This window comes from Paenibacillus sp. FSL R7-0198 (genome assembly GCF_038000415.1).
GTDB lineage: Bacteria > Bacillota > Bacilli > Paenibacillales > Paenibacillaceae > Paenibacillus.
Genome location: NZ_JBBOCB010000001.1, coordinates 1,153,427 through 1,211,097, shown reverse-complemented (window position 1 = coordinate 1,211,097; position 57,671 = coordinate 1,153,427). Strand labels below are relative to the sequence as shown.

The 57,671-nt window shown below is 45.5% G+C and carries 59 protein-coding genes (2 of these 59 running past the window's edge); 49 read left to right on the top strand and 10 right to left on the bottom strand.

The features are described 5' to 3' along the window. From metG to MKY87_RS05130, 5 genes are all read left to right on the top strand, one after another. Positions 1 to 188, top strand: partial view of a methionine--tRNA ligase gene (gene metG, locus MKY87_RS05150; RefSeq protein ID WP_340963194.1) — the 3' end only. Its footprint begins 1,867 nt before the window's first position; the window shows 188 of its 2,055 coding nt (coding positions 1,868-2,055); its start codon lies beyond the left edge, outside the window; its stop codon occupies positions 186 to 188. 243 nt (positions 189 to 431) lie between these two features. Continuing rightward, positions 432 to 1,490 carry a metal ABC transporter solute-binding protein, Zn/Mn family gene (locus MKY87_RS05145; protein WP_445669410.1) on the top strand — a complete coding sequence of 353 codons (1,059 nt, stop codon included), beginning with the start codon at positions 432 to 434 and terminating at the stop codon, positions 1,488 to 1,490. 99 nt (positions 1,491 to 1,589) lie between these two features. Beyond that, positions 1,590 to 2,348 (top strand): metal ABC transporter ATP-binding protein, encoded by a 759-nt coding sequence (locus tag MKY87_RS05140; RefSeq protein ID WP_091018152.1) that lies wholly within the window; start codon positions 1,590 to 1,592, stop codon positions 2,346 to 2,348. Between the two features lie 52 nt (positions 2,349 to 2,400). Then, on the top strand, positions 2,401 to 3,204 hold the full coding sequence (locus MKY87_RS05135; RefSeq protein WP_017687569.1) for a metal ABC transporter permease: 804 nt from the start codon (positions 2,401 to 2,403) through the stop codon (positions 3,202 to 3,204). A 49-nt stretch (positions 3,205 to 3,253) separates the two neighbouring features. Beyond that, positions 3,254 to 3,967, top strand: coding sequence for a cytochrome c biogenesis CcdA family protein (locus tag MKY87_RS05130; protein ID WP_017687570.1), 714 nt, complete (start codon positions 3,254 to 3,256; stop codon positions 3,965 to 3,967). Between the two features lie 146 nt (positions 3,968 to 4,113). On the opposite strand, the gene splB is transcribed toward MKY87_RS05130, so the two are convergent. Beyond that, positions 4,114 to 5,184: a spore photoproduct lyase gene (splB, locus tag MKY87_RS05125; protein ID WP_340963192.1), complete on the bottom strand. Its 1,071-nt coding sequence runs from the start codon at positions 5,182 to 5,184 to the stop codon at positions 4,114 to 4,116. 192 nt (positions 5,185 to 5,376) lie between these two features. Here splB and mntR point away from each other — a divergent pair, with 192 nt between their 5' ends. From mntR to MKY87_RS05110, 3 genes are all read left to right on the top strand, one after another. Beyond that, positions 5,377 to 5,805, top strand: coding sequence for a transcriptional regulator MntR (gene mntR, locus MKY87_RS05120; protein ID WP_062835284.1), 429 nt, complete (start codon positions 5,377 to 5,379; stop codon positions 5,803 to 5,805). A 210-nt stretch (positions 5,806 to 6,015) separates the two neighbouring features. Further along, positions 6,016 to 7,626, top strand: coding sequence for a family 10 glycosylhydrolase (locus MKY87_RS05115; RefSeq protein WP_340963190.1), 1,611 nt, complete (start codon positions 6,016 to 6,018; stop codon positions 7,624 to 7,626). Between the two features lie 91 nt (positions 7,627 to 7,717). Then, positions 7,718 to 8,719: a patatin-like phospholipase family protein gene (locus MKY87_RS05110; RefSeq protein WP_340967380.1), complete on the top strand. Its 1,002-nt coding sequence runs from the start codon at positions 7,718 to 7,720 to the stop codon at positions 8,717 to 8,719. A 60-nt stretch (positions 8,720 to 8,779) separates the two neighbouring features. Here the strand turns inward: MKY87_RS05110 and MKY87_RS05105 are convergent, their stop codons facing one another. Both MKY87_RS05105 and MKY87_RS05100 read right to left on the bottom strand, forming a co-directional pair. Further along, the gene (locus MKY87_RS05105) at positions 8,780 to 9,112 is read right to left on the bottom strand and encodes a hypothetical protein (RefSeq protein WP_036614407.1); all 333 of its coding nucleotides are present in this window, start codon (positions 9,110 to 9,112) and stop codon (positions 8,780 to 8,782) included. Positions 9,113 to 9,117: 5 nt separating this feature from the next. Next, complete coding sequence (locus MKY87_RS05100; protein WP_062835280.1) at positions 9,118 to 10,110, bottom strand: DUF1385 domain-containing protein; 993 nt, start codon at positions 10,108 to 10,110, stop codon at positions 9,118 to 9,120. A 213-nt stretch (positions 10,111 to 10,323) separates the two neighbouring features. Here MKY87_RS05100 and MKY87_RS05095 point away from each other — a divergent pair, with 213 nt between their 5' ends. The 5 genes from MKY87_RS05095 to MKY87_RS05075 all read left to right on the top strand — a co-directional run bounded on the left by MKY87_RS05095 (position 10,324) and on the right by MKY87_RS05075 (position 14,849). Next, entirely contained in the window at positions 10,324 to 10,902 is a 579-nt protein-coding gene (locus MKY87_RS05095; protein WP_340963188.1) for a YqhR family membrane protein, read from the top strand. 76 nt (positions 10,903 to 10,978) lie between these two features. Then, positions 10,979 to 11,422: a type II 3-dehydroquinate dehydratase gene (gene aroQ / locus MKY87_RS05090; protein WP_062835278.1), complete on the top strand. Its 444-nt coding sequence runs from the start codon at positions 10,979 to 10,981 to the stop codon at positions 11,420 to 11,422. A gap of 39 nt (positions 11,423 to 11,461) precedes the next feature. Then, positions 11,462 to 12,535: a M24 family metallopeptidase gene (locus tag MKY87_RS05085; protein WP_036674988.1), complete on the top strand. Its 1,074-nt coding sequence runs from the start codon at positions 11,462 to 11,464 to the stop codon at positions 12,533 to 12,535. A gap of 312 nt (positions 12,536 to 12,847) precedes the next feature. Continuing rightward, the gene (gene efp / locus MKY87_RS05080; RefSeq protein ID WP_017687580.1) at positions 12,848 to 13,405 is read left to right on the top strand and encodes an elongation factor P; all 558 of its coding nucleotides are present in this window, start codon (positions 12,848 to 12,850) and stop codon (positions 13,403 to 13,405) included. 190 nt (positions 13,406 to 13,595) lie between these two features. Continuing rightward, positions 13,596 to 14,849, top strand: coding sequence for an aspartate kinase (locus tag MKY87_RS05075; protein WP_047843625.1), 1,254 nt, complete (start codon positions 13,596 to 13,598; stop codon positions 14,847 to 14,849). Positions 14,850 to 14,936: 87 nt separating this feature from the next. On the opposite strand, the gene MKY87_RS05070 is transcribed toward MKY87_RS05075, so the two are convergent. Continuing rightward, positions 14,937 to 15,686: a 2-phosphosulfolactate phosphatase gene (locus tag MKY87_RS05070; protein WP_047843624.1), complete on the bottom strand. Its 750-nt coding sequence runs from the start codon at positions 15,684 to 15,686 to the stop codon at positions 14,937 to 14,939. Positions 15,687 to 15,949: 263 nt separating this feature from the next. On the opposite strand from MKY87_RS05070, the gene spoIIIAA reads away from it, so the two are divergent. The 25 genes from spoIIIAA (at position 15,950) to spo0A (ending at position 37,867) form a co-directional block, all read left to right on the top strand. Then, the gene (spoIIIAA, locus tag MKY87_RS05065; RefSeq protein WP_340914086.1) at positions 15,950 to 16,954 is read left to right on the top strand and encodes a stage III sporulation protein AA; all 1,005 of its coding nucleotides are present in this window, start codon (positions 15,950 to 15,952) and stop codon (positions 16,952 to 16,954) included. Beyond that, positions 16,947 to 17,465: a stage III sporulation protein SpoIIIAB gene (gene spoIIIAB / locus MKY87_RS05060; protein WP_036614389.1), complete on the top strand. Its 519-nt coding sequence runs from the start codon at positions 16,947 to 16,949 to the stop codon at positions 17,463 to 17,465. Before spoIIIAA ends, spoIIIAB begins: the two co-directional genes overlap by 8 nt. Positions 17,466 to 17,494: 29 nt before the next feature. Next, the gene (gene spoIIIAC / locus MKY87_RS05055; protein ID WP_017687585.1) at positions 17,495 to 17,698 is read left to right on the top strand and encodes a stage III sporulation protein AC; all 204 of its coding nucleotides are present in this window, start codon (positions 17,495 to 17,497) and stop codon (positions 17,696 to 17,698) included. A gap of 32 nt (positions 17,699 to 17,730) precedes the next feature. After that, positions 17,731 to 18,120, top strand: a complete 390-nt coding sequence (spoIIIAD, locus tag MKY87_RS05050; RefSeq protein ID WP_017687586.1) for a stage III sporulation protein AD — start codon at positions 17,731 to 17,733, stop codon at positions 18,118 to 18,120. 20 nt (positions 18,121 to 18,140) lie between these two features. Further along, on the top strand, positions 18,141 to 19,331 hold the full coding sequence (gene spoIIIAE, locus MKY87_RS05045) for a stage III sporulation protein AE (protein WP_339782921.1): 1,191 nt from the start codon (positions 18,141 to 18,143) through the stop codon (positions 19,329 to 19,331). A 31-nt stretch (positions 19,332 to 19,362) separates the two neighbouring features. Beyond that, positions 19,363 to 20,193 (top strand): stage III sporulation protein AF, encoded by an 831-nt coding sequence (spoIIIAF, locus tag MKY87_RS05040; protein WP_339782923.1) that lies wholly within the window; start codon positions 19,363 to 19,365, stop codon positions 20,191 to 20,193. 15 nt (positions 20,194 to 20,208) lie between these two features. After that, the gene (gene spoIIIAG / locus MKY87_RS05035) at positions 20,209 to 20,847 is read left to right on the top strand and encodes a stage III sporulation protein AG (RefSeq protein WP_017687589.1); all 639 of its coding nucleotides are present in this window, start codon (positions 20,209 to 20,211) and stop codon (positions 20,845 to 20,847) included. 66 nt (positions 20,848 to 20,913) lie between these two features. Further along, positions 20,914 to 21,744 (top strand): SpoIIIAH-like family protein, encoded by an 831-nt coding sequence (locus tag MKY87_RS05030; RefSeq protein WP_339782925.1) that lies wholly within the window; start codon positions 20,914 to 20,916, stop codon positions 21,742 to 21,744. 139 nt (positions 21,745 to 21,883) lie between these two features. Beyond that, a complete protein-coding gene (gene accB, locus MKY87_RS05025; protein ID WP_036614903.1) occupies positions 21,884 to 22,348 on the top strand; it encodes an acetyl-CoA carboxylase biotin carboxyl carrier protein in 465 nt (154 codons plus the stop codon). A gap of 55 nt (positions 22,349 to 22,403) precedes the next feature. After that, positions 22,404 to 23,747, top strand: coding sequence for an acetyl-CoA carboxylase biotin carboxylase subunit (accC, locus tag MKY87_RS05020; RefSeq protein ID WP_036614375.1), 1,344 nt, complete (start codon positions 22,404 to 22,406; stop codon positions 23,745 to 23,747). A 217-nt stretch (positions 23,748 to 23,964) separates the two neighbouring features. Further along, positions 23,965 to 24,375: an Asp23/Gls24 family envelope stress response protein gene (locus MKY87_RS05015; RefSeq protein WP_017687593.1), complete on the top strand. Its 411-nt coding sequence runs from the start codon at positions 23,965 to 23,967 to the stop codon at positions 24,373 to 24,375. Positions 24,376 to 24,521: 146 nt separating this feature from the next. Continuing rightward, on the top strand, positions 24,522 to 25,061 hold the full coding sequence (amaP, locus tag MKY87_RS05010; protein WP_017687594.1) for an alkaline shock response membrane anchor protein AmaP: 540 nt from the start codon (positions 24,522 to 24,524) through the stop codon (positions 25,059 to 25,061). Between the two features lie 14 nt (positions 25,062 to 25,075). Continuing rightward, positions 25,076 to 25,309, top strand: a complete 234-nt coding sequence (locus tag MKY87_RS05005) for a DUF2273 domain-containing protein (protein ID WP_017687595.1) — start codon at positions 25,076 to 25,078, stop codon at positions 25,307 to 25,309. A gap of 222 nt (positions 25,310 to 25,531) precedes the next feature. Next, positions 25,532 to 25,984, top strand: coding sequence for a transcription antitermination factor NusB (nusB, locus tag MKY87_RS05000; RefSeq protein ID WP_017687596.1), 453 nt, complete (start codon positions 25,532 to 25,534; stop codon positions 25,982 to 25,984). A 117-nt stretch (positions 25,985 to 26,101) separates the two neighbouring features. Then, complete coding sequence (folD, locus tag MKY87_RS04995; protein ID WP_017687597.1) at positions 26,102 to 26,959, top strand: bifunctional methylenetetrahydrofolate dehydrogenase/methenyltetrahydrofolate cyclohydrolase FolD; 858 nt, start codon at positions 26,102 to 26,104, stop codon at positions 26,957 to 26,959. A 10-nt stretch (positions 26,960 to 26,969) separates the two neighbouring features. Further along, entirely contained in the window at positions 26,970 to 28,334 is a 1,365-nt protein-coding gene (gene xseA, locus MKY87_RS04990; protein ID WP_338587739.1) for an exodeoxyribonuclease VII large subunit, read from the top strand. Further along, on the top strand, positions 28,324 to 28,581 hold the full coding sequence (xseB, locus tag MKY87_RS04985) for an exodeoxyribonuclease VII small subunit (RefSeq protein ID WP_017687599.1): 258 nt from the start codon (positions 28,324 to 28,326) through the stop codon (positions 28,579 to 28,581). Before xseA ends, xseB begins: the two co-directional genes overlap by 11 nt. After that, positions 28,574 to 29,479: a polyprenyl synthetase family protein gene (locus MKY87_RS04980; RefSeq protein WP_445669449.1), complete on the top strand. Its 906-nt coding sequence runs from the start codon at positions 28,574 to 28,576 to the stop codon at positions 29,477 to 29,479. The genes xseB and MKY87_RS04980 overlap by 8 nt, the downstream gene beginning before the upstream one ends. A 283-nt stretch (positions 29,480 to 29,762) precedes the next feature. Further along, entirely contained in the window at positions 29,763 to 31,670 is a 1,908-nt protein-coding gene (dxs, locus tag MKY87_RS04975) for a 1-deoxy-D-xylulose-5-phosphate synthase (protein WP_133385416.1), read from the top strand. A gap of 22 nt (positions 31,671 to 31,692) precedes the next feature. Beyond that, positions 31,693 to 32,538: a TlyA family RNA methyltransferase gene (locus MKY87_RS04970; RefSeq protein ID WP_091018128.1), complete on the top strand. Its 846-nt coding sequence runs from the start codon at positions 31,693 to 31,695 to the stop codon at positions 32,536 to 32,538. An 84-nt stretch (positions 32,539 to 32,622) separates the two neighbouring features. Further along, complete coding sequence (locus MKY87_RS04965) at positions 32,623 to 33,108, top strand: hypothetical protein (RefSeq protein ID WP_074095691.1); 486 nt, start codon at positions 32,623 to 32,625, stop codon at positions 33,106 to 33,108. Between the two features lie 84 nt (positions 33,109 to 33,192). Then, positions 33,193 to 33,642, top strand: coding sequence for a transcriptional regulator AhrC/ArgR (gene ahrC / locus MKY87_RS04960; RefSeq protein ID WP_017687604.1), 450 nt, complete (start codon positions 33,193 to 33,195; stop codon positions 33,640 to 33,642). Positions 33,643 to 33,697: 55 nt separating this feature from the next. Continuing rightward, positions 33,698 to 35,416 carry a DNA repair protein RecN gene (recN, locus tag MKY87_RS04955; RefSeq protein WP_340914093.1) on the top strand — a complete coding sequence of 573 codons (1,719 nt, stop codon included), beginning with the start codon at positions 33,698 to 33,700 and terminating at the stop codon, positions 35,414 to 35,416. 120 nt (positions 35,417 to 35,536) lie between these two features. After that, positions 35,537 to 36,865: a SpoIVB peptidase gene (gene spoIVB, locus MKY87_RS04950; protein WP_036614352.1), complete on the top strand. Its 1,329-nt coding sequence runs from the start codon at positions 35,537 to 35,539 to the stop codon at positions 36,863 to 36,865. A gap of 195 nt (positions 36,866 to 37,060) precedes the next feature. Further along, complete coding sequence (spo0A, locus tag MKY87_RS04945; RefSeq protein WP_062835258.1) at positions 37,061 to 37,867, top strand: sporulation transcription factor Spo0A; 807 nt, start codon at positions 37,061 to 37,063, stop codon at positions 37,865 to 37,867. A 634-nt stretch (positions 37,868 to 38,501) separates the two neighbouring features. Here the strand turns inward: spo0A and MKY87_RS04940 are convergent. Continuing rightward, on the bottom strand, positions 38,502 to 39,029 hold the full coding sequence (locus MKY87_RS04940; protein ID WP_339782928.1) for a pyruvate kinase: 528 nt from the start codon (positions 39,027 to 39,029) through the stop codon (positions 38,502 to 38,504). Between the two features lie 144 nt (positions 39,030 to 39,173). After that, the gene (locus MKY87_RS04935) at positions 39,174 to 39,980 is read right to left on the bottom strand and encodes a hypothetical protein (RefSeq protein WP_339782929.1); all 807 of its coding nucleotides are present in this window, start codon (positions 39,978 to 39,980) and stop codon (positions 39,174 to 39,176) included. 1,567 nt (positions 39,981 to 41,547) lie between these two features. On the opposite strand from MKY87_RS04935, the gene MKY87_RS04930 reads away from it, so the two are divergent. Further along, positions 41,548 to 42,504, top strand: a complete 957-nt coding sequence (locus tag MKY87_RS04930; protein ID WP_340963180.1) for a GGDEF domain-containing protein — start codon at positions 41,548 to 41,550, stop codon at positions 42,502 to 42,504. Between the two features lie 185 nt (positions 42,505 to 42,689). Here the strand turns inward: MKY87_RS04930 and MKY87_RS04925 are convergent, their stop codons facing one another. Further along, positions 42,690 to 43,502, bottom strand: coding sequence for a hypothetical protein (locus tag MKY87_RS04925; protein ID WP_340963178.1), 813 nt, complete (start codon positions 43,500 to 43,502; stop codon positions 42,690 to 42,692). 265 nt (positions 43,503 to 43,767) lie between these two features. Here MKY87_RS04925 and MKY87_RS04920 point away from each other — a divergent pair, with 265 nt between their 5' ends. The 5 genes from MKY87_RS04920 to MKY87_RS04900 all read left to right on the top strand — a co-directional run bounded on the left by MKY87_RS04920 (position 43,768) and on the right by MKY87_RS04900 (position 51,080). Beyond that, on the top strand, positions 43,768 to 45,666 hold the full coding sequence (locus tag MKY87_RS04920) for an AraC family transcriptional regulator (RefSeq protein ID WP_340914096.1): 1,899 nt from the start codon (positions 43,768 to 43,770) through the stop codon (positions 45,664 to 45,666). A 188-nt stretch (positions 45,667 to 45,854) separates the two neighbouring features. Continuing rightward, positions 45,855 to 47,828, top strand: a complete 1,974-nt coding sequence (locus MKY87_RS04915; protein WP_340963175.1) for an AraC family transcriptional regulator — start codon at positions 45,855 to 45,857, stop codon at positions 47,826 to 47,828. A 159-nt stretch (positions 47,829 to 47,987) separates the two neighbouring features. Continuing rightward, entirely contained in the window at positions 47,988 to 49,025 is a 1,038-nt protein-coding gene (locus MKY87_RS04910) for an NAD(P)/FAD-dependent oxidoreductase (protein ID WP_338587725.1), read from the top strand. A 394-nt stretch (positions 49,026 to 49,419) separates the two neighbouring features. Beyond that, positions 49,420 to 50,070, top strand: coding sequence for a hypothetical protein (locus MKY87_RS04905; protein WP_339782937.1), 651 nt, complete (start codon positions 49,420 to 49,422; stop codon positions 50,068 to 50,070). Positions 50,071 to 50,603: 533 nt separating this feature from the next. Continuing rightward, positions 50,604 to 51,080, top strand: a complete 477-nt coding sequence (locus tag MKY87_RS04900) for a hypothetical protein (RefSeq protein ID WP_017687614.1) — start codon at positions 50,604 to 50,606, stop codon at positions 51,078 to 51,080. 117 nt (positions 51,081 to 51,197) lie between these two features. Here MKY87_RS04900 and MKY87_RS04895 read toward each other — a convergent pair whose 3' ends face one another. Next, the gene (locus MKY87_RS04895; RefSeq protein WP_062835251.1) at positions 51,198 to 51,797 is read right to left on the bottom strand and encodes a thymidine kinase; all 600 of its coding nucleotides are present in this window, start codon (positions 51,795 to 51,797) and stop codon (positions 51,198 to 51,200) included. A 176-nt stretch (positions 51,798 to 51,973) separates the two neighbouring features. Here MKY87_RS04895 and MKY87_RS04890 point away from each other — a divergent pair, with 176 nt between their 5' ends. Then, complete coding sequence (locus MKY87_RS04890; RefSeq protein ID WP_340914099.1) at positions 51,974 to 52,186, top strand: hypothetical protein; 213 nt, start codon at positions 51,974 to 51,976, stop codon at positions 52,184 to 52,186. 8 nt (positions 52,187 to 52,194) lie between these two features. On the opposite strand, the gene MKY87_RS04885 is transcribed toward MKY87_RS04890, so the two are convergent. Both MKY87_RS04885 and MKY87_RS04880 read right to left on the bottom strand, forming a co-directional pair. Further along, the gene (locus tag MKY87_RS04885) at positions 52,195 to 52,542 is read right to left on the bottom strand and encodes a potassium channel family protein (protein WP_036607883.1); all 348 of its coding nucleotides are present in this window, start codon (positions 52,540 to 52,542) and stop codon (positions 52,195 to 52,197) included. 65 nt (positions 52,543 to 52,607) lie between these two features. Continuing rightward, a complete protein-coding gene (locus MKY87_RS04880) occupies positions 52,608 to 52,925 on the bottom strand; it encodes a DUF2627 domain-containing protein (protein WP_017687618.1) in 318 nt (105 codons plus the stop codon). A 224-nt stretch (positions 52,926 to 53,149) separates the two neighbouring features. Here MKY87_RS04880 and lpdA point away from each other — a divergent pair, with 224 nt between their 5' ends. The 4 genes from lpdA to MKY87_RS04860 all read left to right on the top strand — a co-directional run. After that, entirely contained in the window at positions 53,150 to 54,574 is a 1,425-nt protein-coding gene (gene lpdA / locus MKY87_RS04875) for a dihydrolipoyl dehydrogenase (RefSeq protein WP_340963173.1), read from the top strand. Positions 54,575 to 54,713: 139 nt separating this feature from the next. Beyond that, positions 54,714 to 55,742, top strand: coding sequence for a thiamine pyrophosphate-dependent dehydrogenase E1 component subunit alpha (locus MKY87_RS04870; RefSeq protein WP_036607878.1), 1,029 nt, complete (start codon positions 54,714 to 54,716; stop codon positions 55,740 to 55,742). Positions 55,743 to 55,744: 2 nt separating this feature from the next. Next, entirely contained in the window at positions 55,745 to 56,731 is a 987-nt protein-coding gene (locus MKY87_RS04865) for an alpha-ketoacid dehydrogenase subunit beta (protein WP_017687621.1), read from the top strand. Positions 56,732 to 56,778: 47 nt separating this feature from the next. Next, positions 56,779 to 57,671, top strand: the 5' portion of a protein-coding gene (locus MKY87_RS04860; protein ID WP_338587715.1) for a dihydrolipoamide acetyltransferase family protein. It continues 553 nt past the right edge of the window; only the first 893 of its 1,446 coding nucleotides appear in the window; the start codon lies at positions 56,779 to 56,781; its stop codon lies beyond the right edge, outside the window.

Below are 57,671 nucleotides of genomic sequence, written 5' to 3'. Positions count from 1 at the left end.
CGGGAATTGCGAAGTTCTATTCGCCAGAAGAGATGATTGGACGCAAAGTCATCTGTGTGACCAACCTCAAACCGGTGAAACTTCGTGGTGAACTGTCTCAGGGTATGATCCTTGCAGCATCGCATGGCGACCAGCTTACACTTGCTACAGTACCGGACAACATGCCTAATGGCGCACAAGTGAAATAAGAATTGAGTTATGAGATTGATTCAAAGTCTGTCATAAAAATGACACAAGGTGGCCCGATATAATTCGGGTCCCTTTTTTTGTTGATATAATTCGCAACTTGAGGGAAGAGAACAAGCATATACTGTTATGAACTCCGTACTTCAGGAAAGAATGAATAGGACGGGATAGCTTGACAAGAAGGTTCAGGTTACCTATAATTCTTTCAGTAATGTTTACGATTAAGAGATGCGGAGTGAATCATAATGACATTTTATAAAGTGCAGCATCAAGCTCAGGATAACCGGACAGGGAAGACGAGCAAAAGAGGCAACATGAAGGTACTGTGGACGGGTTTGCTTATTCTCACTTTGCTGGTATTGTCAGCGTGTGGGCAGGATAGTTCCAATAGTGCGAAGATTGTGGAAGGCAAGGTAAACGTTGTGACGACATTTTATCCTGTATATGCTTTTACGACTGCAATTGGTGGTGAGGATGCCAATGTTATTAACCTGCTGCCAACGGGAGTAGAGCCACATGACTGGACTCCGAAGAGTCAGGATATTGTTAATACGTCCAAGGCACAGCTGTTTTTCTATAATGGAGCTGGACTGGAAGGATGGGTGCCGAATTTCCTGAAGTCGCTGAATAGCGATACACAGGTGAAGTCTGTTGCCGTCAGTGAAGGTGTTAAGCTGTTAACCGCTGAGGGTGATGATGGGCATGGTCACGGTGAAGAGCACGAAGACGAGCATGCGGATGAACATACAGATGAGGCTACCAGTGAAGATGTCGCTGATCATCATATTGATCCACATACGTGGGTTAGTCCGAAATCAGCCATGATCATGGCTGAAAACATCAAAAATAGTCTGGTCGAGGCAGATCCCGATCACAAAGCAGGTTACGAACAACGTTATGAAGAGCTTCGCACGAAGCTTGAGACGCTGGATCAGCGTTTTACAGATGAACTAGCTACCGTACCGAACAAGGAAATTGTTGTCTCGCACCAAGCGTTCGGCTACCTTGCGCGTGATTATGGATTAACGCAGCATGCCATTATGGGACTTTCCCCGGATGCTGAACCGACAGGACAGGATATTGTGAAGCTTGCGAAACTCGTTAAAGATGAAGGTATCAAATACATTTTCTTCGAAGAGCTGGTATCTGACAAATTGGCGAAAACACTGGCAAGTGAAGCAGGCGTGGAGACCATGGTCCTTAATCCGGTTGAGGGATTAACCAAGGAGCAGGCAACAAACGGGGATGATTATTTCACCCTGATGGAGAAAAATTTGCAAAATCTGCTGATCGCATTAAAATAAGATAGAATGAAGGATTCAGCTCGAAGAGTCTTTACCGTTCGCGGTGAAGGCTCTTAGGACGCTATGGGATTCTTATATATAATGAAGGGCGGCTTTGCCATGCAGCAAATCATGCCACTATGTCATGATCCAATTATAGAGATCGAGAAACTATCATTTTCCTACGGGGACCAGCGAGTGATTGAAAATCTCGATTTTATGGCCCAGGAACGGGACTTTGTCGGGATTATCGGTTCCAATGGGGCGGGTAAAACGACATTGCTGCGTATGCTGGTAGGACTTCTTCCTCCTGCGCAGGGAGATATCAAACTATTCGGACAGTCGATCCGCAGGTTCAAGGACTGGGACCGAATCGGGTATGTGCCTCAAAAGAATGCATTTAACCCGTTGTTCCCTGCGACCGTTCGTGAAGTGGTCATGTCAGGCTTGTACAATAACAAAAACATGTTTCGTCGTATGTCTCGCAAATGCCAGCAACAGTGCACGGATGCGATGCAGGTCATGCGGATCGAGGATCTGGCGAACAAACGTATTGGTCAATTGTCCGGCGGACAACAGCAGCGTGTATTTTTGGCACGAGCGCTTATCAATCACCCGGATCTGTTGATTCTGGATGAACCTACCGTAGGTATTGATGCTGAATCACAGGCCAGTTTCTTTGAACTGATTACCCATATGCATGAACATCACCGTATGACTTTTCTAATGGTGTCTCATGATATGGATCGGATGGAGAGTTATCTGGGTTCTGAAGCTGCGGTAACGAATGGCAAAATTAATTTTCATGTCCGTCATTCGCATGAGGTACAGGATTGTGCTGAGACCAATCTGCAACATACCACTGCACAGGTACGCTAGCCGTATTTATGGCCCATTAGATTAGAGTAAGGCCGAAGGAGTCGTGTTTGTTTTGGAAATATTAATGAGTGATTTTTTTCAGCGTGCCCTGGCGGGTGGGTTGTTAATTGGCATTACCGCTCCGTTAATCGGACTGTTCCTGGTCTTACGGCGGTTATCCATGATCGGAGACACCTTGTCTCATGTGACCATTGCCGGTGTTGCACTTGGATTCCTGATTGAAGTGTATCCCATTGCGGTGGGCTTGATATTTGCCGTGCTTGCTTCATTTGCGATAGAGAAATTGCGCAAAGCGTACAAGAGTTACGCCGAATTATCGATTGCCATTATCATGTCCGGTGGTGTGGCTCTTGCTTCCTTGTTCTTCACGCTGGGCAAAGGATATAATGCAGATGTCATGAGTTATTTGTTCGGCAGTATATATACATTAGACGCTACGGATCTGAAGCTGGTAGGTGTGGTTACGCTGATCGTGGTGATTGTAGTGGCATTGTTACATAAGGAATTTTTCCTGCTCAGTTTTGAGGAAGATGCGGCAGCGGTTACAGGGTTGCCTGTGAGAATTCTGAACATGTTAATCACTGTGATGACAGCACTTGTCATAAGCACGGCAATCAAGATTGTTGGTGCGCTTCTGGTGTCAGCGCTATTGACCATTCCGGTAGCGGTCAGCCTGTTGATGGCCCGAAGTTTCAAATCCGCCATTATTTTGTCCGTGGTGATTGGCGAAATTGCCGTAGTCCTTGGACTGGTTGTAGCAGGCATCTGGAACCTCGCACCTGGAGCAACGATTGTATTATTGCTGATCATGATGCTGATTTTGACGATGATTGGAAAAAAAGGGTTCCGAGCCTGACGACTGAACGAGCAAGCACGTGAGCCCGGGGAAGGGAGACATCCGCTTCATGCCTGATGTTAATGTATGGATGGCTTTTGTAGCAGGCTTGGTCTCATTTATATCACCATGTTGTCTTCCGTTGTATCCATCATACCTCTCCTACATTACAGGTATGACGGTGCAACAACTGAAGGATGACCGCAATCAGCGCGAAGTTCGCTTTAAGACGATGACGCATACGCTGGCGTTTATTTTAGGCTTCTCGGCTGTATTTTATTCGCTTGGCCTGGGTGCTGGACTGTTTGGCCAATTTTTCAACGATAACCGAGAACTGATTCGGCAATTGTCTGCGATTTTGATTATGCTTATGGGTTTATTTTTGCTTGGGGTGTTCAAGCCGCAGTTTCTGATGAAGGAACGAAAGCTGGATATGAAATGGAAACCAGCAGGTTATCTGGGCTCATTTATATTTGGCATCGGTTTCTCAGCAGGCTGGTCGCCGTGTATTGGCCCCATTCTGGCAACAATCATTGCGATGGCTGCAAGTGAGCCCACAACCTGGCTGGCGCTGATTACAGGTTATACTGCTGGGTTTGCCATCCCGTTTTTCATTTTGGCGTTTTTCATTGGTTCGACACGCTGGATCTTACGGTATTCCAATGTCATGATGAAGGTCGGGGGAGCATTAATGTTGTTCCTTGGGGTATTGCTTTTTACAGATCAGATGACAAAGATTACGATCTGGTTGCAGCAGATTACACCAGACTGGATGATTATTTAAACGGATGAACTGAATTTAAGTTTTATTATGTATGACATAGCAGGCTACATGTTACCCGAGACACTCTGGGTCATGTAACCTGCTTTTTAATCGTTTGTTAGAAATGCTTTTAACTGCATATGATTTTGGGCAATCCTGTTGTTCGTTTAGGTGAAGTAATCAATATTGGCTAGTGGAAAATGTTCAAAGATCCGTTCCGTAATGAATTCGCGCAGCGCATCCTGCTGGTCATCCTTATACACATACTTGTACTGGCCCCAGCGTCCCCATTTCATCTTGCGTTTCTCGATATCCATCTCCAGCTTGGTTTTAGGATAACGCTTCTCAATGGTTGCTTTGGCCGTTTTGGTAAAACGGTGCTGGATCATCTCGAACGTAAGATCCTTGGTTGCTTCCTCTGGAAGTGTATCTGCCAGCTTCTGCAAAAGCTCCGAGTATCCTTCTTCCCAGCCTTCATACCACATAATAGGAGCGATAATGAATCCCAGGGGATAACCGGCGTGTGCAATTTTGCCAGCAGCTTCAATGCGTTCCTCAAATCTGGAGGTAGCCGGTTCAAAGTTTTTGATGACATAGTCCGAATTGACGCTAAACCGGATACGGGTGTGACCGTTATGCTTGATGTTCAGCAACGGATCAACGTGATGATATTTGGTTACAAAGCGCAAGCGTCCGTATTCTTCATCTGCCATAAAATGAATCAAGTCACTTAAATTTTCCGTGATATGCTCGAGTCCTACCGGATCAGACGTACAGGCGGCTTCAAATCTTGTGATCTCAGGCGCGCGTTCTTCGATGTATCCTTTGGCAGCCTGAATGATCTCCTCAGTGTTAACGTAGACACGGACATAAGGCTTGGCACCAAGGGTAGTTTGAAGATAACAATAATGGCAGTGCCCCATACAGCCTGTAGAGATGGGAATGGCATATTCCGCTGAAGGTTTCGACTGGTCGAACTTGAGTGTTTTGCGCACACCAACGACCAGAGTACGCTTTGCCATCCGATATTTTTCTTGTTCGGTTTCACCCGGCAAGTTTGTGATTCGGTTATGGGATGTGGTCATCTGATAAGGTATGTTTTTGGATGTCACCCATTCCATAATCCGTTTGCCTTTATCATATTCCAACGCACCGGGTTCAAAATACACCAAATCGGGAATAAAGGGTTTAGTACCTTTTGCTTTACGAACTGGCGGTGAGGCTACACTTGTACTCACGAAATCACTCCTTTCGATGCGGAACTTTGTTTAGTTTGCCTCGTTTGGGGAAAAGTCACGCCTGCCAATTACTTGTGTAACAGCGCGCTGCGAACTGTGCAGGACTTGCCAATGCGTATTGATAACATGTATCATTATAAGATAGGGACCAGGCACGAATAGGGGCCGGTCAGAGAGAAAAGAGGGAAGCAGATGCCAACGCCCAGTATGGAAGATTATTTGGAGCGTATATACAAATTAATTGATGAAAAGGGCTATGCTCGTGTGTCTGATATAGCTGAAGGACTGGAAGTACATCCTTCATCGGTGACGAAGATGATCCAAAAGCTGGACAAAGACGAGTACCTGATCTATGAGAAGTACCGCGGACTGGTGCTTACGCCAAAAGGCAAAAAGATGGGCAAACGTTTGATGGAGCGCCATCATCTGCTTGAACAATTTTTGACAACGATTGGTGTTCAGGAAGAAAATATTTACAATGATGTTGAAGGCATTGAACATCATCTGAGCTGGGACTCCATTACATGCATTGAGTCCTTGGTTGAATACTTCCGTCAGGATGAGAGTCGGTTGCGTGACCTCAAAAATCTTCAGGACGTCATGAGTAATACGGAGTCTTAAGTTTCAGCAGTGGTTTCAACATGGTGATATACAATGAATCGTATCCTGTGATCAAAGGATGCTTCTTGCCGTTTTAATGGCAGGAAGCATTTTTTTGTTTGGATTAACACCATAATTTGGTGATTTTTCGCAACTAAACGATGGGTAGGAGCGTCTATTAAACTAGTAGAATTTACCGCAAATTTATAATGATTTTGGAGGACTGCACTAATGAATTTTCGTAAAGGATTGATGCTGCTGCTCATTTTTGTACTTGGATTACAGACAGCAGGCATGACGGCACAAGCAGCCGGGCAGAAGGAAATCGCTATTTTTCTGGACGGCAACCGTTTGGAATCGGATGTATCACCCCACATCTTGCCCAAAGTAAATGTAACGATGGTGCCTCTGCGTGTTATTAGCGAAGGACTGGGTGCGTCTGTTTTATGGTCTCAAGCTACTCGTACCGTGACCATTCAGAAATCCGATTCAGTCATCTCTATGACGAGAGGGCGCCAGCAGGCGACCGTGGATAACGCTGTAGTTGGTCTGGATGCATCGGTCGAATTGAAACAAGGTCGGGTCATGGTACCCATTCGATTCGTCAGTGAGAATCTGGGCATTCGAGTGAACTGGAATCAGGCAGCCCAGACCATTGATCTGTACACAGGAGACGAATCAGTCCCAACTCCTGAACCAACCCCGGCAACCCCAGCGGAGCCTGGAGGTACGGGCACTGTACCAGCTTCTGAAGAGATGCGGGGAGCCTGGATTTCCACTGTGAATGGAGACTGGCCTACATCCGGTGCCAAGGGAAATGTAGAGAAGCAAAAACAGGAGTATACGAAACAGCTAGATACTTTGCAAGGTATGGGCATTAATGCCGTATTTGTCCAAGTGAGAGCCAATGGGGATGCCATCTATCCTTCAGGTCTGGTACCTTGGAACAGCGTATTGACAGGAACACAAGGTAAAGATCCAGGTTATGATCCCCTCGCTTTTATGGTCGAGGAGGCACACAAACGGGGCCTGGAGTTCCACGCCTGGTTTAATCCGTTTAGAGCAACGAACTCAGCGAGTACATCGAACTTGGCTGCAAACCACATCTCCAAGCTTCATCCAGACTGGATTGTGAATGCATCCGGCAAAATGTACATTAACCCGGGTATCCCGGAAGCCAGACAGCATATTATCGATACGATCATGGAAGTGGTCAATCAGTATGATATTGATGGTGTACATCTGGATGATTATTTCTATCCATCCAATGTGACTTTTAATGATGATGCCGCCTTCAAAACCTATAACACATTAAATACCAAGGACCGTGCTGAATGGCGTCGGGACAATATCAATCAGTTCGTTAAGCAGCTCGGGCAGAGCATTCACAGCGTGAAAGCTAACGTTGAATATGGAATTAGTCCATTTGGTGTATGGCGTAACAAATCTGTTGATCTGACGGGTTCTGATACCAAAGCAGGAGTAACCGCGTATGACAGCATGAATGCAGATGTGCGGACATGGATTAACCAGGAGTGGATCGACTATGTCGCTCCGCAGGTGTATTGGAGTATGACACTAAGTGTAGCCAGATACGACAAAGTCGTGGACTGGTGGGCGAATGAAGTGGCTAACACAAATGTAAAATTGTATATCGGTCACTCTCCTTATAAGCTGGGTACGCCGGAAATTGGCTGGCAAACTTCACAGGAGATCATCGATCAGCTGAACTACAACAAGAAGTATGGTTCGGTCAAAGGGGATATTTTCTTTAGTTCACAGTACCTGACGAAGAACCCTCTCGGCTTGATTGCCAAATTAAAAGCCTACTATGGTCTATAAAACATTTTAACAATACAGTGATAAGACAAACCCTTGTTCTCATAGAGTGGCAGTAGAAACGTGGCTGCCTGGAGAACGGGGGTTTTTTGTTATGTTAATTAACGCGGTATTTGAAGGTGGAGGCGTCAAGGGAATATCGCTTGCGGGTGCTGTGCAGGGTGCTCAAGATTGTGGCATTCAGTTCAATCGGGTGGCCGGCACGTCATCGGGCTCCATTGTAGCTGCTCTGCTAGCGGCGGGTTACCGGGCCGAAGAGATGAAAGTCATTATTGAGAATACACCCTTTGTTTCATTGCTGCGTCGTTCCCCCATATTTAATACCCGATGGATCGGACCCGCAGCAAGGCTGTTCTTGAAGAAAGGACTGTATTCCGGAGAAGCGCTGGAATCATGGATTCGCAAGATGTTGGAGCAGAAAGGGATTCGCACATTCGCTGACTTGCCGCAAGGCAAGTTGCTTATTACCGCATCCGATATATCCAATGGGACCATTCTGGTGCTGCCGGACGATATTCGTCGGTTCGGCATTGATCCTACGAAGCTGGATGTTGCAAAAGCGGTACGTATGAGTTGCAGTATTCCGTATTTTTTCGATCCGGTAATCATACGTAAATCGCCAGTATTCTCCAAAGGACTTCCTTTTCAAGATCAGTTCGTCTATGTAGTGGATGGTGGATTGCTTAGCAATTTTCCGCTGTGGCTCTTCGATGGGGATCGTACGGAACGAGGTGGAGACGTTATTCCGGTTGTCGGATTCAAAATGGTGGGGAAGACGGAAGTGGAACCTGCCCGGATTAAAGGACCGTTAAGCATGCTTCAGGCCCTTGTGGAGACGATGCTCACAGCACATGATGAACGCTACATCGAACAGATTAACCGGTTTCGGACAGTGAAGATACCAACGCTTGGGATTAAACCAACGCAATTTCATTTATCGTTACAGGACAGCACGGCCTTATATCGATCAGGTACTACCGCAGGGAGTGAATTTTTCAACGGGTGGAATATGAAAGTGTATGATGAACAGCTGGACAAACAACGAAAAGAATTGCGCAAGAAACAGGCAGAAGCTCCGCCTCTGATTCCTGTATAAACGCGAAAAAAGCAATTCTCCGCATATTGGGAGAACTGCTTTTTTGTATATCAGTAACTTTTAATGAAATTTCGGTATATCTTCATCGCTTTTACCTTTTTGTCCCTGAATCACTTGGAAAGGATAATCCTTGCGTTTCTTAGAAGAGCCGCTGCTCTTTCTGGCACTAGACTGTGCATTGACTTTCGCCATGGTTCGAGCCGATGGCTTGATCTTTGGTGATTTGGTTTTGCTTGCCCAGCGACGAGGCGGATATTTGTACAGCAGGAATACAGCTCCGAACACGACCAGAGGAATAATGATCCTGGATGGACTAGCGTTCCCCAGCCAAGTCAAGACTCCAACAGCAGCTAGTGCGATGAACGTCCAAAATAAGATTGCCTGCTTGTTCATATCATTCACCCTTTCACAGGATCGAGTGTTGCAACAGGTACTTCTGACGTAGCAGAGACATTGGCAAGCTTGGCATCCAACTCACGCATACGGTTAAACGAAGCAATGGATACTTCTACCTGTTCGTTTGTCGGTTCTTTTGTTGTCAGCAATTGCAGCCACAATCCCGGGTATCCGAGATAACGCAGTACAGGAATATCACGTACTGAATTCGTGAGCTTTAACAGTTCAAAAGAAATGCCTAGCACAACTGGCAATAACAACAGACGCTGACCCATCCGTTCCCAGAGGTTATCGTACGTGAAGAGAGAGTATAGAAACACTCCAATAATGACAGTCAACATAATGAAACTGCTTCCGCAGCGGTAGTGCAGTCGGCTGTACTTTTGCACGTTCTCCGGTGTCAGTTCTTCACCAGCTTCATGTGCGCTGATTACTTTGTGTTCCGCTCCATGATACTGGAAGAGACGTTTAATCATCGGCGTCTGTGAGATTAACCACAGATAGGCGAGTAACAGGATCAGCTTAATGCCGCCTTCCAGTAAATTATGCAAAAACTGATTGTCGAATGCATTTTTGAATAGAAAATTCTCGATAACAACAGGAAGCAATGTGAGCACAACTTTACCAAAAAGGAATGAAAGGATGGCTACGGCAGTCACACCGATGATCATGCTTAGGCTCCAGCCCGAACCTTCTTTCTCTTTTTGCTTGGCTTTCTCTTCCGGTTCCAGTTCATCATCAGCATAGGCGTCAGCAGAATAATTGAGATGTCTGCTACCTTTGACACTTGAATCTATAATGCTGACAATTCCGCGTAATAAAGGAATCCGCCGCAATTTCGTGACCCAGGACTTGTCTTGCTTGGGAACTTCCAGATACGTAATTTCGCCGTCTTTTCTACGAACAGCTGTAACGTTGACATGTTTCCCACCGAACATTACGCCTTCAATGACAGCTTGCCCCCCATAGCTGACAGGCTTGGATTGTTGAGGCAAATTATTCACCTTCCTATTCTGTTCTAGGCCTTCGCGATCAAAGGCAGTTTAATAACCCTATTGTATCGAATTTTAAGACCAATTTCTAGTTTGTGAGTCAAACCTTGAAGGATGTTGTTAAGATTGTCCTGTTTTGAACATACTACCTCGTAGAATCAGAGCGGAAATTCGAGGCATAATGCGGGATTATCAACTGAATGAAGGAGAATATCGATGACAGAACGTAAGCATGAAGATACATCACATGATGAAGGTCAACGTCCCAATGAGCGGCAGCAAAAAGACAGGGGCAGGCGCCCTACCCAGAGGCAAGGTCAAGCACACTACTACACGAATCCGTTTTCCTTTGCGTTAGAGCTTGGCTTTTTTGCCGGTTTTATCTGGGGCGGGCTACATTGGCTATTCTATCTGTTGCATTTTACGATTGTACCTGTCGGATTTCTGGCCGAGCCTTTTTTCAAACATGAATATATATATACCGCAGCAGGACATTTGACAGGCTGGCTGTTTTTTATCGTCTTTTCCATCTTGGCATCCTTACTCTACACGTTCACGATTAGAAAACTGAAAGGGCCGTTACCCGGCATGGTGTATGGAATCGTCTGGTGGCTGATTCTCTTTGTACTGGTCGGACCAAAACTGGGTATGATGAAGCCTTTGAACGGTTTAACGTGGGATTCAATCATCACGGAACTCTGTTTCTTTTTGTTATGGGGGCTGTTCATTGGTTACACGGTAGCCATGGAGTACACGGATGAACGTAAACGCGAGCCGGAGCAAGCGGGGGCATAGCGCAAAAAAGCTTCTCAATCCGGCAATGGCTGTGTTAAAATAGCAGATGGTTATTTGCAGAGAGGGTGGAGCAGCGATGAAACGAATTATTGTGATCAATGGTCCGAACCTGAACATGCTTGGTGTACGTGAACCGGGCATCTATGGAACGCTTAGTCTGAAGGATATTGAAGACAAAATTCGCAGACAGGCTGATGAACTTGGCGTCTCCATCGCTTTTTATCAATCGAACCATGAAGGGGACATCATTGACCGCATTCATGCAGCGATGGGTGAGGCAGACGGAATCATACTGAATGCCGGAGCATTTACCCATTATAGCTATGCTATACGTGATGCAATCAATGCTGTAAAAGTCCCTACGGTGGAAGTACATCTATCCAACATTCATGCACGCGAAGCGTTCAGACATCATTCAGTGATTGCAGCGGAAACAATCGGGCAGATTGCCGGATTTGGCGAAGTAAGCTATGAACTGGGATTGCTGGCTCTTGTGCGTCATCTGGACAAACAAACCTGAGCCGGGAACCCGGGAATGTGAGAGAAAGAAGGGTTACCGATGGAAAACAAACGAGTAAATAAGTTGCGTGAAGCCATGCGTGAGCATGAACTCACTGCAATGCTGATTACAAACCCGATTAACCGTCGTTATATGACGGGCTTTACAGGCTCGGCGGGATATGTGCTGATTACGGAACAGGATGCATATCTGCTGACTGATTTCCGTTATATGTCACAAGCGCCTCAGCAAGCCAAAGGATTTACCGTTGTGGAACATGGAGCTAAGCCGATGGATACGGTGCGCGAATTGCTGACATCCGCGAATATCAAAGAAGTGGGCTTCGAACAGGATAGTGTCACATTCGGCACGCATTCCGCTTATGCTGAAGCACTGCAGTCTATTGAACTGAAAGCTGTATCCGGGATCGTGGAACAACTTCGTATGTTCAAGGATGAAGACGAGATCGCGGTCATGCAGAGAGCAGCAGATCTGGCGGATGCCACGTTCAGCCACGTTTTGCAGTTTGCAAAACCAGGTATGACGGAGCGTGAAGTGGATCTGGAGATGGAGTTTTTCATGCGCAAACATGGAGCAACGTCCTCTTCGTTTGACACCATTGTAGCATCGGGTGAACGTTCTGCTATGCCTCACGGTGTAGCGAGCAGTAAGGTCATCGGACAGAATGAGTTAATTACATTTGACTTTGGTGCACTTTTGGACGGATACTGTTCAGATCTGACACGTACCATTGCAACAGGTACACCTGTACCTGAACTGCGCAAAATTTATGACATTGTACTGGAAGCTCAGTTACATACGCTGGAGAACCTGAAACCGGGTATGACCGGACGGGAAGCAGATGCATTGGCTCGTGATATCATTGCAGGTCACGGATATGGAGATCAATTCGGACACAGCACAGGCCACGGTCTGGGTATGGAAGTTCACGAAGCTCCTCGCCTGTCCAAGCTTAGCGACGATGTATTGAAACCGGGTATGGTTGTTACCGTTGAACCGGGGATATATATTGACGGGCTTGGCGGCGTGCGTATCGAGGATGACGTAGTGATTACCGAGACGGGTATTCATATTCTCACGAAGTCGGACAAGAAGTTCACCGTAATCGGCTAATTTACAGCCACCAGGGATATAAGACGATTTTTAATATAGAGGAATGTACATCTACGATTGATTCTATGCGAGCGCAAACGCAGTGAAGGGGACGGAATCGATTCAGAAGAAGCGTCAGCGTTCGCCTTTGTCTCCCCATTTTCAACCTTATGTAATTCTAATCATGAAAATGGGGAGACAACAGCGATCGGAAGAACGATCCGAACCCGAAACGGTCATGTCGCACAGAGTCACCAAGCAGATGAACTCACTTTTATATTAACCCATCGTCATATATCACCTACTTTTCAACCATATCAGGAGGGATTTTTTGTGATTTCAGTAAACGATTTTAAAACAGGCTTGACCGTGCAAGTAGATAACGATATCTATACCGTGCTTGATTTCCAACACGTTAAACCAGGTAAAGGCGCTGCCTTCGTACGTTCCAAATTGAAAAACCTGCGTAACGGTAACACCGTTGAAAAAACATTCCGTGCAGGCGAAACGATTGGTCGTGCCATCATCGAAAACCGTGGCGTATCCTACCTGTATGCAAGCGGTACAGAGCACACGTTCATGGATAACGAAACTTATGATCAGTTCACATTGACTAGTGATCAACTGGAATGGGAATTGAACTTCCTGAAAGAAAACATGGTCGTTAAGATCGTTAGCTACCAAGGTGAAATTCTCGGAATTGACTTGCCAACAAGCGTTGAGTTGAAAGTCATCGAGACTGAGCCAAGTGTTAAAGGTAACACTGCACAAGGCGCTACCAAAAATGCAAAAGTGGAAACAGGCTTGAATGTACAAGTTCCTTTGTTCATTAACGAAGGTGACGTTCTCCTGATTGACACACGTGAAGGTAAATACTCTTCCCGTGCGTAACTTTCACAAGCTGTAAGCTAATAAACGGTATTAACAACCCTTTGCCATTCCTTTGGCAGAGGGTTTTTTCGAAAAAAGATTAGCCTATCAGGCGCTTTCGTAATATACTGGGTTAAAGTCATTTCTCGTAGAGAATAATGACGATGGACATTAATTATGCATACTGCACAAGGTAGGGAGTGGATTTGCGTTGTCATTGTACGTCATGAAATTTGGGGGCAGCTCGGTCGGAGATACAGAACGCATGAAGCGTGTAGCCGGACGTGTTGTAGAAAAAGCTGATGAAGGACATCGGTGTGTAGTTGTGGTTTCGGCCATGGGGGATACAACAGATGATTTGATTGATCAGGCAAAACAACTGAATAGTGATCTGCCTGCTCGTGAGATGGATATGCTCTTAACGACAGGAGAACAGATTTCGATCTCTTTGTTATCCATGGCTATTCAAGCGCTCGGACGTAAGGCAGTATCGTTTACAGGCTGGCAAGCGGGATTCCGCACAGAGCCGGTTCACGGAAAAGCACGTATTCATGATATTCAACCTGACCGTGTGAATGCAGCACTTGCCGAGGGCAACATTGTTATTGTTGCAGGCTTCCAGGGCATGACGGAAGACGGCGAGATCACAACGCTTGGTCGTGGTGGTTCGGATACAACAGCTGTAGCGCTGGCGGCAGCAATTAAGGCTGATGCATGTGAGATCTATACGGATGTAGACGGAATCTATTCTACGGACCCGCGGATCGTTAAGGTTGCACGCAAGCTGAAGGAAATATCGTATGACGAAATGCTGGAACTTGCTAATTTGGGAGCAGCGGTGCTGCATCCGCGTGCAGTAGAGTACGCGAAGCATTCCGGTGTACCTTTAATTGTAAGATCCAGCTTTAACCATAATGAAGGAACGGTTGTGAAGGAGGAAGCAGCAATGGAACAAGGCGTAGTGGTTAGTGGTATTGCCTATGACAAAAATGTGGCTCGCATCAGTATTCTGGGTGTGCCGGATGTACCAGGAGTTCTGGCCGAAGTATTTGGTGCGCTTGCGTCCAATCAGCTGGATGTGGACATTATCGTTCAGAGCGGAGTGATGGATGGCAAAGCGGACTTCTCGTTCTCTGTGGCGCTGTCTGATCGTGAGAACGCATTACGTGTCATTGAAGGCCTTCACAGCCGTTTGCCTTACCGTGAAGTCACATCAGAGGAGAACCTCGTTAAAATCTCCATTGTTGGCGCAGGTATGGTCAGTCACCCTGGTGTAGCTGCGAAGATGTTCAAAGTCATTTCCGCTGAAGGCGTGAGCATCAAGATGGTGAGCACTTCCGAGATCAAAGTATCTTGTGTCATTGACGGAGATAAGCTGCATGACGTCATTAAGGCATTGCATACAGCATATGATCTCGACACTGCAGAGCAAGCTGTTATCGGCGGACCTCAAGATCGCAGATAAGGTGTTTTATGTGTATGTAAATTAGCAAAGGTGTACTGTTGCCAACGGGCAGCAGTACACCTTTTTTTGTTTTTCTTATAACAATTCTCACATCAACTTGAACATCTTTCCCCCGCGTATGCCTCTATAAGGTTGCATGCGGTTCCCCTCCCCCATCTCGGGAACACAATCCAGCAGGTTTAATTGAGAACAATACGAAATATCATGAACTCTGCCTAACTTTTCAAGCCTCCGCCCGCTAACAGACCCCTGCACCAACTCCGGGATGCTCTCCTGACATTGGGATACCGCCTGATGAAGAACGATGCCGAGATCGTTAAGTTGGAGGGGAGAACAGGATTGACGGTGCAGTTCGTCGATGATACATCCAGCACACAACCCGTCCTCCAGAGCAAATTCATCCTGGTTTCCCGCACATAACAGCAATACATCTCGTTGAAGTTCACATAGAGCTGCTGCAACAGCCTGCACATTGAGAAATGAACCAGCGAATACATGTTTCCCCTTGGAAGCCTTGATCAAAGCTCGTGTTCCATCGGTTGTGGTTAGAATGATTGTTTTATCTGCAATGCCTGCAGTCATATATTCATAGGGGGAATTCCCCACTTCGAATCCGGTGATTTTTTTGTCAAAACGCTCCCCGCCTCGAATGCAATCTTTCACTTCCATTTGTTTGGCTTGTGGAACGGTCTCTACGGCAATCACAGCCGAAGCGTCATACGCCAGAGCCGTAACAATCGTACTGGTCGTACACAATACATCAATGACAACTGCACTTCGCCCTGCAATATCAATGGTACGTACTTCATTCACATTGCCAACGACATCAACTCGCACTCCCCACAACTCCTTTCTGTATCTGGGGATCGGTAGTTCTGTTTTGAACCGAAATGGAACTTACCTATCTGCAATTACTATATGCATGCACATCTAGACGGGTGCCTAGAACAGAAGGTGGATCTATGGTTTCAACTCTCAACCGTATTCTGAAGAGTTGATAGATTTCAGCGTCATAAATTAAATGTACAGGCATAAACTTGAGATATGAACAAGCGCCAGAAGTGTGAACCAAATGATCTCAAGGTTGGAGGAGACTACTCATGAAGGTGAACTGGAGGGAACTTTTTCCGGAACCGATCCGAACCATTCTTGGAAGAATGCCACCCGCTCTATTGGAACAAGTGGAGGAAGTACGTATTCGTGAAGGCAGACCCCTGGAGATTAATGCAGGCAACACATACCACTTCCTGACACCTCAAGGTTGTCCGACCGGGAATCCTGAAGAAGCGTATGTTCCTCAGAAAGAAGTGACGCACAGGTTGCTGGACCTGATCAGTAACCATTCACTTTATACATTGGAAGAGGAACTGCGCAAAGGGTTCATCACCATACCTGGGGGACATCGAATCGGGCTTGCTGGACGAACGGTACTAAGCGGTGGGCGTGTCGAATACCTGCGTGATATCAACGGGTTTAACGTTCGGGTAGCCCGTGAGGTACATGGAGTGGCTGATCGTATTCTTCCTTATCTTCTCGATATGAAGAGCGGACAGGTCCTGCACACGTTGATCCTATCACCACCTCAACAAGGGAAAACGACGTTGCTGCGAGATCTGGCGAGACAAATTAGCAGTGGTACAAAGCTTACAGGGGGCAATGAACTGGTTCAGGGAATACGTCCGCGGCTGAAAGTGGGTATTGTGGATGAAAGGTCCGAAATCGCTGGCAGCTACAAAGGAGTACCTGGATTCGACGTAGGTCCGCGAACAGATGTGATGGACGGTTGTCCGAAGGCTGAGGGCATGATGATGATGCTTCGCTCCATGTCGCCCGATGTCCTGATTGTGGACGAGATCGGTCGTCCGGAGGATGCCGAGGCGGTGATGGAAGCCCTGCATGCAGGAGTCTCTGTGATCGCGACTGCTCATGGCCGTGATCTATCGGAGCTGTCGGCCAGACCCGCCCTCAGAACCTTAATTACGGAGCAGATGTTTCAACGTTATGTCCAGCTGCAACGGACGAGCCGGGGCATGACCTTCCGGCTGGCTGATGGCAAAATGCGTGGGTTGCAGCAGACCGGGGCAGGAGGTGAAGCCTTTGGTTAACATGTTTGGTGCGGTAATTATTCTGTTAGCCAGCACCCTCGCCGGTTTTTACAAGGCCAGACAGTATGCATTAAGACCGAGACAGTTGCGAGAACTCATTGCAGCCCTCCAGCGACTAATGACGGAGATTAACTATGGGCTCACTCCACTTCCCGATGCCATGGGCAAGATGGGAGCACAGACCAAAGAACCTGTAAAGACGCTGTTCCTTCATGCAGCCACACAGATGGAACCTCCTCATGGACTCACTGCCCGGGAAAGTCTGCAGTCAGGCGTGGATCTGGCGTGGGGAAGATCGGCCATGAAGGCTGACGAGAAGGAAGTGATGCTGCAATTAAGCTTCAGCCTTGGCACAAGTGACCGTCAGGATCAGACCAAACATATATCGTTAGCCATTCAACAACTAATGCATGAGGAATCCCGTGCCCAGGCCGATCAAATGAAATATGAACGAATGAGCCGAAGCCTCGGGATGCTTGTCGGAGCGTTAATCGTCATTCTGATCTTCTGAAATAGCCGGGATAGTGAGGTGCCAAGGTCATGAATCTAGAAGTGAACGCAATCTTTCAAATTGCGGGTATCGGAATCATCATCGCCATGATTCACACGGTACTGAAACAAATGGGAAAGGAAGATATGGCTCACTGGGTGACCGTAATCGGATTTGTCGTTGTATTGTTCATGGTGGTCCGTATGCTGGACAGCCTGCTACAAGAGATCAAATCGATATTTCTTTTTCAATGAAAAACGGTCATGAAGCCGGATGGTGGTGACCTGTGGAAATTATCCAAGTTGTAGGTTTGGCGCTCATCGCAACAGTGCTCATTCTGGTCATTAAGGAACAAAAACCGATGTTTGCCTTTCTGATTGCTGCCGCGACCGGCATTGTCATCTTCATGTTGTTGATTGGCAAAATCGGTGCAGTCATCGAAGTGTTGAAGCGGCTTGCCGAGAATTCAGGCATGGAAAGTATCTATCTGAAAACGGTGCTGAAAATTATTGGTATAGCCTACATCGCTGAATTTGGCGCACAGATTGTCAGGGATGCAGGTCAGGAGAGCATTGCGTCCAAGATCGAACTGGCTGGTAAGGTACTGATCCTTGTACTTGCTATACCGATCATCAGCATTATTATCGAAACCGTCATGAAGCTGATGCCGGTGTAGAAAGGGCGTGCGGACTTCATATGAAATCAATGCATCATAAGCCGCAGTGGCGCCTTACGGTTGTGCTGATGCTCTGTTTTCTGTTTGGTATCCTGGGACAGGTTACTGCAAGCTCACCATCCGGTGAGTGGATGCAGCAGCAGGCCGATCAGCTTCCCAAGGATCAGGTGGAGAAATACTGGGATCAACTGATGCAACAATACGGTGGTTTCTTCCCGGATGGGAAGACCCCTTCCTTCATGGATATGTTAATCCCCGGCAATGAAGGGTTCAGCCTGAAATCGGTGTTTGTAGCGATAGGAACCTTCATGCTGCATGAAATTTTATATAATGGCAAACTTCTGGTCACGATTGTGATGTTAAGTGTACTCAGCATGATTCTGGAGACACTTCAGACCGCATTTGAGAAAAATAATATTAGCAAAATCGCCTATTCCATCTGTTATATGGTCATCATCATTATTGCAATCAACAGTTTCAGTGTGGCGATTGGATACGCCAAGGATGCCATAACCGGCATGATCAACTTCATGATGGCCATGGTTCCCTTGTTATTCACACTACTCGCGTCCATGGGGAATGTCATCACCGTCTCGGTGACACATCCACTCATCATTTTCATGATTCATCTGGTGAGCACATTGATTCACTTGCTGGTATTCCCGTTACTCTTCTTCTCGGCTGTTCTGCATCTCGTCAGTTCATTGTCTGACAAGTACAAGCTGACACAGCTGGCAGACCTCCTGCGCAATATTAGTGTGGCACTGCTGGGTATTCTGCTGACGATGTTTTTGGGTGTAATCTCGGTTCAGGGAGCATCGGGATCGGTAGCAGATGGAGTCAGCCTGAAGGCCGCCAAATACATCGCAGGCAACTTTGTCCCTGTCGTGGGCAGAACATTTGCGGATGCGACGGATACGGTAATTACAGCTTCTTTACTTGTCAAAAATGCAATTGGACTCACCGGGGTAATCATCATTTTGTTTCTATGTGCCTTTCCGGCACTCAAGATCCTGGCTCTTGCCTTGATATACAACGTTACCGGTGCCATTATGCAACCGCTAGGAGACACCCCGATTGTAGGATGCCTCCAGGCCATCGGCAAGAGTATGATCTACGTATTTGCGGCGCTCGCAGCCGTCGGGCTAATGTTTTTCCTGGCAATTACCATCCTGCTGACCGCGGGCAATCTGACTGTCATGATGCGCTGAATGTATGTTGGCAAGAAAGGGGATGGAAAGGATGGGGTGGCTGAGCAACTGGCTCCAGGATTTGATTATGATCGTGCTGCTGGCGACTTTTGTGGATATGTTGTTGCCCAATCGATCCATGGAACGTTATGTCAAGCTTGTGCTGAGCCTTCTCATCCTGCTGACCCTTTTATCACCCATAACCAAGCTCCTCAAAAGTGATCCGGTTGGCGAACTGAAACGGGCCATGTCGGCAATGGATGCTCCTTCGGATGGGAATGCGACACTCGAACAGATATTAGCTCAGGGCAAGCGGCTGCAATCCAATGAACAGGAACAATCCTTACAATGGACAGCCAAAGAACTGGCTAATGTCATGAAAGGTCAGATTGAAGAAACAACAGGAGCCAAGGTGCGGTCCGTAGAGGTACAGCTGACCATGAGTAAATATGAAACCGAGATGGAAGCTGCCTCATCCGTCGAACTGCCTGTGATCCAGCGTGTGTTGGTCGAGATGGCAGGAGAGGGTGCAGAGGGAGAAGTGAAGGCAAGGCAGCAAGAAGTTGCTGCTAATACACAACCCATATTTGGAACAGACACAGAAGCGGAGAAGGATAAATCACCTCAAACACAGCAGCCCATCCAGGTTGGTCAGATTGAAGTACCTGATGTACAGATTGATGTGAGTAAAGGGCAGCGTGGTGGAAATGAAGCCTCTTCCCAGCCTGTTATACGTGATCAGGCAGATGAGACGAAGCAGCAAGGTGAGACATCCACAAGGTCCGAACATGCGGTGCAGATTATTACATTGTTGACTGAAAAGTGGGATGTTGATGCGAGCAACGTTCAAGTGAGAGAACCCAAAAGTGGTGAAGTGCTCTGAGAAGGAGGGTGTCCGATGAAACAATGGTTCAAAAAGATGGAAACCTGGATGGGTGGCGGAGAGGGTGGGGCAAGGCGGAGTCAAACCTTCCGCTGGCTGATTATCCTCGGTTTGATCGGGGTGGGAATCATGCTGTTCAATTCCTTCGTCAATGTCAAAAAAATTGATTCCGAAAATATCGGTCGGGAACCACCGGACCCGGCAACATCCATGGCATCCATACAGAGTGATCCGTCAGAACAGAATCCTTTTCAGGCGATCGAAATTGCATTTGAAGACAAAATCAAAGGTGTGCTGGAAAACATTGTTGGTGTGGGAACGGTTGATGTGATGGTTACCGTGGATTCCACAGAAGAATTGGTCGTTCAGCGGAACGTGAAGGATTCTCAGCAACTTACCGAAGAAACCGATGCTAGCGGGGGCAAGCGACATATGACGCAATATACCCGTGATGGCGAGATTATTACGTACGAAATATCAGGGGATCAGACACCTATAGTGACCAAAAAGCTCAAACCGCAGATCCGTGGGGTGCTTGTGGTTGCGAGGGGTGCAGAGAACAAGGTTGTGAAGGACCTGATAACCGATGCTGTGGAAAAAGGACTGAATGTGGCAGCCTACCGGATCTCGGTTGTACCGCGCAAACAAGACTAATCTGATGTGTTGAATCACAAGATTCAATTCTCATAAGATTGAAGCCAATTTGAGGAGGAAGTTCTAATGAATAACAAACGTCAAACGGTATGGCTCGTTTCCATGCTGAGTCTGATGGTCATTTTGTCCGCGTATTATCTGTTCACTGAGGATTCCGGTCCAATCAACGCGCCGGTGGCTGACAGTCAGCAAGTGGATGGAATCAAGCAAGGGGAAGCAAAGGAGACGGCAGGCATTCTTGATCCTACAGAAGGTTTGGTTGTGAATGAAGTGGTGAATAGCGGCGAAGTTGAAAGTGATCCAAGTGCGGCTGGCGCTGTGGAAGAACCGGCGGCTACGGAAGGTAAAGAAGCTGGAAATACAGAGAAAACACCTGCTGTCGAACCAGGCGAAAATAAGGGTGAGGCAGGCAAAGAAACCAACAAAGAGACCGACAAAGGGGCAACAACTACACCGGAGACAGACGGTCAGGCAGGCGGCACTGCAACCAAGACAGATGAGGAAGTCCTCAAGGAAATGGAAGAGCAGAATACGACAGCATCTGCGAGCAGCCAGTTCCAGAACTACCAGTGGCAGCGTGAAGAAAGCAACAATCGCAAGTATGAGGAACTGATGACCGTGGCAGGTGATCTGAGCAAAACACCAGAGGAGAATGCCAAAGCAACGGAGCAACTCCGTACACTGGAAGAAAAAGAAGCCAAAATCACTGGCATTGAAGAGACGCTCTCTCAACAGTACGCTAATGCGATCGTTCAAGAAGATGCCGACAAGTATAAAGTTGTGGTCCTCAGTGACAAACTGGATGTAAAACAGGCGGTATCCATTGTCGATCTGGTCATGAAAGAATTGGCGGTTTCACAGAACAAAATCAGCGTGCAATACGTCACAGAACAGTAATCCAAATCATGGAAATGCAGTCCCGGGAGCTGGTTGTACTCTCGGGCTCTTTCCATTTTTAATGATTATGATATAATACATAAAGCCATATGACCGTCCTAGTGAGACTGGCATGATGCCGAAGGAGTGAATAATGGAAATGTTTAAATTGAGTGAAATCAAAGAACTGATTAAACTGGTAGATGAAAGTTCCGTTCAAGAGTTGGAAATTGAAAATGAAGGATCACGGTTATCGATCCGCAAACCGGGCAAAACGGAGTATGTTCAAGCAGCTGCTGTGCAACCGCAAATGATTGCTGCTCCGCAAGTGCAGCCGGCCGCAGTGGTAAGTGAAGCTGCACCGCAGGTCGATACTACAAGTCATTTACATAAAATTGTATCTCCGATGGTAGGTACTTTTTACAGAGCTTCCTCGCCGGAAGCGGGTCCTTTTGTGAGCGCTGGTGATAAAGTTGTTGAGAAAACAACGGTATGTATCATCGAAGCTATGAAGCTGATGAACGAGCTTGATGCGGACATCAAGGGAGAAATCGTTGAAGTGCTGGTTGAGAACGGACAGCTGGTCGAGTATGGGCAGCCCCTTTTCCTGGTGAAACCGGAATAACCGTTATAGCTGGTAAACAGCTAACCGCATGAGCTTCGAAGGAGGACAAAACGAAATGAAATTTCAAAAAATACTGATTGCGAACCGTGGAGAGATTGCGGTACGTATTATTCGTGCCTGCCGTGAAATCGGCATCTCAACGGTAGCCGTCTATTCGGAAGCGGACAAGGATTCTCTGCATGTTCGTCTTGCAGATGAGGCTTATTGTATCGGACCGACACTGTCTAAGGACAGTTACCTCAACTTCACAAACCTGATGAGTGTAGCCACACTGACGGAATGTGATGCAATCCACCCTGGTTACGGTTTTTTGGCGGAGAATGCTGATTTTGCGGAAATTTGTGAGTCTTGCAATATTACGTTTATTGGACCTTCTCCTGAAGCCATCACCAAAATGGGTGACAAGGCTGTTGCCAAACAGACGATGAAAGATGCAGGAGTACCTGTTATTCCTGGATCAGACGGCCTTGTTGAAAATATGGATGAAGCCATCATGATTGCTAGAGATATCGGATATCCTATTATTATCAAAGCTACTGCTGGTGGCGGAGGTAAGGGAATTCGTATTGCCGAAGATGAAGAAACGCTGATTAAGCAGATTACTGCTGCTCAGCAGGAAGCACAAAAGGCATTTGGCAATGCAGGTGTATATCTGGAGAAATTCCTGACAGGTATGAAACACGTGGAAATTCAGATCATTGCTGATAAACACGGAAATGCAGCACATTTGGGAGAGCGTGATTGCTCGGTTCAGCGTCGTCGCCAGAAATTGGTAGAGGAAGCTCCGTGTCCGATTCTCTCCGAAGATGTGCGTACACTGATGGGTGAAGCTGCGGTACGGGCTGCCCTTGCTGTGGATTACTCGGGAGCGGGTACATTGGAATTCCTGCTCAGCCCGAATGGCGAGTTCTATTTCATGGAAATGAATACGCGTATTCAGGTAGAGCACCCGGTTACTGAGATGGTTACTGGCGTGGATCTGATTCGTGAGATGATCTCGGTAGCTGAAGGCAACCCACTTTCATTCCGTCAGGAAGACGTGGTTATCAATGGCTGGTCCATTGAATGTCGTATCAATGCAGAAGATCCGGACCGTAACTTTATGCCATCACCAGGCAAAATCGGATTCTACCTTGCACCGGGAGGACCTGGCGTTCGTGTAGATAGTGCTGCTTATCCGGGTTATACCATTTCACCTTTCTATGACTCCATGATCGCAAAATTGATTGTGTGGGGAGCGAATCGTGAAGAGGCGATTGCCAAGATGAAGCGTGCGCTTGGGGAATTTGCGATTGAAGGCATATCTACAACTATTCCTTTCCATCAGAAATTGCTGGAGCACCCAACGTTCATTCGTGGTGACTTTGATATCAAATTTCTTGAGGAAAACGAGATTTAAAAGGTATATTGGGCTTGTTTGTCATAATGTAGCCCAAATGATATAGTATGTAATAATAAGAGCGCATGTCTCCTGCAAAGGATAAGCCCGCACCTTGCGGATGTTTGCAGGAGTTCCGGTAAAGCCGGACCGGAAGGGTTCTGAAGGTTGATTAACCGAGTCCAGCGCCCTGACGGATGGCCGCAAACTTATCTCGCGAAAGGTGTGTTGAACAGTTATGAGTACACTACCGACTGAATTTGAACGAACGGATATCGGTGAAATCCAGATCGCACCTGAAGTTATTGAAGTGATTGCTGGATTGGCAACCCTTGAAGTGAAAGGTGTTGCAGGCATGAGTGGCGGATTCGCTGGCGGATTTGCTGAATTGCTTGGTCGCAAAAACCTTTCCAAAGGCGTTAAAGTTGAAGTGGGCCAACGAGAAGCTGCAGTTGATGTTTCTGTAATTATCGAGTATGGATACCGTCTGCCACAAGTAGCTACGGAGATTCAACAGAACGTGAAACGTTCCATAGAGAACATGACAGGATTGAATGTGAATGAAGTGAATGTGCACATTCATGACGTTCAGTTCAAGAGCACCGAGAAAGTGGAAGAGATCGACCTGAACAGTCAGCGCGTAAAATAAAAGAAGACAGATTCCCCCGGCATCATCTGCCGGGGGTTATCCCGTCTTGGACAGGTCTTCATTATAGCGAAAGCTAGATGAGGATCTGATTTTTTGCTAGTGAACAGGTTAAGTAATGTTAGTGAGCAAGGGAGGCTGTGCAGTTCGTGGCTAAAATACTGGATCGGCTTCTGTTGTTTATATACAGCATAAGCGTTGGAGCAATATCGGCAGCCGTCATTCTTCTGATTAGCGGTGTGCTGCCTTACGAATTGAATTACCAGCAGGAACAAAACGTTATTGTTGCGTCGGTTATTGCAGCAGCGATTTTGTTTATCCTGAGTTTGCGATTTTTCTACATCTCGGTTCGCCGTGAGCGTGCATCGTTGCCGTCTGTAGATCAACGTACTGAGTTTGGTGATGTACAGATTTCGATGGAGACGATTGAGAATCTCTGTTTGAAGGCAACTTCCCGTTTCCGGGGAGTACGTGATGTCAAGGCACGCATACGTGTGGTTGAGTCAGGACTGGAGATTATGATCCGTGCAGTAGTGGATGGTGAGACACCTATTCCTGCGCTGACTTCTGATCTGCAAAAGGCGATACATGATCATGTACAAGAGATTACGGGCATCCCGGTTTCTTTTGTCACGGTGTATATCGCTAATGTAACCCAGTCGCCTAACTACAAGAGTCGAGTGGAATGAGGTGAGTTTCACTGATGCTGTGGAAAGAGATTTGGGATAGTCACAGAGGCCGAATTACCGGAATTATCGGCGGCATCTTTTTTGGATTTCTTTATGTATGGATCGGTTTTTGGGATATGTTGTTCTTTGCACTCTTGGTGTTCATCGGTTATACGTTAGGCAGACGAAGCGATTCGAAGCTGGGTTCGTCCATTCCCTGGAGGGAGTGGGGGCAATGGCTTGGCGATCGCTGGCGTCCGTTTAAGTGACCTACCTGAACCCTGCAATATGTTTCTTCCGAAAATAGAGCTGTAGTTTAGGTTGCCCGTTTTTTGGAGGAAACGTATTGCAGGTTTTTTTGTGAAAAGGGATAACAATAACAATACCGTGGAAGCCATCGATCAATCTATTAAAGGATTTGATGAGATGGTTGCATGGATTATAAAATAAGCATGATGACGCTCCAGACGGAGCGCTGCAGGAGGCAGGACATGAAAAGACGTTTGGCAAGGGAAATTGCAGTACAAAGTCTGTATCAGATGGAAATGAATGAGGTAGGCGCAGCAGAAGCTGTAAACATGTTGATCAATGAAGCCGCTGAAGATAATGAAACCGAAGTGGTTATCCGCGATGCAGATGTAATGCGTACCTATGTTACTGAGATTGTACAAGGAGCATGGAATAATAAAGAAGCGATTGACGGGCTGCTGGTGGATTATTTGAAAGGTTGGCAGATCAGCCGTCTGTCACGTGTAGATCGCCAGATTTTACGACTGTCAACGTATGAAATGGTGTTCCGTGATGATATTCCGGCAAAAGTGTCTGTCAACGAAGCAATCGAACTGTCCAAATATTTTGGTACAGAAGAATCCGGTAAGTTCGTCAATGGCGTACTTGGACGCATGATTCAGGAAGTTGATGCCATTAAAGCAAAATTATCTTAAGTTATGATTAATTATAGTGTGTGTTCAAAAAGACCGGTTTTCAGTATCCTTTGTAATCAAAAGCGGGCTTTTTGAACAACCTCTAAATTTATATTCACATAAGGGAGAGAGAGTACAATGACAGCATCTATTATTAACGGTAAAGAAGTATCCCAAGAGATCCGCGCAAGCATGACAACAGAAGTAAAACAGCTTAGCGAACAGGGGGTAGTACCTGGTCTGGCTGTTGTGCTCGTCGGGGAAGATCCGGCATCCCAAGTCTATGTGCGTAATAAAGAAAAAGCATGTCACGACCTCGGTTTCTACTCCGAAGTGCATCGCTTGGATGCAGATACGTCCCAAGAAGATCTGCTTGCGCTGGTGGACAAGCTGAACAATCAACAATCCATTAACGGAATTTTGGTTCAACTGCCACTGCCAAAACATATCGAAGAGAAAGCGGTCATTGATGCAATTGCCGTGGATAAAGACGTAGACGGATTCCATCCAGTCAATGTTGGTAATCTTGTTATTGGAGACGATAGTCTGCTTCCATGTACCCCGGCTGGTGTAATTGAACTGATCAAGCGCACTGGACTGGAAATGTCCGGTAAACATGCGGTAGTCATCGGAAGAAGTAACATCGTTGGCAAACCGGTATCGCTGTTACTGCAACGTGAGAATGCAACGGTAACGATGTGTCATTCCCGCACAGCCAACATGAAAGAAATTACACGTCAGGCGGACATTCTAGTTGTAGCCATCGGCCGTGCTAATTTTGTGGATGCTGATTTTGTGAAACCGGGTGCTGTTGTTATTGATGTCGGCATGAACCGTTTGGAGAATGGCAAACTGGCAGGAGACGTTGATTTCGAGAGTGTAAAAGAAGTTTCTGGTCCAATTACACCCGTTCCTGGTGGTGTTGGTCCGATGACAATCACAATGCTGATGCAAAATACATTGATCGCTGCCAAGCGCGCTCACGGATTGGCCTAGGGTTTTGTCTGTGGCAGATCAAAAGATCTACTCCATCAAAGACCTGAACCGATACATCCGAATGAAACTGGAATCGGATCAGGTCCTGTCGGACGTCTGGCTACGCGGGGAGATTTCGAATTTCACACATCACTCCAGCGGTCATATGTATTTTACATTGAAGGACAAGGACAGCCGGATCAAGTCGATTATGTTTGCTTCCCATAACCAGCGATTACCCTTTGTACCGAAGGAGGGTGCAAGGGTTATTGCCCGTGGTAATGTCTCGGTGTATGAACGGGATGGGCAGTATCAATTCTACGCTACCCATATGCAACCGGACGGAATTGGAAGCCTGTATCTGGCATACGAACAGCTGAAGAAAAAGCTCGAGGATGAAGGGTTATTCTCACCTTCGCGGAAAAGACAGATTCCTCGTTATCCACAGACCATCGGGGTTGTAACTTCACCGACGGGAGCGGCGGTGCGAGACATCATGATCACACTCCAACGCAGATACCCTTCTGCCAAAGTTGTTTTGTATCCTGTTCTGGTTCAAGGCAAGGGTGCAGCACCTTCCATCGTCAAAGCGATTGGAAACCTAAACCGGATGGGAGAAGCCGATGTACTTATCGTTGGACGCGGAGGCGGTTCACTGGAGGAGTTGTGGGCCTTTAATGAGGAGATTGTGGCAAGAGCAATAGTCGCTTCGGATATTCCTGTCATTTCTGCGGTGGGGCACGAAACGGACTTCACTATTGCTGATTTTGCAGCCGATTTGCGTGCGGCTACACCTACAGCAGCTGCTGAGTTAGCTGTACCTAATCGAGCCGAGTTGCTTGAGCAGATCGGACAACGTCAGCGCCAGTTACAGCACAGCTTACGTCAACGTGCTGTACATAATCGTGAACGGCTCGCAAGATTACAGCGTTCGCCAGTGCTTGTTCATCCAAGACGCACCTTGATGCAACACACCGAACGACTGGATATGATGCACCAACGGCTTTTGAGAACAGTGGATACGCGTATGAAATGGACAGGAGAGAAGCAGGAGCGTCTGCGGGCAGCACTGCAACGATTCAATCCTCGTGAGCAGGTTAATGCAGCACGCCGTGAGAATGCGGCAGCACGCAGACAACTGGAACTTGCGATCAGGTCTATAACCAGATCAAAGCAACAACAGTGGAAATCATCTGTGCGGCATCTGGATGCGCTCAGCCCGCTTAAAGTCATGTCACGTGGATACAGTCTTGTCTATGACGAGCAGGAACAGCGATTAATCAAGTCCACAAAGGATGTACAGCCTGGAGATTCAATTAAGATTAAATTAACAGACGGACAGCTGGACTGTCAGGTTTGGGGAATGAAGGAGGACGACAATACCCATGGCGAATGAACCGGAATTGAATTTTGAAGAGGCAATGGCGGCATTGGAAGACATCGTAGGTCAGCTGGAACATGGTGATGTTCCGTTGGAACAGGCCATCGATCTGTTTCAACGCGGGATGAAACTTTCGCAACTTTGCGGTCTGAAGCTGGAACAAGTGGAACGCAAGATCGAAATGATCGTAGAAGAAGATGGAGAGCTTCGCAAGAAGCCTTTCGGAACTGCTGACGATGAGAGCGGTGAAGTCCATGAGTAATCGTCCTTCGTTTCAAGCATACCTCGAAGAGGTCACAGCTGGGGTGACAGAAGCGTTGAAACACACGCTTCCCGATCACTGGGATGTACCCCAATCGTTGACGGATGCGATGCAGTACTCACTCATGGCCGGAGGCAAACGCCTTCGTCCTCTTCTGGTCGTTGCTGCGGCGGAAGCCTTCGGTGCACAGCGTACAGCTGCAATGCCGGTAGCCTGCGCCGTGGAGATGGTTCATACGTATTCACTGATCCACGACGACCTGCCTGCTATGGATAATGATGATTACCGCAGGGGAAAATTAACGAATCATAAGGTATATGGTGAGGCAACAGCCATATTGGCAGGCGATGCGCTGTTAACCCATGCTTTTTATAGCATTGTTCAAGCTGGACGCCGTAGCGGTGTGGCGGCAGATGCGTTGCTGTCCATCGTAGAGGACATGTCCGAACTCGCTGGAGCAAGAGGTATGGTCGGTGGCCAAGTTGCGGATATGGAAGGCGAGCAAGGCATGACTGATCTTGCACAGCTTCAATATATTCATTTGCACAAAACAGGTGACCTGATTGTTTTCTCCCTCATTGCTGGAGCACGAATCGGTGGAGCAACGGAAGGACAATTGGAAGCCTTGCGTGTATTTGGCCGTGATCTGGGGCTGGCGTTCCAAATTCAGGATGACATTCTCGACTTGACGGGTGACGAGCAGAAGATGGGCAAGAAAACACAGAGCGATGTGAATCAGCAGAAGGTAACATATCCTTATTTTATTGGCATGGAGGCTTCTGTAGCTGAGGTGAAATCTCTTACCCAATCTGCAAAAGACGCACTTGAAAGAGCTGAGTTACCTGATGCATCCAGATTGCTGGAAATTGCAGATTACCTGATGAGTCGAGACCATTAGATTCTGATTAAATGCGCTGTTTCAAAACCTGTATAACCGTGTAATGAATGTAATGTCCTTTTTCCGAGTAGATGGAAAAAGTCTGTCCCGAGTGGATGCGGGAATACATATGGAGAAGAATTTTAAATAACTTGCTGGCGAGAATGCTCGTTATCGGGAGTATAGTGCAGTAAATTATGATTCTTGTTCTTTTATGTTATAATGATTTAATGTCATTTGATTCATAATGTATATATCGATTTACAACAATAACTAAACAATCTAGGAAAGCGGGGAGATTCTCGTGCTGCTTCCACAAATTAAACAACCCAGTGATCTAAAGTCGATGTCTCAGGATGATCTTGCCCTTTTGTCGGCAGAGATCCGGCAGTTTCTGATTGAGAAACTGTCTGTTACAGGTGGGCATCTCGCACCCAACTTAGGCGTGGTTGAGCTCACGGTAGCCCTGCATTACTGCTATAACAGTCCAGCAGACAAAATGATTTTTGATGTAGGGCATCAGGCTTATGTGCATAAAGTCCTGACAGGGCGTATGGATCGCTTTGATACATTGCGTCAACATAACGGCCTGTGCGGGTTTGTCAAACGCAACGAAAGCGAACATGATGTATGGGAAGCTGGACACAGCAGTACTTCGTTGTCCGCTGCGATGGGGATGGCCCTTGCACGTGATCTGAAGGGTGAGGACAACCAAGTTATCGCGATGATTGGTGATGGAGCGCTTACAGGTGGTATGGCTTTTGAGGCTCTGAATCATATCGGTCATGAGCAGAGAAAACTGATGGTTATTCTGAATGATAATGAAATGTCCATTGCTCCAAACGTTGGGGCCATGCATAAATATTTGAGCAAGATTCGTTCGGATCGTCATTATCTGAAAGCAAAAGATGATGTCGAAGGGATGCTTAAAAAAATTCCAGCTATCGGAGATCGATTGGCCAAATCGGCAAGCTGGATCAAAGACAGTGTCAAATATATGATGGTACCAGGTGTTCTTTTCGAAGAACTGGGCTTCACGTATTTGGGACCGATTGATGGGCACGATATTCCCAAATTGATTGAAACCTTCAAACAGGCAGATAACGTTGATGGCCCTGTGCTCGTTCACGTGCTCACGACCAAAGGTAAAGGTTATCAGCCAGCAGAAGCCGATTCGCACAAGTGGCACGGGATTTCACCGTACAAAATTGAATCTGGGCAAGTGCTGAAGGCAGTTGGAAAACCGATGTACACGGAAGTGTTTGGCCAAACGTTAATTGATCTTGCGAAGCAGGATAAGCGGATCGTAGCTGTAACGCCAGCAATGCCTACAGGATCAGGTCTCATTCCTTTTAGTAAGGAATTTCCTGACCGCATGATTGACGTAGGGATCGCAGAACAGCATGCGGCAACCATGTGTGCTGCACTGGCTATGGAAGGCTTGAAGCCGGTCTTTGCCGTGTATTCTACGTTTATGCAACGTGCATATGATCAGATTGTACATGATATTTGCCGTCATAACGCTAACGTGATGTTTGCTATTGACCGTGCCGGGTTTGTTGGTCCGGATGGGGAAACACATCAAGGGGTATACGATGTGGCATTTATGCGCCATATTCCAAATATCGTCTTGATGATGCCAAAAGACGAAAATGAATTGCGCCACATGATGAAAACGGCGCTTGATTATAATGAAGGTCCAATTGCTTACCGTTATCCACGAAACAATGTGGTCGGTGTGCCTTTGGATGATGTACTTGTTCCGATTCCAATCGGATCATGGGAGCAACTGCGTCCATCAGAGGGATATGCTGTCATCGCTTCAGGGTCGATGGTGCAGCTTGCAGAAGAAGCAGCAGAGATGGTGAAGCGGGAAGGGATCACAGCAGGCGTAATCAACGCTCGCTTCCTCAAACCTCTTGACGAGCAAATGTTGCGTGATTTAGCTGTTCGAGGCACCAAATTGATTGTACTTGAAGAAACATCCCAAGCAGGCAGCATGGGTAGTGCAGTGCTGGAGTTTTATGCAGAACAGGGACTACATGATGTTCATGTACAATTGATGGGGATTCCGGATCGCTTCATCGAGCATGGCAGTATTAAGGAACAACGTGAGGAAGTGGGTCTTACCGTTGAAAATGTATGTGCTGAACTGCGCAAGATGGCTGTTCAATCATCTTACGGCATACCCAAAACACGTTTTCCTTCGTAAATTTACATGATAGGAGACAGACATGTCACTCCCGAAAGAACGAATTGATGTTCTGCTGGTTGAGCAGGGCTATTATGAAAGTCGTGAGAAGGCAAAAGCTGCAATCATGGCTGGACTGGTATATGCCAATAATGAGCCAATCGAAAAGGCGGGCATGAAAATTCCAAGGGAAGCCGAGCTGAAAGTTAAAGGCTCGGTACATCCCTACGTCGGAAGAGGCGGATTGAAGCTCGAAAAAGCGATCCGTCATTTCGGCCTTGATATGAATGGACTTGTCATGCTCGACATTGGTTCATCCACCGGTGGATTTACGGATTGTGCACTTCAGCATGGCGCGTCTCACGTCTACGCTATTGATGTGGGGTATAATCAGCTCGACTGGTCTTTGCGTAATGATGAGCGGGTTACTGTTATGGAACGAACCAATTTCCGCTATGTGACTCCTGAAGATCTGACGGGACCCGTCCCGAACTTTGCGAGCATTGATGTGTCGTTCATTTCACTGCGAATCATATTGCCGCCACTTCTGGCTCTTTTGAAACAACCTGCAGATATCGTTGCATTGATTAAACCTCAATTTGAGGCAGGGCGTGAAAAAGTAGGCAAGTCCGGTGTGGTACGTGATACGAAGGTACACAAGGATGTATTGCAGACGATGCTTCATTTTGCCAGTCAACTTGGTTTGCATCTGCAGAGTTTGACTTTTTCACCGATAACCGGTGGAGAAGGTAATATAGAATTTCTCGCACATTGGCGTCTGGAAGCACCAGAGGCCACACAACCAGAGATCGATCCAGCTTCACTTGACGCACTTGCGGAGCAAGTTGCGAAGGAAGCAGCTCATACATTTACGGGAAACTCATCATAAGATGGGTTTCTTTTCGCTGGAAAGGTGATTGATGTAAAGGGAAATCGTTACTGAACCTCGAATATGTCTTCGAGGTGAGCGATAATGGATGGTCAATATGACACAATCTTTATAGGTGTACTTGCTGTCTGTTTGATCTTGTGGCTGTTCTTTGGCTTGCGTAATTGGGTGAACCGACCGATGCCGGTAAGCTTGTCTGGAATGCAACTGAACGTGAAGATTCAGGATTCCCCGGCCTTGGATTTGCTTGAAGCACAGGGTTACGAAGTCATCGGTGGCAAAATGAAAGTCCCTCTGGCTTTTGAGGCCAATGAATCCGTTTATTACAGCAGGTTATTCATTGATTATGTTGCAGAACGTGAGGATCTGAGATACTTGGTGAAAACGTCTCGTCGCAGACAGCCAATTGAAATGACCGGCCCTGCGCTAAGAGATCGCTTCCTCAATTATCTGTTGTTATATCCTGGCTGTGAAGGATTGCTGTATGTTGACGTGGAGGATTCCGATATTAAGTTAATCAGGCTCATGGACTATCAGGAAGATGTGTATGATGGGGATGATCTGGACTAATATAAAAAGATGAACATTGCAGGGCAAAGTCTGCGGCGAACTACAATTGCTGCTTTATTGCAATACATTTAACTGGAGGCATGTATGAAAGGACAAAGGCACATCAAGATTCGTGAAATCATTAGTCAAAATGAAATTGAGACCCAGGATGATCTGGTTGAAGCACTACGCAAATCAGGTTTTCAGGTGACTCAGGCGACGGTATCCCGAGATATCAAGGAACTTCTGTTAATCAAGATTCCGATGGATGACGGAAGATACAAGTACTCTTTGCCAACAGATCAACGATACAATCCGATTCAAAAGTTGAAGCGTGCACTCGTTGACAACTTCCTGCACATTGATCACACAAACAATCTGGTTGTGATGAAATGTTTGCCGGGAACAGCCAACTCCATTGCAGCTTTGCTTGATAATATTGAGTGGAATGAAGTCATGGGCACGATCTGTGGAGATGATACCATTCTGATTATCTGCCGGACTGAAGGTAACAGCGTGACCGTTATTGAACGCATCATGGGTTATATTGCTTAAAGCAATGGTTCAAAAACATAATTTCTGAGTTAGTCATCCGGAGGTGTTTTTGCAGATGTTAGTTACGTTATCGATTCGAAATCTGGCTGTGGTGGAAGAAGTGGACGTTGTATTCCATCCGGGATTCCATGTACTTTCAGGGGAAACGGGTGCAGGGAAGTCGATTATTATAGATGCTCTTGGCTTAATTGCCGGTGGACGAAGTTCAGCTGATCTGATCCGGTACGGATGTGAGAAGGCAGAGATGGAAGCCCTTTTCGAGATGGAGCAGAGTCATCCTGTCTGGCTGACGTTAGAGAAGCTCGGTATCCATTGTGAGCCTGAAGAGCATTTGGTTATTCGGCGTGAGTTGAATACTCAAGGGAAGAGTACGTCCCGCATTAATGGGCAATTGGTCAATCTGACCATGCTGCGGGAAGTAGGCGAGAAGCTGATCAATATCCATGGACAACATGAACATCAGAGTTTGCTGCGTGCAGAGAGCCATCTGGGGCTTCTCGATACCTATGGCTCGGAAGTCATCGGACCTGTCAAAGTGAAGTACCAGGAGCGCTACAGCAAGTTTATCACGGCGGAAAAAGAACTGCGTGCGCTTCAGGAGTCCAGTCAGCGGGCATATCAACTCTTGGACATGTATCGCTTTCAGCTTGAGGAGATCGCAGCGGCAAGCCTTACACGAGGCGAGGATGAATTACTCGGGGAAGAACGGGTCAAACTATCCCATAGTGAGAAAATGATGGACAGTGTTGCTGGTGCATATGATCTGCTCAGTGGTCAACGCGGTCTTGAAGCTGTGAGCATTGCTCTTTCAAGAATTGAAGACATTTCTGGATATGATAGCAAAGGACTGCAACCAATTGTAGAGCAGCTGCAATCCGCATTTTATCAATTGGAAGATGCGACATTCCAGCTAAGGGATTACCGGGAGAAGATTGAATTTAATCCGGCAAGGTTGGAAGAAGTGGAGCAAAGGCTGAATCTGATTTCTGGCCTCAGACGGAAATACGGGGACAGTGTTGAACTTATTCTGAGTTATTATGATCAGATTAGCCATGAAACCGACCAACTGGAGAACAAGGACGAACGGCTGGAGAAATTGCGAGCTGAACGTGACAAAATGCTGAACCTTGTGATGGAGTCTGCAGAAGAACTCAGCAAGGTTCGCAAACAATGCGCAGAGGAACTTGCTGCACAGGTGGAAAGTGAACTCAAGGATCTGCAAATGGAACGGACTACACTGCGTGTTCAGATTACTCCATTCGAAGATCCGAAGGGCATTGAATGGAATGGACGCCGTATTCGTCTGAATCGTCAGGGTGCGGACAATGCGGAATTCCTGATCTCACCGAACCCGGGAGAGCCATTACGACCACTTGGCAAGATTGCTTCAGGTGGTGAGTTGTCGAGAATGATGCTGGCGATGAAGAGTATCTTTGCGCGACATGACCGGATACCTGTGTTGATTTTTGATGAAGTTGATACTGGTGTTAGCGGTAGAGCAGCTCAATCCATTGCGGAAAAATTGTTCCGCTTGTCTTCGACTTGTCAGGTTTTCTCAATAACTCACTTACCACAAGTGGCTTGTATGGCAGATCATCAGTATCTCATTGAGAAACATGTCTACGATGGACGGACGATGACGCAGGTGGAATCGCTGTCAGACGAAGGCAGAGTGAAGGAATTGGCACGTATGCTGGGTGGCGTGGAAATTACAGAAAAAACGCTGCATCACGCACAGGAAATGCTGAATTTGGCGGAAGCCAAAAAAGGGTGAAACGGACGGCTGGCGTAATGATTGACAGTAATAAAAGCCTGGGGGCGAGGTTATCTTAAAGGTACGCAATTGGCGACCACCTTTCGTCAAGCGAAAGAAGCAAAGGGAGTGTGACAGCCATTGAATTCCCCCCTCAGGAAGAAATTGCTAGGTCTTTTATTTGCCTTCTTTCTTTGTGTGATTAGCCAGGCCATTCAGCCTGTGCAAAGTTATGCTTCACTGCCGGATGAATTGCAGGTGTTTGCTGGCAGGCAAGCCGATGTCCGGCTCGCAGTACCTGCTGCTTCAAGCGCCGTTGTAGATCGTCCAGATATCGTTGGTTTGGATGATCAGGCAGCGATGCATGTTACCAGGCAACAACCTTTGCATCTTCACCCTCAACAGACGGGACATGCCAAATTAACGTTGAAGTTGTGGGGTAAAATTCCGGTAAAAACAGTCCATGTGAATGTGATACCGGATTTGCGTGTTGTACCCGGGGGTCAAACGATTGGCGTCAAAGTTAAATCGGCAGGCATTCTGGTGGTAGGTCATCATCTGGTCCGTTCCGGGCAGGATGAGCGTGTATCGCCAGGAGAAACGGCAGGCATTAAGCTTGGAGATCTGATTACGCATATGGATGGTAAACGCCTTGATGGCGTGGCAGGTGTCTCTGAAGCCGTTGAACTTGCAGGTAAAAGTAAAAAAGGTATTGATGTTGTGTTAAAACGTGGTAAGGAAACGGTGAAGACACGATTAACTCCCGCGTATGACTCCGAGGATCAAGCGTGGAGGCTTGGATTGTACATTCGTGATTCCGCAGCCGGTGTTGGCACACTTACCTTCTATGCTCCAGATCAGGGCGTTTACGGCGCACTGGGCCATGTTATTACAGATATGAACACACAAACATCTATTGTTGTGGGTAGTGGTCAGATCGTTCAGTCCAATGTGACGTCCATTTCTAAAAGTGAGACCGGTGATCCGGGTGAAAAACGTGCTCATTTCCTCAAGGAAAGCAAAATTTTGGGCAATATTGAACGTAATACGGCTTTTGGCATCTTTGGTAAAATGTCCGGAAATCCTGAGCACAGTCTGTATTCGAAAGGTATTCCTGTCGCTTTTTCTCATGAAGTCAAAGAAGGACCGGCCGAAATACTTACCGTGGTTGACGGTCAACAAGTTGAACGCTTCTCCATTGACATTGTTCATGTGGCAGATCAAACCGAACCAGCAACAAAAGGTCTGGTACTTCGAATCACGGACCCGAAACTGCTGGATAAGACCGGAGGTATCGTTCAAGGGATGAGTGGCAGCCCCATTGTACAGAATGGTAAGTTGATCGGTGCAGTTACTCATGTATTCGTGAATGATCCGAAATCGGGTTACGGTTGCTTCATTGAATGGATGTTACAAGATGCTGGTGTGATGATGAAAAAGGAAAACGATAAGAACCTCAAGGCTGGCTAACCAGCCCTGAGGTTCTTTTTTGTCGAAAGCAAACATAATATATCGGATAATGAAATAAATTATTTATTATATAGGATCAAGAAAAAAAAATAAAGAAAAATAATTTTCGACAGGAGGAATTTAACTTGCTGTGTCGAAAATTTAACCTGTAAGGAAATGTACGAAACGATGTTTAATTTAAAGGAGGATACCGTTTTGCAAAAAATTGAGGTATTGCTGGCCGATGATAATCGTGAATTTACGAATTTGCTTGCCGAATATATATCTGAGCAGGAAGATATGGAAGTAACCGGTATTGCATACAATGGAGAAGAAGTACTGCAATTGCTGGAGCAAACTCGGGATGTGCCGGATGTATTGATTCTGGATATTATCATGCCTCATCTGGACGGTCTGGGTGTGCTTGAGCGCTTGCGCAACCTGAACCTGTCTCCACAGCCCAAAGTCATTATGCTTACGGCATTCGGACAAGAGAATATCACACAGCGTGCCGTGCAACTCGGAGCTTCTTATTATATTCTCAAGCCGTTTGACATGGAAGTGCTTGCGAATCGTGTGCGTCAACTGGTTGGAACACAGACCGCGATGTCCACGAGCAGCGGATCATCCATGTTCATGAAATCCAATGTTGTGCCAATGGGCAAACACAAAAATCTGGATGCAAGCATTACGTCCATCATACATGAAATCGGTGTACCTGCGCATATTAAAGGATATCAGTATTTGCGCGAAGCCATTACGATGGTGTATAACAATATCGAAATTTTGGGAGCCATCACCAAAACACTGTATCCGGCGATTGCCGAAAAATTCAAAACAACGCCGTCCCGCGTCGAACGTGCCATCCGTCATGCCATTGAAGTGGCATGGACTCGCGGTAACATCGACAGCATCAGCCACTTGTTTGGTTATACAATCAACATCAGCAAGTCGAAACCAACAAATAGCGAGTTCATCGCGATGGTCGCTGACAAGCTGAGAATTGAGCATAAGGTAAGCTGAAAGTAGACGTGGTGCGGGTTTTGGCATATTTACCGTCTGAACAATTTTGGCGGTAAATATCTGGATCATTCGATTTGGAACCGATAAACTTCTATGATATAAACCAACTAATACCGTCATTTATTGGGTTTGGAAAAATCCAATGAAGGGCGGTATTTTTATGAATGATATTGAATTTCAGTTGAATAACTTTATGCTGTACTGTTCATTCGAAAATCTTTATCGTAAGACCTTACTACGAGCAAACGTTGAAGGTACTGTCAGGGAACATCCGTCTTATAAAAGAAACAAAGATGGTTAAAAACAATATTCTGATGCAGTTTAATTTGTATATGTGAGTTATGCTAAATATAGTTGGGACTTTAAGTTTTAATGAATAAATATGCGAAATCGAATTATATCAGGTGTTTCAAGAGATTTATTTATATAATATGGATATTATAAGGCCCTTAGTGTCGCCTAATCCATATTAGACAACACTTTTGAGGGACTAGGGAAGGGGGGCATTAGATCATAATGACATTCTTTTTTTACAGTTGACACTTCCACCGCGACGGGCTGATTTGTCTAGAAAATCATGCTTACTAATAAAATAGCTCTTTCAATGTGAAAGAGCATCAAAAGTGGTTATAGTTTAATTGCACAGATAAGTATCGTCACCGTTTTGGTTCCCAAAATACCGGAGACGGTAACCTTCTTTATAACGTGCTATCACTTTGTCAATTAATTGATCATTTTCAAAAAAAATGTGACCAGTTAAATAGAGAGCTACCAGATACTCTTCAAATAGTAAGTTTCCCAGAACCATCTGTTCCTTGGGTATCTCTATTTGTAGTACACTTATCTCAACACATAGCATGTGAGAAAATCCCTGTATTGTTGAATTTATGATCCAAGCAAATTCTAAAGGCTCATAAATTTCCTCTTCGTTGTTCAGTTTTAATAGTTCAATAATTCCGCGCTTGTCTTTGAACACATACGCAGCAATAGCTTGATCGAAGTCAGCATAAGGATCACTACTTAAATTTGAGAAAAGGCTAAGATCCACTTTCTCAGCGTGATATTTATTGGTCAGGTGATCGTGAATTTGCTCTAATGAAAAAGGATTTGGTATATTTAGGGTGAGATATCGCTCGTATAGTTGTTGTATGTTAATATGCAATTCTTCTTCATCCTCTTCTCTTAAATTAATTAGGTTAAGAAGACAACTTCATGCAATTGCTGAAGTTGTCTCGATATATAGCATTTAGTTCTGGAGATGGTATATGTATTTCTAGAATATCATATGCTTTACGTTAATTGCTCATTATTTTGGTTTTGGTATCTGTCCCATTTGACCTTCAGTACCTTGAAAAATATGTCCTGAGCGAACTCCGTTTGACTTCTCTCCATGGAAATGCCAGAAATAGCGAGTATCATTATAATTTTTCTTGGAATGATTTTCTGAGATGATTTTTCCATTTTTACCTGCAAATTTAGCTGCGAGAATTCTACCGTCATTATAACTTGGTGTCCAAACTTCACCATATGGGCTAGAAATGATTGAAAAAGCTTGGTCATCTGTCAATGGGGCCCCAACATAAAGGTTTAGTTTATCGTATTTAACTCTATAATATTTAGGTTTATCTTTCTGTTTGCTCTTTGTGAGTTCACTCACAAACGCTTTAGCTTCTACAAAGCCTTCGATAACTGTTACTCCAACAGCGGCTCCAGCAGCCAACCAAACTATAACCTTTCCGATTTCCCAACCAACCCAAGGGAGTACCCATGCTACTTTCGACTCTTCAAGTGGAACATCTTCTCCAATAATATCAAAGTCGCCAATGTTTACACTATGGTAGTTCTCATTAGACGGAGTTTCTGGAACGTTACTCTGACTTTGACTTTCATCGTCTGTGGTGCGTGCATCCTCTGTGATATTTGAGCTTTCATCAGCAATAGTTTCTGGAACAATATTATCCTCTGTGCTGGTTACAACTTCTTGATCACTTTGCAACTTTTCTACACCTGCGGCTAACGAATAAGATTGTGCACCAGTTACAGCAAATAATAAGAAAGCCATAGTTAGAGCAGTAATACGGAAAAACGATTTTAAAGATGCCTTTTTAAACAATTAAATTCCCTCCGAAATTTTTTATTTACACCATCTCCAAAATGGGTTATCGATTCTATATAGTTAATTTAGAACCAATAATTAGGAGTATAATGCAGGCGACATTAATAAGCAATGATAGTAATAATAAGTATTATTTGGTAATGTAAAAATTTATTGGGTATTAATTTACATAAGGAAAAATGTAGCTGTTCCAATTTTCACAATTTCAGTTGTCTACTAAGCATGATTTTGGCTTTTGTTGTACAAGATTTAATAAATCTTAAATAGAATTAATTCTGTGAATTGTTTTCTCGCAACGCATCTGGTAGAATTTAATAAAGTTTGGGATGGTGAGCAATCTCCTTTTGTAAACAAGGAGGAAATTAATCTATGCAATATTACAAGAAAGTATTCTTTTTTGTGAGGAAGATTATGGAAAGTAGATTGAAGGATGTTTTAAGGATCAAGACAACAACAATAGTAAAAACAACAAGAACAACGGAAACAGTGACAACAACAAGAACAACAACAAGAAGGTTGAGATTGTAGTCAGATTCTTCTCTTAGCCTAAAACACAAAATATCAAATGGTCATTGCTCACCTGTAATTCCCTTTTCAAAAGGGCAACAGGTGAGCAATATAATAAAATAATACAATGAGAAGACCGCTGATGTTTTAAATTGGCGGTCTTTTTGTCCACTATAGAGCAGTATTTAATGAAGTTGGACTAATGAATGAAAGCCAATGAAAACATTAATGTTGATAAAAGTGAATTTACAACGCTAGAAAATATTGAAGTGGAGGGATATTGAAATAACACGACTTTGAGACTGAGAGATCGTTCGTCTATTATATGTGTAACGATCGTTGGATTAAGGGAATCCGAAAAACTGAGTCTGTTGGACTGTCCTAGTGGTAAGAATGCGATTCAAAGGATAAATGAAGTTACTGGTTTAGGAATAACAAGGGGCATGATAAAAGGAAATCTATCAAATGGACAACGGTTTGATAACAAAGAGTATTCTATTTTGATTATAGGGAAAGAAAGCTTAATGGGTACTCCAGAAATCATGGAAGTACTGAGATCCACGAAGAGAAACATAATAGTCTTATTGCTCGCCCAAATGGTAGCGTTACCAAAATTATACCTACATAGATGAAAAGGATTCTGTACGTATCGATTGGATAGATGAAGAAAAGACAATCAATTATGTGAATATAATACAAGGAGATGTATTGTTCAAGTGTGGATATACATTAACAGGACTGAATCCTGGTACGAGCTGTTCTCTTGGAGTAAAGGCTTTTGATACCAGTGGGAATATATCAATTATGACGCAGCACGGAGCAACTACAGTGCCAACGAATACCGTCATTTTATTGGATTGAAGATATCCAATAATTGACGGTATTTTTGCATAACGAAATAACTCAGATCATGATGATGAAAATTTTATTTCATAAACTTTTACCTTCAGTTAACGCTTTTTCAAGTAGAAAGTGGTACGATGTGACCATTGACAAAGACCTACATATATATTTGAAAAGTTCGGATTAGATGCTACGAACAGAGGAGTAGAATAGTATGTTTACGCAAATAGGCAAGATTGCTGAACCGATTCCTGTAGTACAATCTGATACAAAATGTGATATCGTTTTTCATCTTTTCAAGTCTAACCCTAGTCTCGAAGGTATAGCTGTTATGGGGGAGAAGGGTGTGTCATTAATGATGCGGCCCCGATTCTTTCAGCAGATTGGCACCCAGTATGGCTATAATCTGTATATGGGACGTCCTGTAGAACTGGTGATGAACACGCAGGCGCTGGTCGTGGATTATACGGAACAGATTACAGATGTCAGTGTTCTAGCCATGGACCGAGATGAAGGGGAAATATATGATCTTGTGCTGGTCACGTCAGGGGAAAGTTTCTATGGAGCTGTGAGTATTCGACGTTTGCTACTCGCTGTTGCTGACGTACGTGCTGAAATGGCGATTTTTATGAACCCGCTGACTGGCCTTCCAGGTAATCATATCATAGATGAAAGGCTGTCTCAGGCTCTTCAGATGGACCATTTTAGCGTACTGTACATTGATCTCGATCAGTTCAAATCTTACAATGATAGCTATGGCTTCAAAATGGGGGATCAGCTTATTCAGGCGACAGCTAACTTGCTTCGTAAGCTATTTGTTCCGCCTGAAGCTTTTCTTGGACATATCGGTGGTGATGATTTTATTACAATCCTGAATCACCATGATTACAAACATATTAGTGAGGAAGTCATCTCAGGTTTTGAGGAAATGAAAAGGACGTTTTACAACGAACATGATTGGCATCATCAATATGTTCTGGGGGAAGGACGTTCCGGGCTAAATCGGCCCATTCCTCTTGTGTCGGTATCCATCGCCGTTGTAACCAATAGCAAGCGAAAATATGAAAACATAGATCAGATAATTGATGAGGCCACACGCATCAAAAAAGGTTGTAAAGCGATTGCTGGAAGTATCATCTGTACAAATGATACCGCGAGTACTCCGTGCTAGAAATAAAAAATACTCATAGTAGCTACAACTACTAACGTTAAAGATACAAGAAAAACCGCTACTTATCAGGAGTTATTCACCTGTAATAGCGGTTTATCTATTATGTGATGCCAGTCGAGTGCTGTGTTGCGAAAACACTTCAACCTCATTATGTATACATATTAATATGTTTGATCAATGTGTACTCAGATTCGAATATCGACGGATGGATATGAAGTAGCAGGAGATGCAGAAGCTGTAGTTTGCGGACTGTTTCCTGATTCCTGATCTGTGGTTCCGCCATCTGACGGGTGCTCCTTGCTTCCTGTTTTCTTTCCGTCATTAATTTCCTGATCTTCTTCACCAGATGTTGCAGAGATAGGTGGTTGTATTCCTTTTTTAGGTGCGGGCTGATGGATCTCTTCCACCAGTTCCCCAATCTTCTGATTGACCTTATTTAACTGGGAGTTGATGTCCTGGACGGTCTGTCGCTTTGCCTGAAAGACGGTGCGTTCTGAATTTTCCAACATCATTGATTTGCCTAGATCGAGATCATTTGCGGGAGGATTGATCTCCAGAACAAGTCGGTCGAATCGGGTCTCTCCTTCAGTGGTCTGAATGGAGCCCTGCATGCGATCACGCAAACCGACCAGCTTACCCAATTGATCATAAGTCTGACTATGCTTGATTAGGTGATCCAGTGAAGGGGCTTGTGTTTCGTCGGTTGGTTTGGACTGTTGCTGTTGAGCCTTTTCGGGCTGTCTTAATTTGTTCTTTTCTTGTAATTCCTCTGCTTTAATTTGGGAAATCTGGCTGTCGATCTGGGAAATGGAGCTTGTTAAGGATTTAATCCGTTGAGCTTTGGTTTTGGTATCCAACTCGTCATTGGTTTTTACACCTTGCATTTCTTCATTAAGCCGGATCTTCTGTTGCATGAGTCCCTGAATTTCTTTATCCCGACTGGAGACTTGATTACCGGGAGTGAAACTGCTTTTGGTTGCAGATGAGATTGAATTCATATCCTCTGTTCTCCTTCTCTCTTTATCATGGTTCTATTTACATATATCGGATGTTAAGAGAAGGATTTGAATAGCTTTTTTTGTCTGTGTGCATTCATTTACGTCGGTTGTATTGCGTACTTCATCATAATAATTGATAATGGTTATCAATAAGTGAGTAGAGTACAGATACAATCTATGTAGACGGAGATGGGTTAGTAAAATGTGGAATGATTATTATATCCTTTGGAACTATGCTGCGGTGAGTATAACAGATATCCGTTACATGGAATTAGAGGCATATGAAGAGATGAAATACAAATTCCCGACAAGTACCTTTGTACTCACCATTCAAGGTGATGCTGGAGTGACGATTGACAATCAAACATATGACGTGAGTCGCTTTTATGTTCTCCATGGGGGAAAAGGGAGTAAGTTGGTGATTCAAGCAGGCGAATCCGGATTGCGCCTATATTACTTGATGTACAAAGCAAACCTGCCTAGTGGAGGGAGAAACGATCTGGGAAGGTTAATGGAGCGAATCAATCCGTTCCAAATGAACTATGGCTTTACCCCCAATACGCCAACCATTTTATATGAGCAATTGAAACAGATGCACGTTTTGTGGGATCAAAAGAACCCCATTCATCACTTTCAGGCCAAGAGTTTGTTCTATGCATTTGTGGAGCAGATCTCATCACAGATTCCTCGTATATCCAATCGCTATCCAAGTATGTTGGATCAGGTCAGCAAAGTCATTGAAATTGTAGAGTCTTCCTACACCCAGCCACTTACACTTCAAGTTTTGGCAGAAATGATTGGTACCAGCCCCAGAAGTTTGTCACGCAAGTTCAAGCAGTCCACCGGAACCAGTCCGATCGATTATCTGATTCAGTTTCGTTTGTTCAAAGCAAAGGAGATGTTGCTGCAAACGGACGCCACGTTGGATGAGATTGCAGCCGGCATCGGTTATCCGGATGGATATTATTTGGGACGTATGTTCAAGAAACATACAGGTCTTTCTCCTTTGCAATTCAAAGAAAAGACCTCAGCACCCCTATATTGGCCTGATCTGACATTAGGCATGGCGCGAAATGACATTTTCAGAGGTGGAAGTGGAAGGTATGTTTATACTGATGGTGATAATCATTATCAATATAAGCATGGAGGGTCAATAAATATGAACAGACAGACAAGAACGGGAATGCTACTTAGTATTCTATTAAGTCTTACATTACTGTTAAGTGCTTGCTCTACAGGTGTTGCCAGTAATTCGAGTGGGGATGCTTCCGGAAGCAATAGTACGTCAAGTTCTACGAAGACAGTAACAGCGGAGAATCAAAGCAAAACATCGGAACCCCGCACAGTCTCAACGGTTAAGGGAGATATTACAATCCCGGCTGAACCTAAACGGATTGTGGTTGACTTGTATTTGGGAAGTCTGATCGCCCTGGGAATCAAACCTGTGGGTACACCGGAGATGAACCTGAAGAATCCTTATTTTATCAAATCACTTGAGGGTGTGCAAAATATTGGTGAATATGAAACCATTTCGCTCGAAAAGGTGTTGGAACTTGAACCGGATCTCATTGTGACAGGTAATCCTGATTTATTTGATTCCTTTAGCAAAATTGCACCTACCTTGGTTGTACCTTATGGCGAATTGAAAAACACCCACGAAGAAATTGCCTATTTCGGTGAAGTCCTGAATAAAGAAAAAGAATCTGAGGCATGGTTAACCGATTATGACGCAAGAATTGCAGATGCCAAGAAGCGCGTTCATGAGGCGATTGATCCGCAGGCGGAGGTGTCGGTCATGCAATTCTATGATAAAGCACCGTTGGCCTTTGGTGATAATTTTGGTCGGGGAGGTCAGGCAGTCTATAGCGCGCTTGGGCTGAATCCTCCTGCAGATAAAAAAGAGATTTTAATGAAGGATCAACTGGTTGAAGTTTCATCGGAAGCGATTCCTGAGTTTGCCGGAGACTACATTATTCTAACAGCAGATAATCTGACCCTGGAAGAGTTGAAATCGAAACCGGTCTGGAGTTCACTGGATGCTGTTAAAAATGATCGTGTGTTTATCTGGAGCCCGGATCGTTCATGGTACTTTGACCCGATTGCAACATTGGATCAAACAGAGGAATTGGCCGCCTGGTTTACGAAGATCTCTGAACCAAAATAAGCATAACAAGTGATGGATGAGATGAAATCCAATTCCACTCCAAATTACAGTTGATAATGAAAATTATTATCATTTATAATAGAGGTATATTAGTGAACCACTGCTACACATATTTTATCGGATGTGTGGCAGAATGATGACCTTGTAAGGCCTTTATTCCGGGTGAGGTTGGGATTGGAGAGTATTCGATGCAATTAGACGAACAGATGAAATGCTGGAATCATGCCGCTGTTAAGGTTCTGGATATACGCCGAATCGTTATGGAGGCAGGGGCACAACTGAGTTCTTACACACTTCCGGCAAATGGTTTTATATATACGATTCGAGGATCGGCTGTGCTTCAGTTGGATGGACAAACATACAAGGCAGAGCGGTTCTACATGCTTCATGGGGCGAAAGGATCTTCACTGGATATCCAAACCAACGAAGATTTTGAATATATTCTGCTCTATTACAGAGCATTCCTTGCCTTTCCTAGTTATCGTAAAAAGTGGTTATTGGCACAGCCGGAAGTTGCGCCGTTCTCTTTGCAATATGGATTTGCACCGAGCAGTCCGCTGGGGTTGTTACGTTACCTTGATGAGCTTGAGGGTGCATGGATTCAATCTGGGAGTCTGGATATGCTTCATACAAAAAGTTTATTTTACCAGTTCATTCATGAAATGATGGCTCAGTTGGCAGAGCAGGAGATCAAAACAGAGCTTGCTGACCCGGTGAAACAAACACTTCGTTATATACAGAACCATTATAGGGAACAGGTCACGCTTGATTTCCTGGCTGAACAATTCAACTACAGCTCCCGTCATTTATCCATGCAATTCAAACGACAGACGGGTCACAGTCCCATTGATTATTTAATTCAGACCCGAATCGCTAAGGCTCGCAATCTGCTTTTGCGATCTGATGCAACGCTGAGTGAAATTGCAGCAGAAGTAGGTTATTCGGATGTGTATTATTTTAGTCGTATCTTCAAAAAACATGTGGGGATCTCTCCGATACAGTATCAACGAAAGATGAGAGAAGAAGCGAGAACAGAGGATCGTCCATTGGTAATCTCTGAATCGTCCATTGGCCGAAGATGGAAGTCGGGATATATTGATTATGAGAATCATTATCAATATATAGACGGAGGGTCTACACCAATGAAAAGAAGAAAAACAAGTTCCAGTATGATTATGGTTGCATTATTGAGCATAACGATGCTCCTCGCAGCCTGCTCTTCAGGTACAGCAACAACACCAGCAGCTGGCGAAGGAACGGGTGCCAGTTCCAATAACAGCAGTATGGCAGTATCGTCAGACACAGGAAGCCAGACGAACAAAGACAATGAAACACGCACGGTCTCAACGGTTAAGGGCGACGTAGTTGTTCCAGCGAATCCAAAACGGGTTGTTGTATTGTATCTCCAGGGAGACGTCGTTGCGCTTGGAATTAAGCCAATTGCTACATCTGAAGTATTCAACGGGGCTGCCTACAAGAGTGAGCTTGAAGGTGTAAATTCACTAGGCACCTGGTTCGAACCGAATCCTGAAGCTGTCATTGACCTTGATCCGGATCTGATCATTGTTCCTTCAGAAGAGACGTATACGTTGTTAAAGGATATCGCACCAACGGTATATATTCCATACGAGAAAATGACAACAGAAGAAAGACTCCAGAGTATAGCGAGTATTTTTGGCAAAGAACAGGAAGCTGAGACATTAATCAATAATCTTAATAGCAAAGTCGAAGAGAGTAAGCAAACACTAGCAGATGCAGGCATATTGGACAAAACGGTTTCCATTGTGGAGGGCGGTTTGAAAGGTATGGTTGTTGTAGAGAGCAAGCAATATGGCCGAGGGTCTCAGGCACTATATGAATACTTGGGGATGAAAGCACCTGAAGTGGTACAAAAGAAAATTGATGTAGTTTCGGAAGCGGGAGGCTCTAATCTATCCATGGAAGTACTGCCTGAATATATCGGGGACTACGTGTTTCGTTCGGTGTATGAAGGGGCAGATAACCTTACGGATGATCCAATATGGAGTAGCATCCCGGCTGTTAAAGAAGGTCGCCTAATTGAAATTGATTTTGATTTCTTCTACTATTCGGATATCTATTCAATCAATAAACAAATTGATTTTGTCGTTGAAAAGCTGTTGGCGGCTCCAAGAGCCCAATAGTAAAGAGCAGATGTGTTCGTAGAATTTTTGTACAAGAAATGTTTGTTTTTTAGCCATTGTAATTTGATAAGATTACCATTACACTAGGATTTAAGTGATAATGAGAATCGATATCAAATACTCGATGTTCTGGATCGAATTAACGGAGGTATTTTTAATATGAATCAGCAGTTGGAACTTTATGATGTAACCATTATCGGCGGTGGCCCTGCGGGCATGTACTCTGCCTTTTATAGCGGCATGCGAGATATGAAGACCAAGTTGATTGAGGCACGTGACAGATTGGGAGGTCGCATGCTCTTTTATCCGGAGAAAATGATCTGGGATGTCGGGGGTGTGACGCCAATTCTGTGTGAAGATCTGATCAAACAATTGGAAGAACAGGCAAAAACTTTTGAGCCAACCCTCGTATTTGAACAACAGATCGAAGGATTCGAGCGTCAACCTGATGGCACAATTCTGCTAACTTCTGCAACAGGTGAGCAACACTGGACACGTACCGTCATTATGGCAATCGGATATGGTATATATAAAATGGCCAAGCTGGAGCTTGAAGGTGCAGACCGTTACGAGGTTAGCAATCTGCACTATACCGTGCAAGAACTGGAGCCATTCCGTGGTAAACGTGTGTTGATCTCGGGTGGAGGCGACTCTGCTGTGGACTGGGCGAATGAACTGGAAGCCCTGGCAGAGCAAGTTACGGTTGTGCATCGTCGTGACCGCTTTGGCGGGTTGGAGCGTAATGTACTGCGTATGAGAGAATCCTCTGTAGATGTCCGTACACCATATGCGGTAGAGACTTTGCATAGTATGAGTGGTGATGTGATTGAACAGGTGACTATCTCACACGTAGACACAGGCGAAACTGAACTGCTTGAAGTCGATGCTGTCATTGTAAATCACGGCATGAAGAGTGACTTTGGTCCAATCCGGGATTGGGGACTTGATCTTGGCGAATGGCATGTCACTACAACGGAGAGATTGCAAACCAATATTCCCGGTGTTTTTGCCGCAGGTGATTTTGTAGATTATGGTAGCAAACTGTATTTGATTGCTGGTACTTTCACTGATGCAGCCCTAGCGGTAAACAGTGCAAAGCTTTACATGGACCCTGAAGCGGAAAAAGTGGCTTATGTTTCTTCCCATAACAGTCGCTTTAAGGAGAAAAATAAAGCTCTTGGCGTTGTAGAAGAATAAAGGTATGCGATCGGTTATATTAAGATGACTTCGGGTTCATTCCGAAGTCATCTTTTTTGCATAAAATGGGTAATAAGAAGGCATAATTGCACAAGATAGAACAGGCTTAGAATTGAACATGAACCGCCAAATGTCTATAATAAGCCTGAGAAACTGTGGAATAACAACTATATAATTTGAAATAATCATTTACACGATAACGGAGAGGACAGAAAAAATTTGAAAAAGCGAAGCGGTCGCCTTTATCACCGGATTTTCCCTTAGGAAAAGGGAATCGAAAAAATCTGGGGATAACAGCGATTGGAAGATTGTTCTGTCATCGTAGTGCCAGTGTAAATAAACTTTAATTCAACTTATATAGATACAATAACTAGATCAGAGTGGAGTGCAGCGTATGAAAAAGGGATCACAGCCACAACGAGGTTTCACCTTCATCCAGCGGTGGTTCAAACGATCTGATAAAAAAAAGATCAAATGGTCTGAAATGTATCTCGCACTTGCTGGTGCGCTTCATCGCTTGTTGGTTGAAGGTCGGCGTGAACGCTCAGCAGCCAAACGGCTGCATCAGGACTTGCCTATTAACGTGTTGGGCGAGATGAAGCTAGAGCCAGGGGATATTGTGTACACGCCAAGCTCAGAATCAACCTATTACGCTGGGCATATGGGCATTATCGGTCTCGACGGAAAAGTGTATCATGTGCATCCTTATGGGCCTGTATTTGCTGATTCATTAGAGTGGTATCTCACGCGTTTTTATGAAGGAGATCGCTTTATTATATTCCGTTCCAGACTGAATGAGGCAGGCATGAAAGCAGCCGGGTGGGTACATGACCATTACAAGCAGGTAAAATTCTACCGTTTGCAGACCAATCTGCGCAGTATTGAGCGCAATTATTGCTCCAAGTTTATATATCAGGCTTATCAGTTCACATCGGGACTGGATCTGTGGAGCCGCAAATTTACCCGAATGAATCAGGGGTATATCTATCCATTTCGAATTGAGCGCTCTTCAGAGCTGGACGTTCTGGGAACTTTTTATAAATAAGGCTGGAACCGACTAAAATACTGTTCTTCCGAAAAAAAGGAGAGCAGGTTCTGTCGGTTTTTTTTGTATGTGTAGAGATTAAAAACAGGAAAAACGTTCAAAACGTCGAATAGATTATGAGATAGGCATGCACAACTTGGAATCGTATACATAAAAAAAGACAAGATGATTTTTAGCCCAGAGTAAAAAATGACTACGAAGTAGACGAACAAGAAAGAGTGAAGCGAGATGAAATGGCCGGGTTTCTTACAACGATTCCGACCGAACAAAAACGTGGTTAAGCTATCGGACTATATCCCAAAAAAGGAAAGGAGGCACTACTGTTCCATATGCAAGAAAAACGTTAAATCGGTCGTGCATTATGCGGCGCCACAGGGAAATGTTTCAGGTGTATGCAGTTCTTGTAAGTCTTTGGCGGATGAACGTGGAATGTTTCCCATTTAATAAGAAGAGATGCGCTCAGGAAATAAGAATTTTTTGATTTATGCGCGTTTTTGTAGTACATTAGCAAATGTATTCGAAGGAGGATTCTAATGTACTCAGGTAGACAAGACGATACTTTATACATCATGACCTACACCTTAAACAGCGGTATCAAGGGTACGGTTCCACTGTCTAATAAGCAGATTATTGAGTGGCTGGATTGCTACAGAAATGAGAAGCGCTTCGTGACCGAAATCGGCAAGGAGTTTTTTGGATTGAATGCAGGATTGGTAGCAGACTTCAAGGTTCAAAATCATTTATCGGATTATCAGCAGACCATTATGCCTACACAGCAGCAGGATAACCTGGAACGCTTGTCCAGTGCTTATAAATCAACCGAGTTATTAATGAAGATTGATTGTAAATGTGGCACGGCTTATGTGACGGAATCCCCATACAAGCGCACAAAATGGTACTGTACAAAGTGTAAAGAGATTGTATTTTTGGATGCCAAAAAAGGAATGGTGGAAACGTCGCGTGGTGACGCTTACTACATGACCAACAAATATTTTGTTTCCCGTGACTAGCGGGAAGTGACTCTGGAAGCATCGCTGCGAAGCGGTGCTTTTTTGTGCGAATGTTTGCTCTATAACAAAAAAAGCCCCAAGGGGCCTTTTTGGAAGAAATCAAAAATCTTTTAGCAATTATGATGAGCATTCAACTTTGTGAGGAGGAATGAAGCAGCAACGACAGCGTGGCTCGTAAGCTTCTGAATCGCCAATCATGACAACCGGACCCAAGGTAACAGGCTCCCCATTGACGATACGTTGCGTAAAGGCTGCATCCGGGCTGCCACATACCGCACAGAAAGCCGAGAGTTTCTCAATGTCGTCTGCCATGGCAAGCAAACCGCCGACATATCCGAATTCCTTACCACGGTAATCCATATTAAGTCCGTCCACAATGACATGTTTGCCACAATACGCTAACTCCGAGACAAGTTCCATAATGGCACTGCTGAAAAATTGTACTTCATCAAATGCAACAACATCAGCATCTATGGTTTGGTTCAAGATCATTTCTACGGATTCCGGGGTTAATTGCCGGGGAATGGAATGGGCAGGGAGTCGATAACCAATTCGGCTTACGATCTCGTCCTGGGCAAACCGATCATCCTCGGCTGGTTTGTAGGCCACAACCTTTTTACGGCCAAATTGTATTAATTTCTGACAACGGCGAATGAGTTCACCGGATTTTTCACTGAACATGGGTCCAGTAATTACGGTAATACGTCCTGTTTGCACGGTGCTGCTACTCCTCTCACATACGGGATTCAACAAAAAAAGCGACCATTACAGAGTAACACAAAATCTTTGGAAAGAGCCAGAACTAATCTGCGCAGCTTTGTGTTACTATATGGATTGTTAAGGTATTGGTTACGGTAGCTAATTAACAGGAGTTGTGAAAAGAGGTGTTTAGTATGAGTGAAGCATTAACATCACTTCAAAAGCGATATGAAAGCTTGAAAGAGCAGGGGTCTCTAGATGAAGCGTCGCAGGCATTATTTGCAGAACTGTTCGCAGAAGCGGAGCGACTGCAGGCAAGTAACCTGACGTTGCGTAGAACGATCTTGAAGTCTTCTTCCAAAGAATCACGTATGTCTACCAAACTGCGGGATGCCTTATACGAATGACCCGGAGATTACTCCGGGTCCTCTTCTGTCTTTAATTTGCGAGGGAATAGAATACCTGCTGTAATTCTGGCAATCATGGCAAAGGTGAGACCGATGCCTGCAAACATGTAGATCACGGTAAAGGCTTTGCTGAATCCGGTGGTTGGCACAAATTCAGGATGTCCCACCGTAGTCAGGGTAACCGCACAGAAGTATAACGCATCGATCCAGTGCAGACCTTCAACACGAGTGTAAAATAAAGTGCCTGACAGTAACGTTGCTGCCGTTAACGCGAACAGAGCCAGAAACTTGGGGTCTTTGAACGCATGGAAAATGCCTTTGAGCAATCGTTGTAACGTGATTAGAAATGATACCATGATGATCCATCCTGTCTATGTAAAGTTGTCGGTATGTGTTGTATAAACACACAAAAAGCCCGGACTCATGGAGTCCTTCCGGGCGTCTCTGCTTTTTCGGGTACACTTTTGGACCGGAAACGGGGACCTACATAATTACGCTTGCGGTCACGGAACAGGATCCAGCCTCCCAGAAAACTCATACCTGCGGCAAAAAGGACAAGTCCACCGCCAAAGGAAAGCCACTGGAACCCTGGTGAAATCAGTTCGTTCCCGTGCTCGGCATAATATAGGAACAGGGCATCTTTCATCATCAGAAAACCCTTCATTGCCATTAAACCGGGGATGACCAGAACAACAATTGCCAAAAATCGCGCAAAGACCAATCTTGTATTCATGAGCATTATACCCTTTCTGCCAAAGTCGACATTAAATAAAGGTTACGCTTACAGATCATACCTGATTCCATCATAGCTTGGAATGCATAGGCTGTCCATGTGTGATTGCTTCAAACTTTGAGTTGACCGCTTAAGGAGAGTACAATGGCATATAGAGGGTATAAGCTAAACCATGATTTAAGCCATCATAAATTATATTGAAATTTGATTCATAGAGGAGAGCATGAGAGATGCCAATTACATGTGATGTTGCAATTCTTGGAGGAGGAACCGGTGGATATGTAGCCGCAATCCGGGCTGCACAGCTGGGGAAACAAGTCGTTATCATTGAGAAGGACAAGCTTGGTGGAACCTGTCTGCATCGTGGCTGTATTCCGAGTAAGGCTTTGCTGAAAAGCGCGGAAGTGTACGCCGAGATTCAAGAGAGCGAGACGTATGGTATCGAGACCGCTGGGGCCACACTTGTATTTCCCAAAGTACAGGCGCGCAAGGATGCAATTGTCGAACAGCTCCATCAGGGCGTTCAGTATTTGATGAAAAAAAATAAAATCCAGGTTGTACACGCGAAAGGTCGCGTCATCGGACCATCCATCTTCTCACCACAGAGCGGAGCAGTTGCTGTGGAGTTTGAAGATGGCGAGATGGATACGGTAGTTCCAACCAATCTCATCATTGCGACTGGTTCGCGTCCACGTGTGCTGCCGGGCCTGGAACCGGACGGCAAGTTCATAATGAGCAGTGACGAAGCCCTGCGTATGGATGAACTTCCTGCATCACTCATCATTGTCGGTGGGGGTGTGATTGGACTGGAGTGGGCATCCATGCTGAATGATTTTGGCGTAGACATCACAGTGGTTGAAGCAGCTGCTCATGTGTTGCCTGCCGAGGATGAGGATGTTGCCAGAGAAATGCAGCGATTGCTTGGCAAACGAGGTGTTCGTTTCCTGACAGGTGCCACTGTTCTAACGGAAACATATAGCACAGATCAAGAGGGCATCCAGATTGATGTGCAGCTTGGTGACGATAAGCAGGAGACACTGAGAGCGGAGAAAATGCTCGTGTCGGTTGGACGTCAGGCTAATGTCGAAAATATCGGACTCGAAAATACAGATATCAAACTGGAGCGTGGGTTCATCGCTGTGAACAAACAGTTACAGACAGGCGAAGGTCACATCTACGCCATTGGTGACTGCATCGGCGGTCTACAGCTTGCACATGCTGCAAGTCATGAAGGCATTCTCGCTGTGGATCATCTGGCGGGCGAAACGGTACATGCCGTAGAATCCCATCGCATCCCGCGCTGTGTGTATACACGTCCGGAAGCAGCAAGCATCGGATTTACCGAGCGAGAAGCCAAAGAACGTGGCTATGATATTAAAACAGGCAAGTTCCCATTTTCGGCCATTGGCAAATCGCTTATTCACGGAAGTCGGGATGGATTCGTGAAGGTGATCGCAGATGCCAAGACGAATGATATATTGGGGGTACATATGATTGGCACCCATGTGACGGAATTAATCGCTGAGGCTTCTCTGGCTCAGATGCTGGATGCCACACCTTGGGAAGTCGGACAAACCATTCATCCGCACCCTTCTCTGTCGGAAATTATGGGTGAAGCCATGCTGGCGGTCGATGGAAAGGCCATTGGGATGTAAGCCAAACAAGCTTATGAGAAAGGTCCTTTCCTTTTTTGGGTAAAAGGGATTATAATAAGGTTAAGCCAAGTCTTAGTACCAGGTTATAAGATCGGGTAGTAAGAGTGGCACAGGCTCTGATTAAAAGGAGGTACCTCATATGAGTTCACAAGGTACTGCAGACGCGGTCCATCGGCATCAACAGCTGGGACTTAGCGATGGTGAAGTATTGGATATGTACAAATACATGCTGCTCGCACGCAAGTTTGACGAGCGTTGCTTGCTCTTGCAACGGGCTGGCAAAATTAACTTTCACGTATCCGGTGTAGGACAGGAAGCTGCGCAAGTAGGCGCTGCTTTTGGTCTGGATCGGGATCACGATTATTATTTACCTTATTACCGCGATTACGGCTTTGTACTGGCGGTAGGCATGACTCCGCGTGAGTTGATGTTGTCTGCTTTTGCAAAAGCGGAAGATCCGAATAGTGGCGGTCGGCAAATGCCGGGTCACTTCGGTCACAAAAAGCTACGGATTGTGACGGGTTCCAGCCCGGTTACAACACAGGTTCCGCACGCTGTTGGATTTGCGCTGGCTGCCAAGATGAAGAAGCAAGAATTTGTTTCTTTTGTTACGTTTGGCGAAGGATCAAGCAATCAGGGTGACTTCCACGAGGGAGCCAACTTTGCGGGTGTGCATAAATTGCCTGTCATTATTATGTGTGAGAACAATCAATATGCAATTTCGGTACCGATTCACAAACAGTTGAGCGGCAAAATATCCGATCGAGCACAAGGATACGGGTTCCCTGGACTGCGTGTAGATGGAAACGATGCATTAGAAGTATACGCTGCAGTGAAGGAAGCGCGTCGCCGTGCTATAGCCGGGGAAGGCCCGACGCTGATTGAAGCGATGATGTATCGGTTGTCACCTCATTCCACCTCCGATAATGATCTGGCTTATCGGACCAAAGAGGAAGTTGAGGAGAACTGGAAGAAAGATGGCGTTCCTCGCATGAAGAACTACTTGATCGATTGTGGCATCTGGGACGAAGCCCGGGATGCGGATCTGGCTTCGCAGCTTGCGATGGAAATGAAAGAAGCAACTGAATATGCAGACAACGCGCCATATCCTAAACCTGAGGACACTCTGACGCACGTTTATGCGGACAGCGAAGAAGGGGGACGGTAAGTATGGCAGTGATGGAATATATTGATGCAATCCGTCTCGCGATGAAAGAAGAGATGGAACGGGATGAGAATGTTTTTATCCTTGGTGAAGACGTAGGTCTCAAAGGTGGTGTGTTTACCACAACTAAAGGGCTGCAAGATCAGTTTGGCGAAATGCGAGTGATGGACACACCTTTATCTGAATCCGCTATTGCAGGTGTTGCCATTGGTGCAGCGATGTATGGCATGAAGCCGATTGCCGAAATGCAATATTCGGACTTCATGTTGCCGGCAACCAACCAGATCATTAGTGAAGCGGCGAAGATCCGCTATCGTTCCAACAATGACTGGAGCTGTCCGATTGTTATCCGTGCGCCGATTGGTGGCGGGATCTTCGGTGGGTTGTATCACTCCCAATGTCCGGAATCGATTTTCTTTGGTACACCTGGTCTGAAAATTATAGCTCCCTACTCGGCATACGATGCTAAGGGACTGCTCAAGGCCGCTATTCGCGACCCGGACCCGGTACTCTTTTTTGAAAATAAAAAATGCTACAAACTTATCAAGGAAGATGTGCCTGAAGATGATTACATCGTTCCGATTGGTAAAGCCAACGTACTTCGTGAGGGTGCGGATATTACCGTGATCGGTTACAGTCAGCCGCTGCATTTTGTCATGCAGGCTGCTGAGGAGCTGGAGCGTGAAGAAGGCATTACAGCACACGTTCTCGATCTGCGCACATTGCAACCGTTGGATCGTGAAGCGATTATTGCTTCCGCTCGTCTGACAGGCAAAGTGCTGATCGTACACGAAGATAACAAAACGGGTGGTGTAGGTGCCGAAGTTGCCGCAATTATTAGTGAGGAATGTCTATTTGAACTGGATGCACCGATTCAGCGTCTCTGCGGACCTGATGTGCCGGCCATGCCAATTAGCCCAACATTGGAGAAATTCTACATGCTGAGCAAGGACAAAGCCAAAGCAGCAATGCGTACACTTGCCGAGTTTTAATTTCGTTTTTTGGATCGTTTAAAAGTAAAGTTTGGAGTGATAATCAAATGGCTGAACGTATGAAATGGATCGAGGTCATTATGCCGCAATTGGCGGAATCGCTGGTCTCGGCTACCATAGGCAAATGGTTGAAAAAACCGGGCGACCGTGTGGAACAGTACGAGCCGATCTGTGAAGTAATCACTGATAAAGTTAATGCCGAGATTCCATCCACGGTGGATGGAATTATGGGTGACCTTTTGGTGGAAGAGGGCACAACGATTGCTGTTGGTGAAGCAATCTGCCGCATGCAGGTCGCAGCTTCTGACGAAGAAGCGGCCGAGCAAGTAACACAAGTATCGCAGCAACAGGAGCAAGTGCAGCAACATGCGAACCCTACTCCTGTTGCCGCGTCAAATACAGCAGCACATGATCCCAACCAGCCGATGCGCAATCGGTATTCCCCGGCAGTGCAATCCTTGGCAGCAGAGCATGGTTTGAACTTGCAAAGCATCCAAGGCACTGGAGCCGGTGGTCGTATTACCCGCAAAGATGTGCTGGCATTTGTTGCACAGGGAGGTAACGCGGCTGGATCGTCTGCACAAGCATTATCTCCTGCAGCGCAGCATACACCTTCTGGTGTGCCGTCTGCTTCTCCATTCAGCGGAGTGAATCGTGGAAATGGAGAAATGGGTTTAACCGCTGGAGAAGCGATCTCAGCGTCTGATGCAGGTGTTCCTGTGAGACATTCAGGCATTCATTTAACCGAAAGTCCGAAAATTCCACAGATCGAAGTGGAAGGTGGCGGCCAGGGAAGATCGGAGTATTTCATTGATGTTACCCCTGTGCGTAATGCCATTGCCCGGAATATGCGTCAAAGCGTATCGGAAATCCCGCATGCATGGACAATGATCGAAGTGGACGTAACAAATCTTGTGATGCTGCGCAATAAACTTAAGGA

What these genes read in the sequence shown, in the direction of transcription:
- MKY87_RS04980 (WP_445669449.1), top strand. Translation starts at nt 28,574, where the DNA reads ATGAGTAATCGTCCTTCGTTTCAAGCATACCTCGAAGAGGTCACAGCT.
- MKY87_RS05015 (WP_017687593.1), top strand. Translation starts at nt 23,965, where the DNA reads ATGAGTACACTACCGACTGAATTTGAACGAACGGATATCGGTGAAATC.
- MKY87_RS04880 (WP_017687618.1), bottom strand. Translation starts at nt 52,925, where the DNA reads ATGCTCATGAATACAAGATTGGTCTTTGCGCGATTTTTGGCAATTGTT.
- accB (WP_036614903.1), top strand. Translation starts at nt 21,884, where the DNA reads ATGTTTAAATTGAGTGAAATCAAAGAACTGATTAAACTGGTAGATGAA.
- MKY87_RS05085 (WP_036674988.1), top strand. Translation starts at nt 11,462, where the DNA reads ATGGAAAACAAACGAGTAAATAAGTTGCGTGAAGCCATGCGTGAGCAT.
- MKY87_RS05105 (WP_036614407.1), bottom strand. Translation starts at nt 9,112, where the DNA reads ATGAACAAGCAGGCAATCTTATTTTGGACGTTCATCGCACTAGCTGCT.
- MKY87_RS04970 (WP_091018128.1), top strand. Translation starts at nt 31,693, where the DNA reads ATGTCACTCCCGAAAGAACGAATTGATGTTCTGCTGGTTGAGCAGGGC.
- aroQ (WP_062835278.1), top strand. Translation starts at nt 10,979, where the DNA reads ATGAAACGAATTATTGTGATCAATGGTCCGAACCTGAACATGCTTGGT.
- MKY87_RS05030 (WP_339782925.1), top strand. Translation starts at nt 20,914, where the DNA reads ATGAATAACAAACGTCAAACGGTATGGCTCGTTTCCATGCTGAGTCTG.
- accC (WP_036614375.1), top strand. Translation starts at nt 22,404, where the DNA reads ATGAAATTTCAAAAAATACTGATTGCGAACCGTGGAGAGATTGCGGTA.
- MKY87_RS04965 (WP_074095691.1), top strand. Translation starts at nt 32,623, where the DNA reads ATGGATGGTCAATATGACACAATCTTTATAGGTGTACTTGCTGTCTGT.
- MKY87_RS04885 (WP_036607883.1), bottom strand. Translation starts at nt 52,542, where the DNA reads ATGGTATCATTTCTAATCACGTTACAACGATTGCTCAAAGGCATTTTC.
- MKY87_RS05115 (WP_340963190.1), top strand. Translation starts at nt 6,016, where the DNA reads ATGAATTTTCGTAAAGGATTGATGCTGCTGCTCATTTTTGTACTTGGA.
- recN (WP_340914093.1), top strand. Translation starts at nt 33,698, where the DNA reads ATGTTAGTTACGTTATCGATTCGAAATCTGGCTGTGGTGGAAGAAGTG.
- MKY87_RS04905 (WP_339782937.1), top strand. Translation starts at nt 49,420, where the DNA reads ATGAAAAAGGGATCACAGCCACAACGAGGTTTCACCTTCATCCAGCGG.
- folD (WP_017687597.1), top strand. Translation starts at nt 26,102, where the DNA reads ATGACAGCATCTATTATTAACGGTAAAGAAGTATCCCAAGAGATCCGC.
- spoIIIAG (WP_017687589.1), top strand. Translation starts at nt 20,209, where the DNA reads ATGAAACAATGGTTCAAAAAGATGGAAACCTGGATGGGTGGCGGAGAG.
- spoIIIAF (WP_339782923.1), top strand. Translation starts at nt 19,363, where the DNA reads ATGGGGTGGCTGAGCAACTGGCTCCAGGATTTGATTATGATCGTGCTG.
- xseB (WP_017687599.1), top strand. Translation starts at nt 28,324, where the DNA reads ATGGCGAATGAACCGGAATTGAATTTTGAAGAGGCAATGGCGGCATTG.
- MKY87_RS04890 (WP_340914099.1), top strand. Translation starts at nt 51,974, where the DNA reads ATGAGTGAAGCATTAACATCACTTCAAAAGCGATATGAAAGCTTGAAA.
- MKY87_RS04870 (WP_036607878.1), top strand. Translation starts at nt 54,714, where the DNA reads ATGAGTTCACAAGGTACTGCAGACGCGGTCCATCGGCATCAACAGCTG.
- MKY87_RS05140 (WP_091018152.1), top strand. Translation starts at nt 1,590, where the DNA reads ATGCAGCAAATCATGCCACTATGTCATGATCCAATTATAGAGATCGAG.
- spoIIIAE (WP_339782921.1), top strand. Translation starts at nt 18,141, where the DNA reads ATGAAATCAATGCATCATAAGCCGCAGTGGCGCCTTACGGTTGTGCTG.
- MKY87_RS04900 (WP_017687614.1), top strand. Translation starts at nt 50,604, where the DNA reads ATGTACTCAGGTAGACAAGACGATACTTTATACATCATGACCTACACC.
- nusB (WP_017687596.1), top strand. Translation starts at nt 25,532, where the DNA reads ATGAAAAGACGTTTGGCAAGGGAAATTGCAGTACAAAGTCTGTATCAG.
- MKY87_RS04910 (WP_338587725.1), top strand. Translation starts at nt 47,988, where the DNA reads ATGAATCAGCAGTTGGAACTTTATGATGTAACCATTATCGGCGGTGGC.
- MKY87_RS05095 (WP_340963188.1), top strand. Translation starts at nt 10,324, where the DNA reads ATGACAGAACGTAAGCATGAAGATACATCACATGATGAAGGTCAACGT.
- MKY87_RS05130 (WP_017687570.1), top strand. Translation starts at nt 3,254, where the DNA reads ATGCCTGATGTTAATGTATGGATGGCTTTTGTAGCAGGCTTGGTCTCA.
- ahrC (WP_017687604.1), top strand. Translation starts at nt 33,193, where the DNA reads ATGAAAGGACAAAGGCACATCAAGATTCGTGAAATCATTAGTCAAAAT.
- MKY87_RS04930 (WP_340963180.1), top strand. Translation starts at nt 41,548, where the DNA reads ATGTTTACGCAAATAGGCAAGATTGCTGAACCGATTCCTGTAGTACAA.
- lpdA (WP_340963173.1), top strand. Translation starts at nt 53,150, where the DNA reads ATGCCAATTACATGTGATGTTGCAATTCTTGGAGGAGGAACCGGTGGA.
- spoIIIAC (WP_017687585.1), top strand. Translation starts at nt 17,495, where the DNA reads ATGAATCTAGAAGTGAACGCAATCTTTCAAATTGCGGGTATCGGAATC.
- MKY87_RS05145 (WP_445669410.1), top strand. Translation starts at nt 432, where the DNA reads ATGACATTTTATAAAGTGCAGCATCAAGCTCAGGATAACCGGACAGGG.
- mntR (WP_062835284.1), top strand. Translation starts at nt 5,377, where the DNA reads ATGCCAACGCCCAGTATGGAAGATTATTTGGAGCGTATATACAAATTA.
- MKY87_RS04925 (WP_340963178.1), bottom strand. Translation starts at nt 43,502, where the DNA reads ATGAATTCAATCTCATCTGCAACCAAAAGCAGTTTCACTCCCGGTAAT.
- MKY87_RS05005 (WP_017687595.1), top strand. Translation starts at nt 25,076, where the DNA reads ATGCTGTGGAAAGAGATTTGGGATAGTCACAGAGGCCGAATTACCGGA.
- MKY87_RS04915 (WP_340963175.1), top strand. Translation starts at nt 45,855, where the DNA reads ATGCAATTAGACGAACAGATGAAATGCTGGAATCATGCCGCTGTTAAG.
- MKY87_RS05110 (WP_340967380.1), top strand. Translation starts at nt 7,718, where the DNA reads ATGTTAATTAACGCGGTATTTGAAGGTGGAGGCGTCAAGGGAATATCG.
- MKY87_RS04920 (WP_340914096.1), top strand. Translation starts at nt 43,768, where the DNA reads ATGGAATTAGAGGCATATGAAGAGATGAAATACAAATTCCCGACAAGT.
- spoIIIAA (WP_340914086.1), top strand. Translation starts at nt 15,950, where the DNA reads ATGAAGGTGAACTGGAGGGAACTTTTTCCGGAACCGATCCGAACCATT.
- MKY87_RS04865 (WP_017687621.1), top strand. Translation starts at nt 55,745, where the DNA reads ATGGCAGTGATGGAATATATTGATGCAATCCGTCTCGCGATGAAAGAA.